Here is a 57,671-nt window from a genome sequence, read left to right on the forward strand (position 1 = left end):
GACAACCACGACAACGGCCAAGATGATTAACGGTTTTTTGCCGGGGCGTTTGCGCGGCTTTTCGTCGTCATGATCCTGATTGTCATGTGGCTGGCTGTTTTTATCTGGCGCGTTTTCTGCGTCTTCCTGATGTGAATCGCGGTTGTTGTTCTCGCTCATAGTGTCCGTCGCTGGCTAAGGCCCTCTGTCCTGGGCGTAGAAAGTCCACTAAACATTAGATCGAAAACTGACAAAATCCAGTACAACTTTACGTAACTTGAGAAAGGCAGCACATCCTGCACCGCGGCAGGATGTGTCTGAGTCAGGCGACCAGTTTCAGCAACAGCCAACCCGTGAGCATTGACCAGGCGAGTAAGGGCACGGAGAAGAGATGAAAACGCCACCAGATGGCGCGATCTTTGGCCATTCGCAGCGCAATAAGGTTAGCGAGCGAACCGGGAAGCAAACCAAAGCCACCAATATTGACCGCCCAGGCAAGCACTTCTGTCGGCTGCACTTTTTGCAGTAGCAGGATGGTGGCCGGCACATTACTGATGACCTGGGACAGACCGATGGCCAGCAGATAAAGCTCGCCTTTGCCCAGATGCGTAATGGCATCGAAATGCGCCTGAACGACCGGTAAACGCGTCAGCAAGAAGACATCCAGGAACATCACGATGAAGACCACCAGCAGGCTCCAGTCGATATTGAGCAAGACCTGACGCGCCATAATCAGGAAACACACCATAATCAGCAACAGGGCCCAACCGGTCACATGCCATTCCAGCGCGGCAATAAAAAGCAGATACAGCACGACACTGACGGCAAAAAGGGGTTTCTGCCAGCTGTGCTCTTCGCTGGTCTCGTGCTTGTCAATCGTGCGTTTGGCAAAGCTGAACCAGGTCACCACCATCAGGCTCAGCAGCAGCCAGGCGGCCAGCGGCGTCATTTGCAAGATAAAACCGCCCACGCTCAAAGAGCCGTGGCTCCACAGCAAAATATTTTGTGGATTGCCCACCGGGGTGAGTAGCGAACCGGCATTGACCGCCAGCGCTTCAAAGATAATCAGGCGCGAGATAGGTAAATGCGAAAATTTGCGTAACGTCAGCGTCAGCGGCACCAAAATAAACAGCGCCACATCGTTGGTTAAGAAGGTCGACAGCAGCGCCGCCGCCAGCACCATAAAGAGTGCCAGCGTGCGTTCGTGTTTGAAGCGCGCAATTAACCTGGCCCCGAGAACATCAAAATACCCGCTGGTTTCTAACCCTTTTGTGAGGATAAGTAATCCACTCAGGGTAATGATGGTATGCCAGTCCACCGCGGCGGGAAGATCCGGCCAGCGATAGTCAGCAAGAAACAGCAGAACAACCCCAACAACGACTAACAAGTGCAATATATGGTCATGCAAAAATGAGCGAAGCACGATGGGCATGATGTCCGGCGCCTTACCTGAGGGTTAATTGTTTTCGTAAAATTTCTGGAATACAGCCAGGGTTTCATCACTCACGTGATGTTCAATGCCTTCTGAATCGCGCCGTGCCGTCTCCGGACTGATGCCAAGCGCTAACAGAAAGGTTTCAACAATATGATGGCGGGCGCGGCTCTCTTCAGCCAGCTTTTCGCCTTCACGTGTCAAAAAGACACCACGATAAGGGACCTGCTCTACCAGCCCGGCGGTACCTAATCGCTTTAACATTTTTGCGACGGTGGGTTGCGAAACCCCCAGGCGCGCCGCCATATCGACCTGACGTGCTTCACCAAATTCACCAATTAAATCAGAGATTAGCTCAACATAATCATCAATCAGCTCACGGCGATGCGCCTCGCGCACCTGCCGAAACCCTTCGACATGCTCTTCAATATCTTTTAGTGGTCCTTGCGGGGCAGAAACCACGCTTTTGGCACGACGACTCATTCAGCTTCCTCTTTATTTTTTTCCACACCAGCCCTGCCGTATGGATTTAGCTGCGCTCATTGTAAACCAGGCGCAAATAAGCTCAAATTTTTCGTCGTTAGCCTTGGCTAAACGATATAGCCAATGCTATATTTGTTGATAATGTAAACAGAGTGGTGCATTAAAGCACGATTAGGCCAGTCTGCTTACCGTTGCGTTAAATTAATTGGGAGGTGATGTTATGAGCACCCTGAAAAGCTGCATCGACTGCGGCAAATGCTTTCAGGCAGAAAAATCTACATCAGGTATGAAATCCTGGTGGTGCCTGCTGACGCGTTCCCCTTTTACGCTGCGCCTGATGTTGATCAACAAACTCCTGGGTCACGAACCTGAAGAACGCCACTGCCAGAAACTGATCTGGCGCGGCTAATCGTTGATAACGCCTTCTGGCTGCGAGCCTGAAGGTGCCATCTTCCGGCTGCTCGCCCTTTTTTTTCGCTGTCTGGCTGTGCCATTCGCGCACGATTTGCCTTTTGCTGTCGCCCGTTTGCACACCTCCAGCGCTTCTCACTTTTGCATCACCCTGTCTGTGGCAATCCCACGTTTATTTTGCAACCCACGACCACGTGGCTGTCTCCGGCATCGCCTGGTGGATCGCTTTTTTCATTGTGCAGCCGTCGTTTTCAGCACGAGCAAGCCGGTAAGCTCAGAGGGAGACAGGCTGCGGCGCCGCATCCGGCAGGGAGTCAGGGTAATGGACGATATTGGGAAGGCGTGAAGGCCAGGCTGACGCTCTCTGGCGGGCTGTTTTTTTGTCACCAATAAAAACGGCCCTTAACAGGGCCGTTTTTTTAAACTCGACTAAGATCACTTAGAAGCTGTAACCTACGCCAGCAATCCAGGTGCCAACGTCAACGCTACGGATGCGGCTCTGCTCATAGCCCACGTCCAGTGCAACGTTTTCCATTGGGTTGAACTGCATACCTGCGCCGTAAGAGAAACCGTAATCGCTGGTATCAGTTTTGCCGCGTGAAACAGTGTCGTTCTGCTGGTATTTACCGTAGCCAACACCGACTACACCATAGATGCTTGCCCAGTCATTCAGACGGAATGCTGGACCACCGGTGATGCCGTAGTACTGGCCTTTATTGTAAATGCCATCTTCGGTACGATCTTTCTCGGTGTAGGTGAATGAGCCGATCCAACCCAGTGGGTTAGAACCGTCTTCATAACGATATTTCAGGTTGAAGCCGTTTGCTTTGTTAGCAACGCCCTGGTAGTCGCTCTGTGCGTAGCCACCGGTTACAGTGCTTTGTGCCATGGCGGAACCTGTCGCTACTGCTAACACACAGGCTAATGCTGAAAGACATGCAATTTTTTTCATAACCACCTCAAATGTGAAAGTACTTCTCTCCTGACAACGCTAAAAATATAACAAAAATTAGCGAGAAACTCTGCCCGCATTTTGTTGTCTAACACATAGTTTGGTGTAACAGGAAGTTAATGAAGTTTCGTATGTCATTCTTTTTTCTTATAAAATACGTCATATGATTGCAACAAACCTGCTTAATAAATTTTCATGCTTTAAGTTAATTCCTAAAAAATCCTGACATTAATTTACTTTTGCAGCCGCAAATGTGCCTAAAATCCAGGCAAACAGACAAAATTAAAATCGGTTTACGTCCTCTTTTTGACCGCCACTTCCATTACACTGGTCATCTTTAGCTCATGTTTGGGAAGTGCCTACAGGATGTCAGCCACCTCATTAAAGTCCATTACACCCGTTTTTATTCCCGTTATTGTTCTGCTTGTCTCAATGTTGTCACTTCAGGGCGGTGCCTCGCTGGCGAAAACCCTGTTTCCCACCGTGGGCGCAACCGGCATTACTGCGCTGCGTCTGGGATTTGGCACCCTGATCCTGTGCATTATTTTCAAACCCTGGCGACTGCGTTTTAGCCGGGAACAACGTACTCCACTGCTGATTTATGGTTTGTCACTGGGCGCGATGAACTTCTTGTTCTACCTCTCCATCCGTACCGTGCCCTTAGGCATTGCGGTGGGCCTGGAGTTTGTCGGTCCACTGACGCTGGCGCTGCTCGGTTCGCGCCGCGCGCTGGACTTTGTCTGGGTCCTGCTTGCCGTGGCAGGGCTGTGGTTCCTGCTACCGTTTAGCACCGGCATTGCCTCGGTGGATCCGGTCGGCGCGCTGTTCGCGCTGGGTGCCGGCGCATGTTGGGCGATATATATCTTATCGGGCCAGCGCGCAGGGGCAGAACATGGTGCTGCGACCGTGGCCATCGGATCGCTTATTGCCTCGCTGGTTTTTGTTCCCGTGGGTCTGACGTTTGCCGCCAGTGGCATCTGGCAGTGGAGCGTGGTTCCCGTCGCGATTCTGGTGGCGTTTCTTTCTACAGCACTGCCCTACTCGCTGGAAATGGTGGCGTTAACGCGCTTGCCGGCGCGCATCTTTGGCACATTGATGAGCCTTGAGCCTGCAGTGGCAGCTCTGTCGGGGATGATGTATCTGCATGAAAGCCTTTCGGGTAAGCAATGTCTGGCGTTGCTGGCCATCATTCTGGCTTCCGCAGGCGCCACCCTGACGATGCGTCCAAGAAAGAGTCAGTTAAATGAAGTTGAATTGACCGACAACGCAAAAAAATAATCCGCTTTAGCCTGTTGAAAAACAGGCTAAATAACAATAAAAATCATCTTGATAATTATTTCATTAGAAATGTCATTGAAAATTAATATTTTGAAACACACAAAACCTCTTTCCAGAACTCCCACCTAACCAACTGATTTTTATTACCTTTAAAGCGCTGTTAAATTTAACATATTATTAACTCTTTCGGTGTTTACGTCGTTAGAGCTAAGGCAGATGCTATTTCAGCCATTGATAAGGCCAATCCTGCAAACCCCGGAATCGCTGCTATACTTAGTTTCGTACTTGATTAGGACAACCATTGAATGAGAGGACTGAAACAATGAGTACCGCTAAACTGGTTAAAACAAAATCTTCTGATCTACTTTACACCCGTAATGATGTGGCAGATGACGAAAAGAGAGCCACCATTGAGGTGCTCAACCGCCTGGTAGTGGAGTTCATTGATCTGTCGTTGATCACCAAGCAAGCCCACTGGAACATGCGTGGTGCAAACTTCATCGGCGTGCATGAGATGCTGGATGGCTTCCGCACCGCGATTACCGATCACCAGGATACTATCGCAGAACGTGTTGTGCAGTTGGGCGGTGTGGCACTGGGTACTACCCAAGTTGTGAACGACAAAACGCCGCTGAAAAGCTATCCGTTAAATATTCACAGCGTACAAGATCATCTGAAAGCGCTTGCCGATCGTTACGGCATTGTCGCTAACGATACACGCAAAGCGATTTCGGAAGTTAAAGACGAAGATACTGCAGATATTTTCACTGCCGCCTCGCGTGACCTTGATAAATTCCTGTGGTTTATCGAATCCAACATCGAATAATGTCAGACACTGAGGTGTCAACAGGCGGGGAAACCCGCCTTTTTTACGTCTGTGTAATTATAATTTTATGACTTTGTTAACAGTTCTTACTTCCTGCCCTTCCTGTTTTTCCCGTCTGATGCACACTACCTCTGCACCACCGCAGCACACCGCACCAACACAGAGCACCAAAACAGTGCACACCGTTTGACCTGTGCAGAATCGTGTCAGCGATTGTGTCTCAGGCGGTGAATTCTGCGGTTTTTGCAAAGTTGGCATAATTTTTTCATATGATAGCCCGCAAACGATAGCTCGCAAACCTGGCTTTGAGCCCGGTCGTAAAAAGGAAAAATAATGAAATCGCTGTTTAACGTCTCTGTGGCCGCCCTGGCGCTGGCCTTCTCTCTCTCCGCTACCGCAGCCGAAAAGAAACTGATTGTCGCCACTGATACCGCCTTTGTCCCGTTTGAATTTAAACAGGGTGATAAGTACGTTGGGTTTGATGTGGATTTGTGGGACGCCATCGCCAAAGAATTAAAACTGGATTACACCCTGAAGCCAATGGATTTCAGTGGCATCATCCCTGCACTGCAAACGCGCAACGTTGACCTGGCCTTAGCCGGTATCACCATTACGGATGAACGTAAAAAAGCGATCGAATTTTCTGATGGCTATTACAAAAGTGGTCTGCTGGTGATGGTGCGTAATAACGAAAACGACATCAAAAGCATCAATGACCTGAACGGCAAAGTGGTCGCGGTGAAGAGCGGAACCGGCTCGGTGGATTACGCCAAGAGCCACATTAAAACCAAAGATCTGCGTCAGTTCCCTAACATCGACAACGCCTATATGGAACTGGGCACCAACCGTGCTGACGCCGTGCTGCACGATACGCCAAACATCCTCTACTTTATTAATACTGCGGGCAAAGGCCGCTTTAAGGCAGTAGGTGATTCCATTGAAGCACAACAGTACGGTATTGCCTTCCCGAAAGGCAGTGACGACCTGCGTGAAAAAGTGAATGGCGCCCTGAAAACGCTTAAAGAGAACGGTACGTATAACCAGCTCTACAAAAAATGGTTCGGCACCGATCCTAAATAATAACTGAAACGGTTTTACTTTTTTCAGCAGGGAAGATTTCCCTGCTTTTTTCCATCGCAACAACTGGAGTTTCACCATGGAGTTTGACTGGAGCGTCATTTGGCCAGCCATGCCCGCGCTGCTCGAAGGCGCAAAAATGACCTTAATTATTTCCATTATCGGCCTGGTGGGCGGTTTGATCATCGGGCTGGTCGCGGGTTTTGCGCGCGCTTACGGCGGCTGGATAAGCAATCATATTGCCCTGGTTTTTATTGAAATCATTCGTGGCACGCCTATCGTTGTGCAGGTCATGTTTATCTATTTCGCCCTGCCAATGGCTTTCCCGGATTTACGTATCGATCCTTTCACCGCTGCCGTGGTGACCATCATGATCAACTCGGGCGCTTATATTGCGGAAATCACGCGCGGCGCCGTGCTGTCAATTAATAAAGGTTTTCGCGAAGCCGGCCTGGCGCTGGGCCTGTCGAGCCGTGAAACCCTGCGCTATGTGATTATGCCGTTAGCGCTGCGCCGTATGCTCCCTCCGCTTGGTAACCAGTGGATCGTCAGTATCAAAGATACCTCTCTGTTTATCGTGATTGGCGTGGCCGAACTGACGCGTCAGGGCCAGGAAATTATTGCCGGTAACTTTCGCGCGCTGGAAATCTGGAGTGCGGTAGCGATTATCTATCTTGTGATTACGTTGGTGTTGAGCTTTGTGCTGCGCCGCATTGAGAAAAGGGTGAAAATCCTGTGATTGAATTTAAAGACGTCTCAAAGCATTTTGGCAAAACCCAGGTGCTACACAATATCGACCTGAAAATTAAGCAGGGAGAAGTGGTGGTAATTATTGGCCCATCCGGCTCCGGTAAATCCACACTGCTGCGCTGTATTAACAAGCTGGAAGAGATCACCAGCGGTGAGCTGATTGTCGATGGATTGAAAGTTAACGATCCGAAAGTAGACGATCGCCTGATTCGTCAGGAAGCGGGCATGGTGTTCCAGCAGTTTCACCTTTTCCCGCAGATGAGCGCCCTGGATAACGTGGCTTTTGGTCCGATTCGGGTGCGGGGTGCCAGCAAAGAAGAGGCTCGTCAACTGGCGCAAAGCCTGCTGGCTAAAGTGGGCCTGGCCGAACGCGCCGGTCACTTTCCCTCTGAGCTGTCCGGCGGCCAGCAGCAGCGCGTCGCAATTGCCCGCGCGCTGGCGGTTAAGCCCAAGATGATGCTTTTCGATGAGCCGACCTCTGCGCTGGACCCGGAACTCCGTCATGAAGTCTTGAAGGTGATGCAGGATCTGGCTGAAGAAGGCATGACGATGGTCATCGTCACCCATGAAGTCGGCTTTGCACAGAAAGTGGCATCGAGGCTGATCTTTATTGATAAAGGTCGCATTGCCGAAGACGGCGATCCTGACACGCTGATCAGCCATCCGCCAAGTGAACGTCTGCGCGAATTTTTACAGCACGTCTCCTGAGTGATTAACACAGCAGCCCATAACGGGCTGCTGTCTCATCGTGACAGACGCTGTGCGCGTTGGGCGGCGGACATAAAGCTCCACGCCAGAAAACGGCTCTGCTTCTGCCCCTGCGCCATATTGACGACCCGGACCACCGCGGTATCCAGTGCCTGTAACTGTTTTTCCAGCGCAGGCAAATGCTCTTTTCGCGATACCAGTGAGGTAAACCACACCACCTGACTTGCCAGGCCAGCGCTTTCCGCAATCATTTTCCCCACAAACGCTTTTTCACCGCCTTCGCACCAGAGCTCATTATGTTGACCGCCAAAGTTGAGCGGCGCCGACTGCTGTAAGCCCAGATTCCGTGATTTACGCTGTGAACCCGCCGCCGCCTCTGCAGCCGACGCATGAAATGGCGGATTGCAGATGACCGCATGGAAAAACGCACCTTTATTCACAACGCCGTTCAGCACCGCCTGAGGATTTTTTTGCCGACGTAAGCGGATCAGACGCGCCATACCGGCGTTGGCGGCGACAATTTTACCTGCGGCTTTCAGGGCAGCATCGTCGATTTCGGTTCCGGTGAAACGCCAGCCGTATTCTGCGGCCCCAATCAGGGGGTAGATGCAGTTTGCCCCGCAGCCAATATCCAGCACGTCGGCCGAGGGAACCCTGCCCTGATTATCCAGCGCCAGGAGATCCGCCAGATAATGCAGGTAGTCGGCGCGCCCCGGCACGGGCGGACACAGCGATCCCGGCGCCAGCTGCCAGTCGAGTCCGTAGAAGAGTTTAAGCAGCGCCTGGTTAAGCAGCATCACGGCCTCGGGATCGGCAAAATCAACCGACATGACGCCATAACCATTGGGCCGGACCTTTGCTGCCAGCGGTGGATGCGCCGCCGTGAGGGCAGCAAAATCATATTCACCCTGATGGCGGTTTCGGGCGTGGAAAAGCGACGGGCTGGCAGACTTTTTCATACTTTCTCTCATGTTTTCAGGCGCGCGTACAATACGCTGTGACTGGCAGAAAATAAACAGCATTCTCGGCTGAAAGCAGACTTTATGGCGGGCAGGCCAGGTGACGTTATGCAGGCGAACCGCAGTTTAGGGTGTTTTGCAAAGCGAATAAAAGGCAGACGAAGGGAAAAGCATGAGCAGAGAGCAAAATGCGCGCCGCCAGTCATCATGCTGGCGGCGCGACGCACGAATGCGGGATTATTTAAAATCGACGCGCATTAAATCCTGGATGGGCATCCCTTTCGTCGTTTCTACACAACGATCGATATAGCTGGTAAAGCCCGGGGGCGAACTCATTCCCAGACGCAGCAACTTATCATTAGAGAACACGACATTCAGACGGGCAAACTCGCCGTACAGACGCATCGCGCGCAGCATCAGGCGTTCGTTGCAAGGCCCGTAAATCTTTTTAAAGTTCTTACGCTCTTTAACGATTTCGCTGAAATCAACTTGCAGATAGTTAGGTGCCAGCGGTGCACTTTTTTCTGCGGTGGCAAAGGCCGAATCGATCTCAGAGAAGGTGTTGCTGCTGCGCTCACCGGCAGAAATATGGTAGACCATCTCTTTGGTGCAGCCGTGATCCATCAGAAATACCAGGGATTTTGCACAGTAGTCCACCGGGATAACATCGACACGGTCATCAAGCGAGCAGAGGAATTTCTCCAGCTTCATCACCATTTTAAATACCCAGAAAATACTGCCTGACGGCGTACAACCTTCCTGAGAATGGCCAACAACGATGGACGGACGGGCAATGACCAGCGGCAGGTGCGGTAACTCCTGCTTGATCTTGTTTTCGATATAAGATTTTGAATAGGTGTAATCGACAATGTGATCTTCACGTGACGACAGCACCAGGTCCTCTTTGACGACTTCACCCTGATCCGGCGCGGAAGACATTGCCGTGCCCACGTGAACAAATTTTACGAATTCAGGCAGCCCAGCCATTCTGGCAGCCAGCTTAAAGGTGCCTTCGACGTTGACGCGCCAGATATCGTTATTTTCACCAAATGACGCAATCGCTGCGCAGTTGATAACGTGGCTGACCTGATCGATACGCGCATCACCCAGAAAAAGTTCGGGTGCAAGGAGATCGCCGACCAGAATATGATCTGCGGTCAGGCGTTGAATCGCCTGTGCCGAACATGAAAACTTGGTTAAATTTTCTTTAACCCTCTCCAGTCCCTGGTTAGCATCGCTGGCTCTGACAAGCAGCAGCAACTCAACATCCTGGCGCATCAGCAATTCTGCCACAACTGCACCACCAACGAATCCAGAAGATCCTGTAACAAGAATTTTTTTCATATCGACCACGAGAACAATTGATGAGGTTGTATAGTGCACCTAATTCGTTAAACAAATACGAAACTTTGTTAGCACAAAATGTATAAAATGCAATCGTTTACTTTTCGTTTACTTTTGCACCATCTGTTTTCAGCAGTAAAATCGGAAAATAACACTTAACTAACTGATATAAATAAAAATTCATCCGTTAGCACAGAAAGTAACGGCTGTTATTATTCAGGAATAATCCGGTACCTGATCGAGACCTTTTTTACAGATTTGCCCCGCCAACAGCCATTTACCCACTACGCTTGAATCAGCTTTTACAGGGAGACAACCATGAACAAACGTTATTCATACCAGCCACGCGCCGGACACGGTCTGCCGCACGATCCACTCAATGCGATTATCGGCCCGCGCCCCATCGGCTGGATAAGCTCCACCAGCGCCAAAGGCATACGTAATCTTGCCCCTTACAGCTTTTTCAACTGTTTCAATTACCTGCCGCCGATCATTGGTTTTGCCAGTAGCGGCTGGAAAGACAGTGTGCAGAATATTGCTGAAACCAAAGAATTTGTCTGGAATCTGGCGACCCGTCCGCTGGCTGAGGCCATGAATGAAAGTTCGATTTCTGCGCCCGCCGATCAGGACGAGTTTGCCCTTGCCGGTTTAACGCCCCTGGCCGCCTCTCAGGTTAACGCCAGTCTGGTGCAGGAAAGCCCGGTGAATTTTGAATGTAAACTCACGCAGCTGATTCAGTTGCAGGATGCGCAGGGAAAAGCCATCGACAGCTGGCTGGTGTTAGGCGAAGCCGTCGCTATCCACATTGACGAAAGGCTACTGGAAAACGGGATTTATCAGACGGCAAAAGCCGAACCGATTCTGCGCGCGGGCGGCCCCAGTGCCTATTACGGGATCACTGAGGCGCAGCGGTTTGACCTGGTGCGTCCGGATGCGCGGCGGGGATAAATCTCAGAGCACCTCCGGCATCTGGGTTCGAAGGACCTGCACCGCGCGGGCAATCTCCGGTGCCAGCCAGCGATCCTCTTGCCAGCAGGGTACAATCTGACGCAGACGTCGCCAGGCGCGAAGGGTTCCACTTGCCAGTTGCGCCTCACCGTGGAACTCCAGCGCCTGGGCCGCCAGCAGGTATTCAATGGCGAGAATGTGATAGACGTTACTCACGGTTTTCAGCAATTTTAATGCCGCACCGGTTCCCAGGCTGAGGTGGTCTTCCTGTAGCCCGGAGGTGATGTAGTTATCCAGCACCGCCGGCTGAGCCAACTGGCGATTCTCAGCACAGAGCGAAGCCGCCACGTATTGCGCAATCATCATGCCGGAGTTGACGCCGGGCTGGCCGACCAGGAAAGGCGGTAAGCCGCTGACCAACGGGTTGACCAGACGATCCAGGCGCCGTTCGGCAATGCTCCCCAGTTCCGCCAGGGCGATGGCCAGCAGGTCGCAGGCCATCGCGACCGATTCACCGTGTGGATGCGCTTGTGAGACCACGCGCCAGGCCTGCGGTGTGCCCATTACCAGTGGATTATCGGTACAGGCGTTGAGTTCGGTTTCAATCTGACGCTCGGCATGTGCAAACTGATCGCGGCAGGCACCGTGCACCTGCGGCATGGATCGCAGGCTCAATGCATCCTGGGTCCGGATGCCGCTGCTTATCTTCAATAGCGGGCTGTCGCCCAGTAAACGCCGTAACCGCTCGCCGCTGCGCTGGATACCCGGGCTGGCTTTAAGGGACAACACCTCTTCGTCAAAGGCAACCAACTGCCCACGCAAGGCTTCAAAACTCATGGCTCCGGTAACGTCCGCCCAGTCCAGCAAACGGCGGGCATCATCCAGCGCCAGGCAGGCCAGTCCGGTCATGCACGGCGTACCGTTTACCAGGCTAAGCCCCTCTTTTGCACCGGGTCGATAGGGCGTGAGTCCGGTACGCGCCAGCGCCTCACTGGCAGGCACAATCTGCCCATCAAGTTCCGCCTCGCCCACGCCAATCAGCGTCAGGCTGATATGCGCCATGTGCGTCAAATACCCTACCGATCCCTGCGAAGGCACCTGAGGCGTAATGTGCTGGTTAAGCAGCACCAACAGGCGCCGAACCAGTTCGACCGACACGCCGGATTTCCCGTGACTGTAGTTCGCTATCGCGGCGCATAAGATAGCGCGCACCTCATGTTTTGCCAGTAGCGGCCCCACGCCACAGGCATGACTTAACAAGGTGTTACGCGACAGCTGACTCAGCTCTTCTTCCGCCAGCATAATATTGCACAGCGCCCCCAGCCCCGTGTTGATGCCATAGGCGATCTGACCACTCGCAACGATATTCGTTACGATTTCTCGCCCCCGGGCAATGCGCTGCCAGGCACTCTCGCTCAGCACCAGCTCGGCATCGTGGCGGGCGACCTCAACCACCTCCTGCCAGGCTACCGGCGCGTCTCCCCAGACAACAACGCGACTCATTACACAGACTCCGCTGCATGGTGGCTGGAGATAAACTGCCTGAAGCGCGCCGAGCCGCCCTCACCGAACATGTCATCCGGCGTTCCCTGACAGTCAATGGTGCCTTGATGCATAAATATCACCCGGTTTGATACGTGGCGGGCAAACCCCATTTCATGCGTCACCACTAACATGGTGCGCCCCTCTTCTGCCAGACTGCGCATGACCTTCAGCACTTCGCCGACCAGTTCAGGATCAAGTGCCGAGGTGGGCTCATCAAATAACATCACCTCCGGGTCCATGGCTAGCGCACGGGCAATGGCGACGCGCTGCTGTTGACCACCCGACAACTGGGCCGGATAAAAACCTTTGCGATTCAAAAGTCCGACCCGGTCCAGCAGCTGTTCTGCCTGCGCAATACAGGTTTTCTTATCGCGTTTCAGAACATAGTGCGGCCCTTCAATGACGTTTTGCAGCACGGTCATATGGGACCAGAGATTGAAGCTCTGAAAAACCATCCCCAGGCGTGAGCGCAAACGTTCCACCTGTTTGGGATTCGCGGCCAGTTGATGCCCGCGGGCATGGCGTTTCATCTCAATGGTTTCCCCGCCGACGCTTACCACGCCGGAATCGGGTGTTTCCAGCAGGTTAATACAGCGCAGCAAGGTACTTTTGCCCGAGCCGCTGGCACCGAGGATCGAAATGACGTCACCTTTGTGGGCCTGTAATGAAATGCCTTTCAGCACTTCCATGGCACCAAATGATTTATGGATATCGCTGGCGGACAGCGTTACGGCGGATGAATCCTGCATCTTAATCTCCCCCAGGGACGGGTTTAATGGCCGCTAGCGGCTTCTTTGCGGGCTGATGAACCGGCGTCAGTCGACGCTCAAGCAGGGCATACAGCTGCACGATGATGAAATTGAGGATCAGGTAAATGGCGGCGGCACACAGAAACACTTCCATCGTGCGGTAGGTACGCTGGATAATCTGCTGCGCCACGCCCGTGACATCCCACACGGTAACCAGGCTGGCAAGTGCGGTGGACTTCACCAGCAAAATGGCTTCGGTTGAATAGGCCGGCAAGGCATAGCGCAACATCACGGGCGCAATAATGCGCCGCAGCAGCAGCCAGCGCGACATACCGCACGCCATACCGGCTTCCACCTGCCCGGCGGGCACCGCCAGCAACGCACCACGCAGGATTTCTGCCGTATAGGCAGCGGTGCACAGGGACAGCGCCAGCACGGCACAGCTGAATGGCTCACGTAAAAACGGCCAGACAAAACTGTGGCGAATCACGCCAAACTGGCCCAGGCCGTAATAGATTAAAAACAGCTGGATCATCAGGGGAGAACCGCGAAACACCAGAATATAGCCACGGGCAAAACTGCTCAGTATGCGCCAGCGGCTCATGCGCAGCGCCAGAATGCCCACCGCCAGCACGCCGCCGCACAGGAATGAACTGATAAACAGGCCGAGCGTAACCGGCAGGGCGGCGCTTAACTTCAGGAAAGTATCAGCAAGAAAGGCAAAATCGATCATGGTGCGGTTCCTTAATGCTGTGCCGCCGTTCGGCTCTGCCAGGCGCGGCCCAGACGAGCTTCCACGCGCAGAAAAGCCCGATTCGACAGCACAGTTAACAACAGATAGCATCCGCCGCCGATCAGATAAAAGGTGAAGTAGTCCCGCGTAGAACCCGCCGCGACCTGACTGGCGCGCATCAGCTCCACGATGCCGGTGACCGAAACCAACGCAGAGTCTTTCAGGCTCATCTGCCAGACATTGGACAGGCCAGGCAGCGCGTAGCGCGCCACCTGAGGCAGCAGGATGCGCTGACGAATTCGCCAACGCGACATGCCTGTTGCCACCGCCGCTTCCACTTCGCCCCGGGACAGCGCCAGCCGGGCAGCACGATAAACTTCAGCCTGATAGGAGCCCGAAATCAGCCCGATCGCCAGTGCGCCGATCAGAAAAGGCGGCGCCTCGATAAATCCCTGCGCACCAAATATTTGACCGATCTGGGTGATCAGGCCTGAACCACCAAAGTAAAACAGGTAGATCACCAGTAGCTCCGGGATGCCGCGAAAAATCACCGAATAGCCCTCACCCAACCAGCGTAAGGGACGGTGAGAAGACAATTTCGCCGCGGCGATGCCTGAGCCTACGACGGCTCCTACCATCAGCGCGACCAGCGACAACAGCAATGTAGTGAGCGTTGCGCTCACTATCAGCCGCCCCCAGCCATCTGCGCCAAAACCCAGCAGGCTTATCATGCTCGACCTCACTTATGGCGTAACGTCAGTTTTAAACCATTTCTCGCTGAGCTCTTTTACGGTGCCGTCAGCCAGCGCGGCTTTGATGGCATCGTCCAGTTTTCCTTTCAGATCGCCGTCTGCCATCCGCACGCCCATGGCTTCACCTTCGCCCCAGATCGGGCCGCCCAGTTGCGGACCGCTGAAGGTCAGGTTGCTGTTGTCTTTGCGCGTCAGCATTGATTTGGCAAAGGTCACATCGTCAAACACCGCATCAATACGTCCAGCCTGTAAATCCAGAATGGCATCGGCAGAGGTGGTGTATTCGCGTATGTCGGCCACGCCCTTGAAATATTTATCGATAAAAGGCGTGTATACCGTGCCGGAGGCAATACCGATGGTTTTTCCTTTCAGGGCCGCCTTTATCGGTGCCAGCGCGGCTTCAATCTCTTTTTCATCATCATGCAACTTCGTCACGCCCTTGCCCGGGGGGAGCAGCGTCCCTTTTACGGCAATAAAGGTGGCTGGCGTAGAGGCATAGGGAAGCGTAAAACTGACCACTTTTTTTCGCTCTGGCGTGATCACAATGGCGTCCATGATCACGTCGTATTTACCCGCATTCAGCCCGGCAATCATGCCATCCCAGTTCTGGACAACCAGTTTGCATTCCATGCCCATGCGCTTGCACAGGTTGGCCATGAGTTCCGGCTCAAATCCCCCGAGTTTGCCGCCGGGTAGCGTCAGGTTCCAGGGTTCATAGCTGCCTTCCGTCGCTATCGTGATCGATTTCCACTCTTTCGCCTGCACCGCAACGGTGCTGAGCAGCAGGCTGGAAAACAGGGTCGTAAGGCAAAAACGGCGAAACGCTTCGGGGTGCTTCATACGGCTTCTCCTGGATGAAAATGCGTTTTAAGAGTGTCAGTGTTGTTTTAACAAAAAACTTACAAGATGATGAATCATGTATATACAAGCTAACATTGTCGAATTCATTGTCGGCTTGATCGTTTTGTGAGCCAGACACGATAAATAGCAACGGGATATCGAACAGAGCTAACTTGTACATACAACCTAGCAAAGGTCGTGCCAGTTCAGGACGCTCGGCAACCGCCGCCCCATTGCCCGGTGAAAGTGCTCTTACCAGGCCAATGCCCGTTTCAGGTGCAGCACTGCACACATTCAGCGCAAACTTGCGCGCAGTGCTGCGGCGGACAGAAACAGATCGGCAACCGATTATGTTATCGCCTGGCGGGGATCACGGATAAGCGCCCTGCATTTAGCCCCTCTCACTGGTCTGGCGAACATCATCGCTCAGCCTCTTCATGCCTGGCGCGCACCTGTAAATGCCTTGCCTGAACAGGCGAAAAGATGCTGAGAGTCGTGGGAGAAAGTCGTGCGGTATGCGGTAAAAGGAGGCAGCCGGGACCCAGCGTGGCGCCCGGCTGTGTGCTATTGTGCCAACGGGCGCTAAGTGGCCGAAGCCCATCAGGTCCGTTATTCTGCGCCGGCCAAAACCGCCAGCCGGGCCGCGGTGATTGGGTTACGCCTCAGCCCGTTTTTCCCTGTTCGAGAAAGCTATGCAGCAGCGGCTTTAACACCTTCTTCAACTGCGCAGCCCGCGCTTCATGCCAGGTAAACGGCGGCGTTTCATCCATATAGTTAATTTGCGACAGCTCCAGCTGCACAGCCTGAATCTGCTGCTGCGGCTGCCCGTAAGCACGAGTGATATAACCGCCTTTGAAACGGCCGTTCACCACCCAGCTGTAGCGATCCTGCGCGCGGCACACCGAGGTGAGTCCGTTAATCACGGCACTGCTGCAGCTCGCCCCATCGTTGGTACCAATGTTGAGATCCGGCAACCGCCCCTCAAACAGACGGGGAATTTCACTGGCAATAGAGTGCGCATCAAACAGTAAGGCGTAACCAAACTCCGCTTTCATTTGCGCCAGCGTCTGCTGAATCTGCTGATGGTAAGGTTGCCAGATAGCGTTAATGTAGCCCTGGCGCTGCGCATCCGTGGGCGTTTTGCCCTTGATAAAAGTCGGCGTGCCGTCAAACAGGGTTTCGGGGAACAGGCCGGTCGTGGCCGTGGTATAGAGCGGTTGATTATCCGACGGGCGATTCAGATCGATAACAAATCGTGAGTAGCGACCGATGATAATGCTCGCTCCCATATCACGCAGAAAATCATAAAGTTGTGGCAGGTGCCAGTCGGTGTCAGGTAAGTTGCGGGCGGCCTCGCTGAGTCCCTCCTCCACTTCCGGTGTCAACAGCGTACCGGCATGAGGGATACTGACCAGTAGGGGAATATCGCCCTGGGTGAAATGAAAAGGTGTCATTGTGCTTCTCCGCGATAGATGACCGTACAGGGCAGTTGACCGCCCAGCCAGTAAACCAGTTCCGCCGGGCGAGCCAGCGGCCAGTGGACAAAACTGGCAACTTTGCCAGCCTCAAGCGAGCCGTGGCTGGCTTCCAGCCCTAGCGCCTTCGCGCCCCACAGGGTGACGCCGGCCAGCGCCTCTTCCGGCGTCATGCCAAATAACGTGCAGCCCATATTGAGCATTAACCGCAGTGACAGGGCCGGAGAGGTACCAGGGTTGGCATCACTCGCCAGCGCCATGGGCACGCCATAGCGGCGAAACAGCGCCACAGGTGGGCGCTGCGTTTCCCGTAACAGGTAAAATGCGCCAGGCAGCAGTACCGCGACCGTGCCGTGCCCGGCCATCGCCTGGACATCCTGCTCGGTAGCATATTCCAGGTGATCGGCTGAGAGCGCGTCATGGCGTGCTGCCAGCGCCGCACCACCCAGCGCAGACAACTGCTCTGCATGAAGTTTTACCGGCAGCCCCAGCGCCTTTGCCCGCTCAAACACCCGGGCTACCTGCTGAGGAGAAAAGGCCAGATGTTCACAGAAAGCATCAACCGCGTCAGCCAGACCTTCGGCTTTGACCTGAGGCAGCAGGCGTTCGCAGATAATCGCTATCCAGCCCTCGGGATCCTGTTTAAATTCCGGCGGAAAAGCGTGCGCAGCAAGGCAGGTTGCCTGCACATCCGCAGCCACCTCTTTACCCAGTTGGCGGATGGCGCGCAGCATACGTAATTCGCTCTCTTCGTCCAGCCCGTAACCGGATTTGATCTCGACAGTCGTCACGCCTTCAGCCAGTAAACGATTCAGTCGCCAGCGGGCCGATGAAACCAGTGCCTGCTCGCTGGCCGCGCGCGTAGCCCGAACGGTAGAGAGGATCCCCCCGCCCTGTGCCGCTATGTCGGCATAACTGACCCCGTTGAGACGCTGTTCAAATTCCTGACTGCGATCCCCACCAAAAACCAGATGCGTATGACAATCGACCAGCCCTGGCGTGATAATCCCGCCCGGTAACTGATGATGTTTTTGTGCGCTAAAGGCAGGCATATCCGCGGCGGCGCCTACCCACACCAGCTTGTCTGCCTTCACCGCCAGCGCCCCCTGCTCAATCATCGCGTAGCGGCCACCGCGCATGGTCACCACATCAGCACCGGTCCACACACTGTCTACCTGGAGTTCTTCTGCCATTCCTGCCTCTCGTTACTCTCGCCGTTTACAGCCCACTTTAAAGTATGTATATGTATATACAACCACATCCCTTGAGGATCAACTATGGCAACTTTTTTTGCGCCCCGCGCACTGCTGGCTGACGGCTGGTACAAACAGGTACGCATCCACGTCAGTCCGGCCGGAATCATTGAGGCCATCACGCCCAACAGTGATGACCGTCAGGCATGTCGTTTACCCGGCGAGGTCATTCCCGCTATCGCAAATCTGCACTCTCATGCTTTTCAGCGCGCCATGGCCGGTCTGGCCGAAGTGGCGGGCGATCCGCAAGACAGCTTCTGGACCTGGCGCGACTTAATGTATCGCATGGTTCAGCGCCTGACGCCCCAGCAGGTGGGCGATATTGCCGCGTTGCTGTACATCGATATGTTAAAAGGTGGCTACTGCCAGGTTGCAGAATTCCATTATCTGCATCATGACGTTAACGGCGCGCCCTATGCCGATGATGCCATGCTGCAGCAGCTGATTGCCGCTGCTGATATCGCGGGCATTGGCCAAACGTTGCTCCCGGTGCTTTACAGCTACAGCGGGTTTGGCGCGCAGCCGCCTGTGGCCGGGCAGAAACGCTTTATTCAGCAGACCGACAACTACCTGCAACAGCAGGCTCGACTACAGGCGTGGGTGAAAGACAAGCCATTGCACAACGTGGGCCTGTGCTTTCACTCACTGCGTGCGGTGAGCGAAGTGCAAATGCACGAAGTGTTAGCCGCCAGCGATCGGTCGTTACCGGTGCACATCCACGTTGCCGAGCAGGAAAAAGAGGTGAACGACAGCCTGGCCTGGAGCGGCGAGCGCCCGGTGAGCTGGCTGATGAACCGCTTTGACGTTGACGCGCGCTGGTGCCTGATCCATGCCACACATCTTGATGACAGCGAGGTGACGCGCCTTGCCACCAGCGGCGCGGTCGCCGGGTTGTGTCCGACTACCGAAGCCAATCTTGGCGACGGCATTTTCCCGGCGGTGGACTATATCGCTCAGGGCGGTCGCTGGGGCATCGGCTCTGACAGCCATGTATCATTGAGCGTTCAGGAAGAGCTGCGCTGGCTGGAATATGCTCAGCGTCTGCGCGACCGCCGTCGTAACCGTATCGCCCTGGCTCACCAGCCTTCCGTCGGCGACCTGCTGTGGCAGCAGGCAGCTGCAGGCGGCGCTCAGGCCTGTGGGATCAGGAGTGGTTCACTGGCCGTGGGGCAGCGCGCCGACTGGCTGGTACTGCGCGATCAGGCCTGGCTGGGCAGCGTGAATGAACACGCCCTGCTTAACCGATGGCTGTTTGCGGGCCAGCGCGATCAGATTCGCGACGTGTATGTGGCGGGCAATCGGGTCATTAACGACGGGCATCATGCCGAAGAACACGCCTGCGCGGCGCGCTTCGCCCAGGCAATGGCGGCGCTGCAATGAGAACATTATTTTCTCTGGAAAACTTACCCGCTAGCCGCTGGCGCAACGGCGGAGGCGAAACACGCGAGATTATCAGCTTTCCGCCTGATGCCGACGATTTCGCCTGGCGAGCCAGTATTGCGACCATTGCTCAGGACGGCCCGTTTTCGACGTTCAACGGCATAGATCGCACCATTACTCTGCTGAACGGCAGCCCGGTGCTGCTGCGCGGTCCGGCAGGCGAACACCGCTTACTGCCTGAATTCCCCTGGGCTTTCGCGGGTGAATGGGCGCTTGAAGCCAGTCTGGAAGGCAAAGAGGCCAGTCAGGATTTTAACGTCATGACGCGGCGTGACGCATGGCGGGCGCAGGCCGACGTCGTTACGCAAGCCGTCTGCAGCGAGCACGGCGTAGCGTGGGTGTTGGCCGGAGAATGGCGCATCGCGGATGACGCGCGGTTAGAGGCGCAGCAGGGGACATGGTGGGTAGATCACTCAACCCTGCTCTCGCCAGCCAGTCCGGAGGCAAGACTGCTGTTCGTGCGCCTTACCCGTGTCCTTTGAAGCGGCCCAGCAGCTTATAGCGCGAGCCCGGATAGAGTAATCGCGCATAGGTCACGATTTTATTGTCGCTCCAGGTCTGGCGGCGGATAAGCAGACAGGGCTCATGCTCATCGATCGCCAGATGTTTACGCTGACGCGCATCGGGCATCACCGCTTCAACGATGTGCTCGCCTGCCGTTAACGGCGCCGCCCGCATCAGATAGGTATAAGGCGTGAGCGTATGGTAATCCTGAGTCAGATAGTCCGGAGCCAGCTGCGGATTCACCAGTCGGTCTTCAAGCTGCACCGGCAACTCGTTTTCATAATGCACAATCAGCGAATGAAACAGCGTTTGCCCGGTGGTCAGCCCCAGAACCGAAGCCTGCTCGGGATCGGCTTTGTTCTGACCCATCATCAGAATTTTGCAGCTGTGCTGGTGACCGCGCTGGGCAATTTCATCGGCGATGTTATGCACTTCGAGCATGGCCGTATAGCCTTTCATTTCGGCAACGAATGTTCCCACGCCCTGCATACGCACCAGAAACCCTTCGCTGGTCAGCTCGCGTAATGCACGATTGATGGTCATCCGGCTCACGCCTAGTTCATTGACCAGCTCGCTTTCGGAGGGCACGCGCTGATTTGCTTTCCAGTGTCCTTCACGAATCTGGCTGATGATAGCCTGCTTGACCCGTTGATAAATAGGCGCAGGTTCATCGCTCATGGCCGCCGCCAGTTGTGCAATTGCCGTATGCTCGGCCATAACGTTTTCCTTTCGCAGATAATGCGCAGAGTTTACTGCCTGCAGGGTTGGATGTATATACATTCAGACGCGGTTTCAGCACTTTAACCGTGCACCTGCTGCCTGATAAAGGTGCAGCAATACCGGTCGTTGCTCGCTCCCCCCTGTCCTGACGCCCGATCAATTTTGTGATCGGTTTGGCACGCTGATTGCAACTTGTATAGACAAGAATAGACACTTATGGTTCACTCGCGTTATTCAGTTGATCAGGGTCAATAAAGATGCCCTGCGGCAACCCAACCCTTGTATAGACAGGAGCAGGTTATGTCAGGTTCGACTCAGGTATTACACCTGGTGCCAGGTAATGTTGATCTCGCGACGTTACGCGCAATTTATCAGGGCAACGTTACCCTCAGCCTCGACGATGGCGCCCGCCAGGCCGTCGCCGAGGCACAACGCACCGTTGACGCGATCGTCGCCTCCGGCAGCGTGGTTTACGGCATTAACACCGGTTTTGGCAAACTGGCCCAAACCCAGATCCCCGCCAGCCGTCTGGCGGATCTGCAACGTAATCTGGTGCTGTCCCACAGCGTCGGGTTAGGGAATTTACTGCCTGATAACGTCACGCGGCTGGTCGTCGCCAGCAAAGTGATCAGCCTTTCGCGGGGCCATTCGGGTGTACGCATCGAACTGATCGATGCCCTGCTGGCCCTGTTTAATGCCGGCATCATGCCGTGCATTCCGGAAAAAGGATCGGTGGGTGCCTCGGGCGATCTGGCGCCGCTGGCGCATATGTCGCTGATGCTGCTTGGTGAAGGTCAGGTCAGGTTCAAAGGGGAACTTATTGCGGCGACAGAAGGCCTGGCTAAAGTCGGGTTGACGCCCTTTGTTCTGGGCCCGAAAGAAGGTCTGGCATTGCTTAACGGCACCCAGGTTTCCACGGCGCTGGCGCTGCGTGGCCTGTTTGAAGCCGAAAACCTGTTTGCCGCAGGTTTACTGGCGGGCGCCCTGTCGTTAGAAGCGATCAAAGGTTCGTTAAAACCCTTCGATGCCCGTATCCATCAGGCGCGCGGTCAGCACGGGCAGATTGCCGTGGCCGCCGCGATTACCAGCCTGATTGAAGGAAGCGAAATCCTCGGTTCACATACCCACTGTGGCCGGGTACAGGATCCCTATTCTATCCGCTGCGTACCCCAGGTGATGGGCGCCTGCCTGGATAACCTCTCTCATGCCGCGCGCGTCCTGCAAATTGAAGCCAACGCCGCCTCTGATAATCCGCTGGTTTTCAGCGAAACCGGCGATGTGATCTCCGGCGGCAACTTCCATGCTGAACCGGTCGCCTTTGCAGCCGACATTATTGCGCTGGCCGTGGCTGAAGTGGGCGCTATCTCGGAACGTCGACTGGCCCTGCTACTGGATACCGGCCTGTCCGGACTGCCACCTTTCCTGGTTCGCGACGGCGGCGTGAACTCCGGCTTTATGATTGCCCAGGTCACTGCGGCGGCGCTGGCATCAGAAAATAAATCGCTGGCCCATCCCGGCAGCGTAGACAGCTTACCGACCTCGGCTAACCAGGAAGATCACGTTTCCATGGCCACCTATGCCGCCCGCCGCCTGGGGGATATGTGCTTTAACAGCGCCGCCGTGGTGGGCATTGAAGCGATGGCCGCCGCCCAGGGCATTGAGTTTCATCGTCCCTTGCAAAGTTCTGCACCGATAGAGCAGGCCATTGGCCGCATCCGCGAACGCGTTGCCTTCCTGGAAGAAGACCGCCTGCTGGCACCCGACATTGAGGCGATGCGTCAGTGGGCAAGCCGCTGCGACTGGCCAGAGGCACTCACCGCATTACTACCCAGCATGGGCACCTATTCAGTTAAATAAGGAATCCGTCATGAGCGAAACCCTGTCTAAAGCGGTAGCACGCGAGATCCGTGCGCCGCGTGGAAATGAACTGCACTGCGCTAACTGGTTAATTGAAGCAGCTTACCGCATGATTCAGAACAACCTGGATCCCGACGTGGCAGAACGTCCGGAAGATCTGGTGGTGTACGGCGGTATTGGTAAAGCCGCGCGCAACTGGGAATGTTTTGAGCAAATTTTACGATCGCTGCAGCTCCTGCAGCCGGACGAAACCCTGCTGATCCAGTCGGGCAAACCCGTCGGCGTGTTTCGTACCCATGCGGATGCCCCCCGCGTCCTGCTGGCCAACTCCAATCTGGTTCCTCACTGGGCTAACTGGGATCACTTCCACGAACTGGATAAAGCCGGGCTGATGATGTATGGCCAGATGACGGCCGGCTCATGGATTTACATTGGCGCCCAGGGAATCGTTCAGGGCACCTACGAGACGTTTGTCGAGGCCGGACGCCAGCACTATAACAATGATCTAAGCGGACGCTGGATCCTGACCGCCGGTTTAGGTGGCATGGGTGGTGCGCAACCCTTGGCAGGCGTGCTGGCGGGCGCCTGCGTACTGGCGATTGAGTGTCAGGAATCCCGTATCGATTTTCGTTTACGCACGCGTTATGTCGATTACAAAGCCACCTCGCTGGATGAAGCACTGGCCTTGATTGATGAGGCGACCAAAGCGAAGAAAGCCATTTCTGTCGGCCTGCTGGGCAACGCGGCGGAAATCCTGCCCGAGCTGGTTAAGCGCGCCAAAGCGGGTGGACCTAAGCCGGACATCGTCACCGACCAGACTTCGGCGCACGATCCCCTTAACGGCTATCTGCCCATTGACTGGGACGTCTCACGCTGGGAGCAGGAACGCAAGACACATCCTAAAGCCGTGGAGAAAGCTGCCCGTGCCTCTATGGCCGTCCACGTTCAGGCGATGCTCGACTTCTGTCATATGGGCATTCCTACCGTCGATTATGGCAACAACATTCGCCAGGTCGCACTGGATGAAGGCGTCAGCAATGCCTTTGATTTTCCCGGTTTTGTGCCAGCCTATATCCGTCCCCTGTTTTGCGAAGGTAAAGGTCCGTTCCGCTGGGTTGCCCTGTCTGGCGACCCCGAAGATATCTATAAAACGGATGCCAAACTCAAAGAACTTTTCCCGCAACATAAAACGCTGCATCGCTGGCTGGATATGGCGCAGGAACGCATCGCCTTCCAGGGCTTACCGGCGCGTATCTGCTGGCTGGGATTGGGTGAGCGCCATCTCGCGGCACTCGCGTTCAATGAAATGGTACGCAACGGCGAGCTAAAAGCACCGATTGTGATCGGTCGCGATCACCTCGACTGCGGCTCTGTTGCCTCGCCAAACCGTGAAACCGAAGCGATGAAAGATGGGTCGGATGCGGTATCCGACTGGCCGCTGCTCAACGCCCTGCTGAATACTGCGGGCGGCGCGACCTGGGTGAGCCTGCATCATGGTGGTGGCGTGGGCATGGGCTTCTCCCAGCATTCTGGCGTGGTGATTGTGTGCGACGGCACGGAAGCGGCTGATGCCCGCTTGGGCCGCGTGCTATGGAACGATCCTGCTACCGGCGTGATGCGTCATGCCGATGCGGGATACGAACAGGCACAGCAGTGTGCGACAAAACACGGTCTGAACTTACCGATGCAATAACCCGCAACGCCGATTTTATTGAGTCGCGTCATGCGGTAAAAAACGCTGTTCCGGGGAGTGCGGTTCCGGAACAGCGGCGCGAAATGCTCGCAACAGGCTTACTCAGGCTTCGTGGACGTCAGCTTAATCCGTTCCAAAGGCCCGACAATAAAGAGATAGGAAATCAGGCCGAGCAGCCCCATCGATCCCACATATAAAATCGCATAATCAAATGATTGCGTATTCGCCAGAATGATCCCGATCACCAGCGGGGTAACGATACTGGCCATATTGCCGCACATGTTGAAAACGCCACCGGCAATGCCCAACACCTCTTTCGGCGATGTATCGCTCAGCACGCACCAGCCCAGGTTGCCAAAACCTTTGGCGAAAAAGGCAACGCTCATGGCCGCAACCACCACAATTTCCGAGGACGTGTAATTGGCGATGACAATGACACAGGAGAGCAGCATCCCACAGATGACGGGCAGTTTACGCGCAACCGTCAGGCTGTAACCGCGTTTGAGTAACGCATCAGAAAACACGCCGCCCAACAGGCCGCCCACAAAACCCGCGATGGCCGGTATACTGGCAATAAATCCCACTTTCAGAATCGACATGCCCTTGGCCTGATAGAGATAGGTAGGGAACCAGGTCAGGAAGAACCAGGTAATTGAGGTGACACAAAACTGGCCAATGTAGACACCAATCATCATGCGGTTAATACACACGCTTTTAAACTGCGCCAGTGTAATTTTCTCTTGCGCCTTTTTACTGCCTAATGCGGGTTCTCCACCGCCGTCACGAATATACTCGATTTCCTCCTGATTTACTTTGGGATGCTGTAAGGGATCTCTGACTTTAAACAGCCAGACGATCCCTAAAATAACGCCAATCGCGCCGATATAATAAAAAACATAGTGCCAACTTAAATTATGAAGAATAATTGTCATCAAAGGCGTAATAATTCCGAGCGAGATATATTGTGCTGACTGATAAATCGACGTCACAAATCCCCGCTCTTTGTTTGGAAACCACTGCACACTTAACCGACTGTTTGCCGGAAACGCTGGCGCTTCAATGGCCCCCATCAATAAACGCAAAATCACCAGAACGATAAGCGGACTGGCGTAGAGATAAATCGTGCCCTGCAGCATGGTCACCAGCGACCAGCCAATCAGCGCACAGCCGTATACCATGCGGGCACCGTAGCGGTCCAGTAACCAGCCGCCGGGTAATTGCATAATGACATAGGCGATACCAAAGGCCGAAAAGGCCAGCCCCATCGCTTCAGGATCAAAGCCCAACTCCTGACTCATAAAAGGCGCGACGACAGATAACGTCGCACGATCGGCATAATTAAATACGGTGGCAAGAAACAGAAATAGCAAAATAGAATAACGTACCTTGGTACGTTTTATTATTGTATTCATCACCCACTCCTGGATATCGGGTTGAGAGAGATTTAAAAGGAGAGGTGGCGGGAGAGATTCCCGCCAAAAAGATTAGGGACGTTTGCCGAACTCACAGGTTAATTGAGTCCAGCTTCGTGCCTGTTCGCTGAGCGTAAAACCAAGTCCGTGGCGATCTGAAACAAACATCCGTCCGTCACGTAATTCCAGTTGCTCATTAAATAACGGGTTCAGCCATTCGAAATGCTCCAGCCAGGGCTCAAGCGGATAAGCCGCCGCCAGATGCAGGTGAACCTCCATGGCGAAATGTGGCGCAAGTTTACGACCGTGCTTCGCCGCCAGATCCATGATTTTCAGGAAAGGGGAAATGCCACCCACGCGCGGCGCGTCCGGCTGAACGAAATCACTGGCGTTGCCCAAAATCAGTTGCTCATGCTCACGGAAGCTGGTGAGCATCTCACCGGTCGCAATGGGCGTGTCCAGCGCGGCGGCCAGTTGTGCATGGCCTTCCACATCGTAAGCATCCAGCGGTTCTTCAATCCAGATCAGATTGAACGGCTCCATTTTGCGGCCCATACGGATAGCGGTCTCACGATCCCACTGTTGGTTGGCATCAACCATCAACGGAAAATCGTCGCCCAGCGCTTCACGCACTGCCGTTAAGCGACGAATGTCTTCGGCACAGTTTGGCTGCCCCACTTTCAACTTGATCCCGCCGATGCCGTTTTCACGTGAAATCACCACGTTCTTTAATACCTGCTCCAGCGGTGTATGCAGGAAGCCGCCCGAGGTGTTGTAGCACTGTACGGAATCACGATGGGAACCTAACAGTTTTGCCAACGGCAGCCCGGCGCGTTTCGCTTTCATATCCCACAGCGCAATATCAATGGGAGAGATAGCCTGCACCGCCATGCCGCTTCGTCCTACCGATGCGCCCGCCCACAGCAGTTTGGTGTAGATTTTATCAATATCGTTTGGATCTTCCCCCAGCAGATTATCGGCAATCTCCTTAGCATGCGCGTAAATGCCCTGCCCGCCAGCGCGTTTGGAATAGCTGAATCCCACCCCTTCAAAACCCTCACGGCTACGAATTTCAGCAATGATAATGGCCACTTCGGTTAACGGCTTTTGGCGCCCTGTCAGCACCTTGGCATCGCTGACGGGCGTGGCCAGGGGTAAAATCGACAGGGAGAGTTTGACCCATTCAATACGATCACCGACGTCAGCCGCCGTTTTTGCGTTTACCGTTTTGGCATAGCTCACGGCATTAGAATTTGCGCTTACAGACATAGTTATCTCCTGTGGTCTAAAAATGATTGCGCTAACATTTTTATCTTTACATCCCGGCCTGCGGCAGAAAACCGCGTTGTGTTTATTTTGAACAACAGATCACATTTACCTTGCATAAAGGGAGCCATGCTGCCAGCGAGATCGCATTTATGACTTTTTCTTCGTGTTAAACAACATAATGATTGCGTTAACATCTATCGCGAATTTTTTTAGTCATGTCAGCGCATACTGCTTAATGCGTAACGCACCGGCTGGAAATGCTCAGGAACATGAAGAATAATGCCAGTGCGAATACCGCCGTCACCGTGAAATGGATTGCCGTGAAAAGTTCGAAACCGACCCATGCGCCCACGCTTGAAGATGTCGCCCGCCATGCCGGACTGTCACCGATGACCGTCAGCCGCGTGCTGAATGCCCCGCAGTTAGTGCGGCCTAAAACGGCAGAAAGAGTCATGGAGGCGGTGCGGGTGACGGGATACATTCCTAATGCGCTGGCGGGAAGCCTGGCTTCAAGGCGCAGTAAGCTCATCGCTGTCGTGGTGCCGCAAATCAACAACAACATGTTCGTGGATACCATTCAGTCGTTGAGTGATGAGCTGGGCTTGCGGGGTTATCATATCCTGCTGAGCGTGGCGGGCTATCGCACTGATACTGAAGCCGAACTGGTGGCAACACTGCTGTCACGACGTCCGGACGGGATTGTTCTGACCGGGATCCATCATTCGGCCGCCCTTAAAAAGGTGATCCTGAATGCCGCGATACCGGTCGTTGAAATCTGGGATCTGACGCCAACGCCGCTCGATATGCTGGTGGGATTCTCGCATCAACGCGTCGGTCAGGCCACGGCAGAATACCTGCTTGAACAAGGCTTCCGTCGGCCCGGCCTGGTGTGGACGTCAGACAAACGTGCCGGACAGCGTAAACAGGGATTATGTGACGTCTTCAGCCAGCAAGGAATTGACGCAATCCCACAGGCAGACGCGGCGCTCCCCGCCTCTCTGGCATCCGGACGCGCCGGTTTAACGCAGCTCTTCGATCAGGGTGAGTATGACGTCATCGTCTGCAGTTCAGACACGCTGGCACAGGGTGCGATTATGGAGGCAGAAAGCCGTGGCCTGCGCGTGCCTGAAGATATTGCGGTGATGGGCTTTGGCGATCTGGATTTTGCTGCCAGCAATCGCCCTGCCCTCACCACGGTCAGCGTCGATCGGGTCGCTATAGGTCAACGTGCCGCTACGCTGCTGGCCGATCGGATTGAACAGCGTCCCTGCGCAGAAAGCATTATTGATATCGGCTTCCATTTAATTAAGCGTGAGTCGGCATAACAGGCGATACGGTTGCACGCTTGTTTATTACTTATTCCATTTTGATTTAGCCCATTCGCTATTTTATCGCGCCTGGCGATAGACGCGCTCTCGCCCGGCCTCTAAAGTGAATCTTCCTGAATGATATGGAGCGCGACATTGCATGACTCTTTCCTCTGACCTGCTTGATGATGCGCTGCGCTGGCGCCACCAGTTTCATCGCGAACCCGAACTCGGCTATGAGGAACATCGGACCAGCGATAAGGTTGCGCATGAACTTGAGCAGGCGGGCCTGCAGGTATTTCGTGGTCTTGCCGGGACGGGCGTGGTTGGCACCCTGAAAAATGGAAGCGGACCGGTCATCGGCCTGCGTGCCGATATGGACGCGCTGCCCATCAATGAAAAAGGCGAAACCGCCTGGCGCTCCAGTAAACCTGGTGTGATGCACGCCTGCGGCCATGATGGCCACACGGCGATTTTACTGGCGGCCGCCAGACAGCTTGCCGCCACGCGTCAGTTCAGCGGCACGGTGCATTTTATTTTTCAGCCTGCGGAAGAAAACCTCGGCGGCGCCCGGAAAATGGTGGAAGAGGGATTATTTACCCGTTTCCCCATGGATGCTGTCTATGCGATGCACAACTGGCCCGGCCTGCCGCTGGGATCGCTGGCGGTTAACGCCGGTGCGATGATGGCCTCACTGGATGCGTTTGAAATTACGCTGAGCGGTAAAAGCTGCCACGCGGCCATGCCGGAAAGCGGTGCCGACCCGATGGTGGTGGCAGCTGAACTGATTCTGGCCCTGCAAACGATCCCCTCACGTCGCCTTTCTCCCCTTTCCTCAGCCGTGGTGAGCGTCACGCAGATTCAGGGTGGTGAGGCAATTAACGTGATTCCCGAACAGATCGTTCTGCGCGGCACCGTGCGCTGCCTGCAAGACGATGTGCGCAAACGGGTTCATGCGCTTATTGATGATTTTGTCACTACGCTGCCGAAACCCTTTGGCGTCTGCGGCGCGATTCGCTGGCTACCTGGCTACCCGGTGACAACCAACCATACAGGCCCGGCCCGGCAGGTTCACGACGTTGCCGTCAGTACGCTGGGGGAAGAGCAGGTGCGGTGGCAGGTGAATCCCTCTATGGCCTCTGAAGATTTCGCCTGCATGCTGGAAGCCTGCCCGGGCGCCTATTTCTGGCTCGGTGCAGATGGCGCAACCCCATCCGCCCCCTTACATAATGCTCACTACGATTTCAACGATGCGCTCATCCCCACCGGTATCCGCTTCTGGCAAAACCTGGTTGAGCACGCCCTGCCACAGGCTCACCGTTAAAAACCGGCCGCCGCCAGTTTCTCAAGGCCGGCTTCCCGCGAGGCGCACTGACCGCTTGCGCGCAGGCAGCAGGCAATTTGCAGTCGCAGCGCCTCTGGCAGAGGGCGCTGGTGATTCAGCACCTCTTCCGTCCACCGCGCCGTCTCGGCGGCCGACTTGTCGGCGGGCAGCGGCACCGCAACCTCCGGCTGTCTCTCTACCCAGACCTCCGCCTGCTGTGCTGCACCGCCCACATAGCTGATGGCCGGGCAGCGCTGCGGATTGGCATAAACCTCACCTTCGGTCCCGTTCAGCAGAATCGCGGGGGCATCGATAGCGCTAAAAAAGGTCGCCACCCGTGGAACATACTCCGGATGGGATACGCTTGACAGGCGCAGGGCCTCGCGCTCACCAAACGGCGTGGCCAGCTTCGCCAGCGTGTGGGCGCTGTTACGCACGCCCATGCGCCAGCGTAACGACAGCTGTTTTGCCATGGGTGGGCAGAGGTGATCGATGGTAATAAAGGCCAGCTCACCCCTGTCGAGCTTTGCCTGTGCCTGTTCGGCCGTAGTGACCGGCACGATCCCCAGCGCGGCAAAGACCGCTTCGCTGGTCACGCGCGTGGCATCGTCACTGACGCCGTGAACCAGCACGGGCAGACCGAGCCTGTTAAGCACCTGCGCCAGTAATGGGGTTAAATTTCCCTGACGGCGCGCACCGTTATAGCTGGGAATGACCACAGGCATTGGACGACCGCTCGGCGCCTGCAGGCGCATCACACGCGACTGCATCGCCTGATAGAAGCCGCGCATTTCTGCTTCGCCTTCACCTTTGATTCGCAGGGCGATTAAAATACTGCCCATTTCAAGATCCGGCACCTCGCCGTCCAGCATTGCGCCGTAGAGTGCCAGGGCACTGTCGAAATCGATATCGCGAGCATGGTTCTTACCGCGCCCGACTTCTTTGATAATTTTATTCAGTTCCATCACGCATTTCCGCTCAGTGGCAACGACTTAACGCCGCTTCGCACGCGGTTTGCGCGTGCCGGGATTGGGTTTGGTGTTTCTGGCCTCGGGTTCAGGCGTGACCGGCTGCTCAATTGAAAACACCGGCAGCGCCGCCAGCAGCCGACTGCCGTAAGCTTTACTCAACAGGCGGCGATCGTAAATAACAATCTCGCCAAAACACTGATGGCTGCGGATCAAACGCCCGACCTGCTGAATCAGCGTAAAAGAGGCGCTGGGTAAGCTCTGTACCTCAAACGGATAACGCCTGAGGCTCTTCAGCCATTCGCCCTCGGTTAAAATTACCGGACTGTCTATGGGCGGAAAAGCAATTTTATGGATATGTACCTGACTGAGCAGCTCACCTTTTAAATCCAGCCCTTCCGCAAACGACTGCAGGCCGATGAGAATACTGGTATCGCCCTGCTCTACCCGTTTGCGGTGCAGGGCGATCAGGCGACTGCGGGGCTGATCGCCCTGCACCAGCATCATCAGTCGTAATTCCGGCAGCGCCTCGACAAACTGTTGCATGGCGCGCCCGCTGGCAAACAACACCAGCACGCCTTTATGCTTTTCTGTCTGCATTTGCTGGCGGAAAAAGGCCGCCATCTCCGCGATATGCTCAGCCTCATTCGCCATCAACGGTTCGTAGCGCATCTGCGGGATCACCAGCTTGCCCTGATCGACGTGGCTGAACGGCGACGCCAGTGCCACAAAACGGTCGCCCGCCTTTTCATTCAACCCCGACATTTCCTGCAGGCGGCTAAAGCTGTTCAATGAGCGCAAGGTCGCGGAGGTCACGACAACGTGAGGAATCTTGCGCCACAGCATTTTTTCCAGCTGATCGCAGACGCGAATTCCCGCGCAGTGGAAGAACAGGTGTGCCTGACCGTCGCGCAGTTCACGGGTTATCCATTTTGAAACGGGCGCACCAGAGGCTTTTTCCATCGCAGCCAGTCGCCACAGCTTGCTGACTGATTCAAACCAGCCAAAGTGGCGGTTGAGCTGCAATAAATTGCGGTGCAGACGCACGAGATCGACGCTTCCGGTTTGTTCACTCAAGGCGTTAATCAACCCTTCGCTGAGTCCACGTAGCCCGTCGCTCAGCTTGAACAGCCGGGCGCACAGCGCCAGCAGCTCGTCGGGTAAGGTGCCCAACACGAAACGAAACTCGCCGGGTTGATTGTGCGGCGGAAGCAATGGGCTTAATGCCTCACTTATGGTGGCAAGGCGTTCTCGCAGTTCATCGCAGTGGGCTTTAAGACGTTCAGGATTGGCCAGCGGCGGGGGGGATTTGGGCCGCATCTGGCTCATAATCGCCTCCACCAGCTTCACAAACAGATCGAGCTGCAGGCTGGTCCAGCCGGGCGTGATATCGGCGCTCATCTCCAGTGCATCACGCGCCACTTCAGGCAGGTGATGCCCTTCATCCAGCACCAGCATCAGATTTTTGGCCGGGGGCAGCACCGATTCGTTTTCCATGGCCGCCATCACCAGCGCGTGGTTGGCTACCACCACATCGACCTGCTCGATTTCCCGCCGGGCAACGAAAAACGGACATTCGCGGTACCAGCGGCAATGCACGCCAAGGCAACTGGCTTTGTCAGTAGACAGACGCTGCCACAGGCTGTCGCTGACGTTCTCCTCGCTGTGATCGCGCAGGCCGTCCCACTGGTAGCGATCCAGTGACTTTTGCAGCCGTCCGCACTGGATCTGCTCTTCTTTGGTGCTGCTGACCGCTTCGTCATCCAGGTAGAACAGCAAATCGGCCTGCTGATTATCGTCTGCGACCAGCGCGGCCAGATTGCGCGGACACACATAGCGCCCGCGTCCAAAGGCCGCAGTAAAGGTGAGATCCGGAATGATTTTTTTAAGCAACGGCAAATCTTTGCTGAAGATCTGATCCTGCAAGGCGACGTTGGCCGTGCTGATCACCAGCCGCTTCTCTTCCGCGCGGCTGACGGCGATGCCAGGAATAAGATACGAAAGGGTTTTGCCCACGCCAGTCGGCGCTTCTACAGCCAGGTGGCGCCCGTCATCACCCGACAGACATTTCGCGACCTCCGCGATCATCTGCCGCTGAGCAGGACGGGGAATAAAGTCTGGCACCTGTTGCTGCAGCGCTTTATACCACTGTGCGATCTGGCTTTTTAATGCTGCTGTCAGGGCCATGTTAAGATTACCACTTTACTCGATGGCCTGTATTTTTACACAGTATCGCAGTGACGTCAGCTTTCGGGTCTTTTTTTTCGTGCTGGCTTCAGAAAAGGCCTGCTCGTGCTGTCGGGTCAACAGCAGGCCACAGCCGTCGTATCGTGTTGTCGCGTGTTGCGCAGGGATAAGGCGGCGGCCCGAAGGCCTGTACTTCAGCCGCCGTGCGAATCCAGCACCTTAAACATCACCGTGGTCGCGTCCAGTTTTCCCTCAATAGACTGCGCATAGGCAGGAATCTCACCCGCAACCTGCCAGTGCAGCGCGCGATAAAGATCGCTGGCCACGTCCCCGGATCGGGTGTCCAGCACCAGCAGGCGCTTTCCCTTCTGATACGCCCGCTGTTCTGCCTGCTGCATTAACCTGCGCGCTATCCCCTGCCGCCGCGCCTGCGGATGCACGAGCAGCTTACTGACTTCGGCCCGATGGCTTCCATTGGGCATGGCGCTGTCATTGAGCATCACGGTGCCCACCACCCGGCCATGCTGGCGGGCAACCAGCAGTTCACTCTGGCCTTTTTCCAGCGCGGCAAGCTGATTTTGCCAAAAAAGGGTCATCACGCTGATGTTTTCAGGATCGATAAAACCGATGCTGGCACCCTCGGCCACACAGGCCTGTAAGACCTGGGCCAGTTCGGGTAAAACCTGTTGTGCCTCAGCGGCGCTGAATTGTTGATACGTCATCATGATTTGCAGACCACCAGTAAGTAGCGGGCACCTTCAGTAAGATGTGCCTGAAAAGCGGACGCGCCGCTAAGATGAAAACGCAGGCTGTCGCCGGGTGCTAAGGTCCAGCTCTGCGCGCCCATGGTTATCGTCAGCTGTCCCTGTTGCATCCAGATATGTTGCTCCATGCCCTGTAGCGGTGGCGCGTCGTATTCGACGCGCGCGCCGGGCCGCAGTGTGCCTTCTATCAGCTCACAGCGGAAATTATGGGCTGGCGGTGAGACATTGCGGCGACTAAATCCACTGGCTTCGTCGTTCCAGATCGGCTGGCGTTCGCGAGGGATCAGGAGATCGCTTTCCGCTTCCACTTCGCTCAGCAGGCGCGACATGGTCAGACTGTAAGCCACACACAAACGATTAAGCAGGGCAGCCGTTGGGCTGGTTTCAGCACGCTCAATACGCGATAATGTGGGCCGGCTAATGCCGGTGGCGGTTGAGAGTTCATCAAGTGACCAACCCTGCTTCATCCGTAATTCTGCAAGGCGGGCTGCTAAGCGTTGCTCCGTATTATCAAAAGACATGTTTCATCTCACTTATGAAAAATAAATCTCATAATTGAGATAGAACAACAATTAAGCGCAGCCGTCAAGTTGTACATCTAAAAATTGGTTGTACAACTTAACAGGCTTCGTTATGGTGTTTTAACTCAGGTCAGTTTAAAGAGGTAAATATGACCTTATACAGTATCGGCGATGTCGCCGAACGCTGTGGCATAAATCCGGTTACCTTACGCGCCTGGCAACGACGTTATGGATTATTGAAACCACAACGTACCGAAGGCGGTCATCGACAGTTCGATGAAGAAGATGTTCAGCGTATTCAGGAAATCATGCGCTGGATTGAAAGTGGAGTACCAGTAGGCAAGGTCAAAGCACTACTGGAAGGTGGAGATGTTGATTCCAACGATGGCTGGACCGCCATGCAGGACGAACTCATCAGCATACTGCGCCATGTAAGACCGGCTAAGCTACGCAACAAGATCGCTTTAATTGGTCGCGAACATGCGGTTGATGCCTTGATCGATCACGTTTTTATGCCCATAAGGCAGAAACTCAGCCTGGATCAGAATACAGCACGGACAATGTGCAGCCTGCTGGATGGCATCCTGATCGACTACGTGGCTTTTTGTCTGGCAAGCAGTCGCAAAAAAGCCGGTAAAGAAGCGCTGATTATTGGCTGGGGCATTGAAGATCGCACGCGCATCTGGCTGGAAGGATGGCGACTGTCGCAGCACGGCTGGCGCATCGACGTGCTTGCCGAACCGCTTGATGTTCCCCGGCCCGAGTTATTTCCGGGGCTGAATATGTTTGTTTTTACCGGTAAAAGACTGACGCGCCGTCAGCAGGAACAGCTGGCACACTGGCAGGAACAGGGATTCTCTGTACGTTTGCACGACGCACACTGAAATAAAAACGCACGCTCGGCACTATGACGGCTGCCTTGCGCGCGCTATTATCCCCGCCTTGACGTAAACACCCTCAGGTTAGTTATGAACTGGAAAAAAACATTTTTTGCCACGCTGTTTGCCATTATGGCTATCGGCGGCACCAGTGGACTTATGCTGGTCGGCTATTCACTTATCGTTCATTCACGCTAAGACGGCGCTGCAGCCGTTCAAACAGGCGATCGCTGACGATCGCTAACAGCCCGACCAGCAACGCGCCTTGTATGACATAGGCGGTATTAAAGCCGCTCAGGCCGATGATGATGGGCGAGCCCAGGCTCTTTGCCCCGACGGTAGAGGCGATGGCCGCCGTGCCGATATTGATGATGACGGAGTTACGTATGCCGGCAATGATCACCGGTGCCGCCAGCGCAAGCTCAACCTGCCACAAACGCTGCCAGCCACTCATGCCGACACCCACGGCGATCTCACGACTGCTGGCCGGGACACTGCCCAGCCCCGCCAGTGTGCCCTGTAAAATTGGCAGCAGCCCATAAAGCAGCAATGCCACCACGGCAGGCCACGCGCCAAATCCCATGACAGGCACGGCTATCGCCAGCACCGCCACCGGCGGGATCGTCTGACCGGCGGCGGCGATGGTTTCCAACAACGGGCGAAAAGCCCGTCCCGCAGGGCGAGTGACCAGCACGCCGCTGCCGACGCCGATAACAACCGCCATCAGGCTGGCGGTTACCACCAGAAAAAGATGTGCCAGGGTGAGCTGCCAGAAACTGTCCTGCTGATAAAGCGGGCGGGCCAGATCGGGAAACCAGGCGGCAAACACGGGGCCGCTGTAGGGCATGGCCGCCAGCAGGCTGAGATAAAACAGGACCAGCCACAGCAGAGGATCGGCTAACCGTCGCATTGTTGAGCCTCGGTGTGATGAAGAAGATCGCTGAAGTAGAGCACGCCCAGCGGTTGCTGATGCGCATCTACGACGGGCAGTTTATCCGTGCCGCGGCTGATAAACTGTGACAACGCTTCGCGCAGGCTCAGCGTCGCCGCCAGCGGCTCGGCATCCAGCCATTCCCCACGACGTACTGCGCGTCCCACCTGGCCAAGCGCCAGCAGACGCAGCCCTATCTCGCTGCGCCCCAGAAAATCACGCACAAAGTCGTTGCCTGGTCGGGTCAGCAATTCAAGCGGTTTACCCTGCTGAACGATCTCACCGTCGTCCATAAGTACAATATTGTCGGCCAGCGTCAGGGCTTCATCAATATCGTGCGTGACCAGCACGATGGTGCACCCTGAGGCACGGTGAATGCGTAACATCTCCTGCTGAAGCGCAGTGCGCGTGACCGGGTCCAGTGCGCCAAAGGGTTCATCCATCAGCAGTACGTCAGGATCCGCCGCCAGCGCCCGCGCAACACCAACGCGCTGCTGTTGTCCCCCGGAGAGCTGATGCGGATAGCGGCGAAGTAATGCCGGATCCAAATTCAGCAGTGCGATCAACTCGTCAATACGTTCGCGCCTGCGCGCTTTTGACCAGCCCAGCAAAGCAGGGACGGTTGCCATGTTCTTTTCAATCGTCCAGTGCGGAAACAGACCAATCGACTGAATGGCATAGCCGGTACGGCGGCGCAGCGCCTGGGCATCCATCTGACGAATAGATTCGCCTGCAAAGCGGATTTCCCCTTCATCGTACTCCACCAGACGATTAATCATTTTAAGCGTGGTCGATTTACCTGAGCCCGAGGTGCCCAGCAGCACGGTAAAGGTTCCTTTTGCGATGGTCAGCGACAGGTTTTTAACCGCGGCTTTACCCGCAAAGAACCGGGTGACGCCATCAAACTGAATCATCTTTTCTCTCCAGCAGGGAAATCAACAAGCGGAATAACGCATCCAAAGTCACCGCCATCGCAATCACCGGGATCACGCCTAACAGCACTAAGTCCAGCGCGTTGCTCAGCAGCCCCTGGAAAATAATCGCGCCGAATCCGCCTGCGCCGATCAGCGCCGCCACCACGGCCATGCCCAGTGTCTGCACCACCACAACCCGTATGCCCGACAACCACACCGGCAAGGCCAGCGGCACCTCCACGGCGAAAAACTGCTGCCTGCCGCTCAGCCCCATGCCGCGCGCACTTTCGCGCACGTCTGGCGGCACCTGCTGCAGTCCGGTTACCACGCTGCGCACCAGCGGCAACAGGGCATACAACACCAGCGCGATCAGCGCGGGCGCCATGCCAATGCCGCTGATGCCCCATGCACCTGCCCAGGGAAAGCGTTTTGCCAGCCCCGCCAGTGGGGCAATGAGTAAGCCAAACAGCGCCACGGAGGGCACCGTCTGAACCACATTCAGCACGCCGAAGACGCTGCTTTGCCAGCCGGATCGCCGGTAAAGCACGATGCCCAGCGGGAAAGCAATCAGTAAAGCAGGCAGGACGGTGGCGGCCAGTAGCGTCAGATGACGCAATAAGGCCGCATCAAAGACCGACTGGCGGTTGGCATATTCTTTCAGTAACGACAGGTCGTCCAGCTGGCCGCTGAACAGCAGCCAGAGGGGAAGGATCCATACCAGCAGATTCAGCACCAGTTGCCACAGCCTGCGGCGGGTGAGCGCACGCGCGGTATCGGTGATCAACAGTAGCGTCAGCGCGCTGCCGCACCACATGCCGCTCGCAAAGCTGGTTCGCGCCAGTCGGCTGCCCTGCCCGGCCAGCACCCTGGCCTGGTCGCCGCTGAGCCAGATCATGACCGCCAGCACCAGCCCGGCGCTCATTAACTGCAACGCGCAGCGAAACCCCGTCTGTCTGGCCCACAGCAGTAACCACAGCAACGCCAGCGGGGGCAGAAGCGCCATGCCGTGCGACATTTGCCAAAGCATCACCGGCTGGCCGGCAACCAGACGATTAGCCGCAAAGCTCACAAACGGCAGGCAGCCTGACGTCAGGCTCAGTAACATAATCAGTACCAGCGCCACCGGCTGCTGTCGAGGCCGGGATATCGCCTCCCGCGATAGCCACATCGGTTACAGCAGCTTTTTCTGTTCTAACCACGCTTTCGCCACGCTGCTGGCGTCCTGCCCTTCAACGGCAATTTTGGCGTTGAGCTGCTGCAATGTCTTTTCATCCAGCGCACTGAAAACGGGTTTAAGCCATGCAGCCATTTGCGGGTAAGCCTGGAGAACCGCTTCACGCACTACTGGCGCAGGCGCATAAATGGGCTGAACGCCTTTTGGGTCACTGAGCGTTTTCAGGCCCAACGCGGCAACCGGGCCATCCGTGCCGTAAGCCATGGCGGCATTGACGCCTGACGTTTGCTGCGCGGCTGCGCCGATAGTCACGGCGGTATCGCCCCCGGCCAACGATAACAGCTGATCCTGTTTTAACGTAAAGCCATAGGCTTTTTCGAATGCGGGAAGCGCATCACTGCGTTCGATAAATTCCGCAGAGGCAGCCAGCTTGAACGTGCCCCCTTTTTTCAGATAGGCGCTGAGATCGTCAAGGGAGTTAAGGTGATTTTTCTCCGCGACGTCGTTACGGACCGCGATGGTCCAGGTGTTGTTCGCCGGCGCGGGCGTCAGCCACACGAGGTGATTTTTTTCGGCATCAAGTTTTTTCACTTTTTCATAGCCTTCGCGGGCATGCTTCCAGGCACTGTCTTTTTCGTCATTAAAAAAGAAGGCTCCGTTGCCGGTGTATTCCGGGTAGATATCCAGTTCGCCCGCGGTGATGGCGCCCCGCACCACCTGGGTTGCCCCCAGCTGGATTTTGTTAACGGTCTTGACGCCGTGCTTTTCCAGCACCAGCAGGATGACATTGCCCAGCAGTGAGCCTTCAGTATCTATCTTGGAACCCACACGTACCGGGTCGGCCGCGTGCGCCATTCCCAGACTCAGCAGTAAAAGGCTGATGCCGGCCAAACCGCGAATGTTTGCCATGATGCTTTCCTTATTGATGTATTTATCTGGAAGTACGGTTGGCCGTAGGGATAACCTGACAGGCACGCCCACCGTTTTAGAGGTTGCAATAAAAGCGTAGCCTGGCAATCGCATTCCGCGATCTGTTTTGTCCTGAAATCAGATGCGGCTAACCCTGACCACATCGGCCAGGGCTCGGTGATTAAGCCGGGAAAGTGAAACTGTCGAGACAGGCAGGAATACGGGGAAAGGTATGAAGGAACCAGGGCGTAAACTGCTGGGGCTGCTGCTGCATTTGCTGGGCAATATCCTGCATTGAGCGGTAGTCAAATGCATCCGCCTCCTGCGGGTTAAGCACGGGAAGCGCGTCGCTCACGGCAAAAAAGACATGGCCGTACTCGTGCTCTGTCAGGCCATTACTGAGCGGCAGGTTATAGCTCAGTTCGAAGACAGGCGTCAGCGACAGGATCATGCCCATTTCTTCGCGCAGACGGCGTTCGGCCGCCTCTTTAGTCGATTCATGAGGATAAGGATGACCGCAGCAGGTATTGCTCCATAATCCGCCGCAGTGATATTTGTCACTGGCGCGACGCTGGAGCAGCAGCTCCTGCCGGGTGTTAAAAACGTACACCGTGACAGCGCGGTGCAGTAATCCTTTTTCATGCACTTCCAACTTTTCCATTTTGCCGGTGGGACGATCAAGATGGTCGACGAGGATAACTTCAATAGCAGACATGAGGATTCCTTGAGTGTATTCCTCATTATTCTGGCACAAGATTGGGGAGGTTGAGGGGATAAAATTGTGCTGTTTATGCACAAATCTGTCAGACGGCAATGGCGATCGTCGAAAACGTCAGGCCAGCGGGCGCTGGCCTGACTGTGAATTACAGTTTGAAGCTTTGTACAACCTGTTCCAGTTGCAGACTCTGGGCTTCCATCGCCTGCGCGGCAGAGGAGACCTCTTCAACTAAGACGGCGTTCTGCTGCGTGGTGCCGTCAAGCTGAGTAATGGCAACGTTAACCTGTTCGATGCCCATGCTTTGCTCACGACTGGCGGCCATGATCTCGCTCATTAGCGTAGTGACGCTGCTCACGCCCTGCACCAGCTCGTCCATGGTTTGTCCAGCCTGTTCGACCAGCTGACTGCCTGCATCGATATTCGCGACCGACTCTTCAATCAGTTTTTTGATTTCACGTGCGGAGTTGGCCGAACGCTGCGCCAGATTACGCACCTCCGAGGCGACCACGGCAAAACCACGGCCCTGCTCGCCAGCACGCGCGGCTTCAACGGCGGCGTTGAGTGCCAGGATATTGGTCTGGAAGGCAATGCTGTCGATCACGCTGATGATATCGACGACTTTACGCGAAGAGTGGTGAATTTCGCCCATCGTGCTCACCACCTGACGAACCACTTCCGTTCCGCGCGACGCCACTTTAGAAGCCTCACCCGCCAGCTGGTTCGCATGCGTTGCGTTGTCGGCGTTCTGGCGTACGGTGCCGGTCAGTTGCTCCATAGAAGCCGCCGTTTCAACAATCGAGCTGGCCTGCTCTTCCGTGCGCGAGGAGAGGTTGGTGTTGCCGCTGGCAATTTCACGCGACGCCGCAGAGATGGCCAGGGCGCTGCTGCCGACCTGCTGCATTAACCCCTGCAGATAGCTGATAAAGTGGTTAAAGCTCTGCGCAACGGCGTTAAATTCCGGGCTGTTACTGGCTGGCAGACGCTGCGTGAGATCCGCGCCCCCTGTCGACAGCGCTTCGATATTTTGGTTGAGCATGCTCAAACGCTTCATCATGGCGCGCATGAAACCCAGCATGACCAGCAACAGAATAATGGCCAGAGGGATCTGCACCAAACCCAGGCGCATCAGCATATTGTGGGACTGGGCTTTCAGCAGGCTGGACGGTACGCTACTGGCCAGATACCACGGGCTGCCCGGAATAGCCTGCAGAAACAGCGTTTGCTCGCCATCGTTGCTGCTATAGGTTGACTCTGCGGACTTTGTCCCCGCACTGGCAAGCATCGCTTTCAGCGGCGCAGCCATAGGATTTTGCAGATCGCTCAGGTTTTCGAGTTTCGGCGTGCCGTTAACCAGCGCCGCGTTACCCACGACTTTGCCGTCGGACTCAACGATCAGGACGTCTCCATGAATCGCCTCGCCCATCTTTTTAGCCAGTTGGTTGAAGAAACCCAGCGTAACGTCGATGGTGGAAACGCCCCAGACTGTCCCATCGCGGTAGATTGCCATGGCACAGTTGGTACGCGGCTGTGGGCTGGCGGCATCCTGATAAGCTTTAGCCCAGGCGCACTGCCCTTTCGGCGCGGCCATGCCGTCTTTATACCAGGGCTGCTCCCAGTATTTGTCCGCGGCTTCAGTGTTCCAGTAGGTGTTAACCTGGAGCTTGTTGCTGGCGTCACGTGCAAAAAAGCTGCTGTCTTTCTCTTTACCCGCCTCGCGACGATGGGGTAAAGGCCAGATACCGCCACCGAAAACGTTACTGTCCTGATACTGGTTGACCAGTGCAGGTAATAAGGTGTCGATGGCGGCGCTGTCGATGACCGAGGCGGCCTCGGTAATGGCACGTTGCTGTGCCTGAACACGGTTCATTTGCTCAACGATGCCGGTTGCCAGCGAATCCACCTGATAGCGAATCAGGCGGCTTTCATTGTCCACCAACTGAGGCGCGACAAACTGGTTGATCACCCAAATAGTGACCAACACTAGCGCAACAAAAAAACCGATAAGCGTTGCTGTGAAGCGGGATTGCGTGGTCTTTAACATCATTGTTCCCCTGGACCTTTTGTGGCGCTATTGCCTGATCGGGGTTAACGGCACGGCAAGGGGGAACTTGAGTAGACCAGATCACAAATTTAACAAGTCTTTTAACAATAAAGATATTTAGTTACGCCAGGTCAGTAACTTTTTCCACCAAGAGGAAAAATCGCCCTGTCTCCGGCGTTTATTCTGTGTTCACGACCTGTTCACGCGGTCGAAATATGTGCGTATTTCCCCCGGCGGTGAGCCGTTCACGCAGATGCTGCCCGCCCTGGGCTTCGCTCTGGGCAAATTGCCGTTCCGCTTCGGTTACCGGCGTGGCCCACAGCAGCGTGGGTCTGTCGCCATCCTGTCTCGGCAGCGGGAACTGGGCCTGTTCCGGGGCCAGCTCGTTGGCTAACAGGTAGCTTTCGAATCCCACCGGTGCCACCTCTGAGGCCAGCGTATGGCCTTCGCCCAGCCAGGTCAGCCGCGCCCACGGCAAATGGACAAATTCAGCCAGCGCGCTAGCCATCTGGACCGCATTGCTTTCAGTCATGACTTCGCCATCGACCGCCATCGCCAGCTCTGCCCGGCGGTACTGTGGAGCCAGCTCATCGAACAGAAAATCAACCTGCGGCATGGGGCGAATGCTCATGCCCAGGGTCAGAAAGTACCAGATGCCGTTATGGTAGTGCTGAGAGAGCGCCATGGGCGGCCAGTTGCCCTGATCGATCGCGTAGTATTTGACCGACTCGCCAAACTGCGCCTGATAACAGGCCAGCAAGTCCTGTTGCACCTTGTCCCATTGGCTGCCGTCATGCCATTCACGCCAGAACTGGCGCTGCTGTTCGGCAAGGGCATAGTAATGATTGGTCGAGGCTGAACCGAGCGGCGCGGTCAGGCGGTTTTTTTTGATACAACCGGCGGAGAAACTGACCTGTTTATCCTGGTAAAGGCTCCAGCCAGGAATTACGGCAAGAAGTTGCCCGTAGTACCACAGTGCCGCTCCCGCATCTCCGGGTTCCCAGAGAATTTGCAGACCTGCGGGATCCAGCGGCGGTTCAGCTTCCAGATTACGGCAGTATTCTGCACTCAGCAGGGGGGCAATGCCCTGTTCCATCGCCTGGTGATCTTCCTGAACCGGCGCAGGGAGCAGGTTTCGTAACCAGCAGCCACGCACCGCAAACTGGCTACGAAACAGATCGGTTGGCCAGATATAGAAATAAGCAGTCCGCGCATCCTGTTCGACAATTGCCGTCAGGGTGCGCTGCTGATTGTGGACTTCAGCAATCAGTGATTGATACGTCATAGCGCCTCGACAGTACTTGAGGAATCCATTTTCCCCGAGGATAGAGCAGGATCACGTCTGCTGCCACGACAGGCAAGGGTAAAACTCTCAAAGTGAATCGATGAAGGCAGAAGGCAGGAACGGAGGATAAACCCGCCTCCCCGAACGGGGAAGCGGTGACATCAGCAGGAACCTGGAACCAGGTCCGTCTGAGGTTTACTGATAGGTGAACTGGGTGTTTTGCGTGCGGACTGAGTCCAGACCAATCATGACGTTAAATTTACCCGGTTCGGCAACGTGCTTCATCTGCTGGTTCCAGAACTTCAGCGCATCCACATCAATCTTAAAGGTCACCTGCTGAGATTCACCGGCTTTGAGCATAATGCGCTTGAAGCCATGCAACTCTTTTACCGGACGGCTGATGCTGGCAACGGGATCGTTAAGATAGAGCTGTACCACCGTGGCACCGTCCACTTTGCCGCTGTTCGTTACGGTTACGCTGGCTTCGATACTGCCGTTGTGCGCCATCGTTTCTGATGAAAGCGTGACTGGCGACACGGTGAACGTGGTGTAGCTCAGGCCATAACCAAACGGGTAAAGCGGGCCGTTTTCCGCATCGTAGTAGTGCGATGTGTACTTGTTGGGCTTGGCAAAATTGTACGGGCGGCCGGTCGGTAAATGGTTGTAATAGATGGGGATCTGACCCACGGAGCGGGGGAAAGACATCGGCAGTTTACCCGATGGGTTGTAATCGCCAAACAGCACATCCGCGATAGCATTGCCCCCTTCTGTTCCGCTGAACCAGGTTTCCAGCATGGCATCGGCCATTCTGTCTTCATCAACCAGCGTCAATGGGCGACCATTCATCAGCACAATCACCAGCGGCTTGCCTGTCGCTTTCAGCGCGGCTAACAGCTTCTGTTGCGAAGGCGGGATCATCAGATTACTGCGGCTGGACGCCTCGTGCGCCATGCCCTGCGCTTCCCCTACCGCCGCCACGATGACATCGGCCTGCTTCGCTTTCTCGACCGCCTCATCAATCATTGCCTGCGGCGAACGCGGATCGACCGCCACGGCCGGTTCATACATGTTGAGGAAGTCCTGAATGCCTTTGTTATCTGACACGTTCGCGCCTTTGGCGTACAGCAGCGTGGCTTTGCCTTCGGTGGCGTTTTTCATGCCCTGCAGCAGGGAAACCGACTGTTTGGCGACGCCCGCCGCCGACCAGCTGCCCATGACGTCACGCTGGCTGTCGGCAAGCGGTCCAATCAAGGCAATGGTGCCAGATTTCTTCAGCGGTAAGGTATCAAGTCGGTTTTTCAGCAGCACCATACTCTTGCGGGCCACATCGCGGGCTTCCGGGCGGTGTAAGCGGCTTTCTGCGTTAGTATCCTGCGGATCGCTCTCTTTCGGGCCAAGATGACTGTAGGGATCGTTAAACAGCCCCATATCGTATTTCACATTGAGCACGTGCCGGGCCGCATCATCGATTTCGGCTTTGCTGACGATGCCGCGCTTCACCAGGTCGGGTAAATACTGGCTGTAGTATTCATCGCTCATACTCATATCTACGCCAGACTTAATGGCAATACGCACGGCATCCTGGGGATCGCTCGCCACACCGTGCTTGATCAGCTCTTTAATCGCCCCGTGATCGCTGATGGTTATTCCTTTGAATTTCCATTCATGACGCAGCAGATCTTTCAGCAGCCAGCTGTCGGCCGTCGCGGGCACGCCATTAATGGAATTCAGCGCGACCATTACGCCGCCGCTGCCGGCATCCAGCGAGGCTTTATACGGCGGCAGGTAGTCCTGGAACATGCGCTGTGGGCTCATATCCACGGTGTTGTAATCGCGTCCGCCTTCCACCGCGCCATAGAGCGCAAAGTGTTTCACGCTGGTCATAATGTTGTAGCGGTCTGCGGGGCTTTTGCCCTGCATCGCCTGCACCATGGTGCGTCCCATGGCAGAGGTTAAATAGGTGTCCTCGCCGAACCCTTCAGACACGCGGCCCCAGCGCGGTTCACGGCTGACGTCGACCATCGGTGCCCAGGTCATATTTAACCCATCGTCCGCCGCTTCATAGGCAGAAATGCGCCCCACTTCATTGACGGCGTCGAGATCCCAGCTGGATGCCAGCGCTAAGGGAATCGGGAAAATCGTTCGCTGCCCGTGTACCACGTCATAGGCAAAAAACAGCGGAATTTTCAGGCGGCTTAGCTGCATCACCTGGTCCTGCATCGCGCGAATATCCTGACGCGTCACGGTATTAAAAATGGCGCCAACCTGACCTTTGTGGATCATCTCACGTACGGCTTCTTTTGGCGTATCCGGGCCCACGCTGATTAAACGTAACTGGCCGATTTTCTCGTCCAGCGTCATTTTTTTCAGCAGGTTGTTCACGTAGGCATCACGCGCCTGTTCGGTCATGGGATGGTGAACGGTGGGCTCCCCGGCAAATGCAGGTTGCAGAGCAAGGGAAACAGCGAGGCTAACAGAGCAAATCCATTTCATCAGGTTGGGTTCTCTTAAGTAACTGCGCAATATCGACTAAATGCAGAATGCCATCTTCAGAGCATAGCATGTCACCTGCGGCTATCACACTGCGCCCGACGCAACTCACGTGCTACAGTAATGACGCATGCATAAGACAAGGGAATTGCCCATGATGACACCTTCTGCCCTGATCGCCGATCTCCGCCGCCAGGTCGGCTCTGGTAACGTACTGACCGAGGCCGCCCATACCGCCCGCTATCGTAAAGGCTTCCGTTCCGGTGAGGGAGACGCGCTGGCGGTCGTCTTTCCTGCGACGCTGCTGGAACTGTGGCGCGTCCTGCAAACGCTGGTGACTGCCGATGCCATTATTCTGATGCAGGCGGCGAACACCGGCCTCACCGAAGGCTCAACGCCGCAGGGTAACGACTACGATCGCCCGCTGGTCATTGTCAGTACCCTGAGGCTGGATAAGCTACAGCTGATCGACAACGGCAAACAGGTGCTGGCCTTTCCGGGGAGTACGCTGTATCAGCTGGAAAAAATCCTCGCGCCGCTGGGCCGCGAGCCGCATTCCGTTATTGGATCATCCTGCATTGGCGCGTCGGTGCTGGGTGGCATCTGCAACAACTCCGGCGGTTCACTGATTAAACGTGGCCCGGCCTACAGTGAGATGGCGTTGTTTGCCCAGATTGATGCCCAGGGACGGCTGAAGTTGGTTAACCACCTTGGTATTGAGCTTGGCACCACGCCGGAAGAGATTCTGGGACGGCTGGATGATGATCGCTGGCAGCCCGGGGATGTGCTGCATGACGGCCGTCATGCCTCCGATCACGACTACGCCGAACGGGTGCGTGATGTTGATGCGGATACGCCCGCCCGTTTTAACGCCGATGCCCGCCGCCTGTTTGAAGCGTCGGGCTGCGCAGGCAAGCTGGCGGTATTTGCGGTGCGCCTGGATACGTTTGCGCGCGAACCGCAACAGCAGGTGTTTTATATCGGCACCAATGATGCCTCGGTACTGGGTGACCTGCGCTGCCATATGCTGGCGAATTTCAACAATCTGCCCGTGGCCGCGGAATATATGCATCGGGATATCTACGACATCGCCGAAGTCTATGGCAAAGACACCTTCCTGATGATCGACAAGCTTGGCACCGATAAGATGCCGCTGTTTTTCAGTCTCAAGGGCCGGGTCGATGGCTGGTTGAACAAACTGTCGTTTATCAAACCGCATCTGAGCGACCGACTGCTGCAGCGCGTCAGCCGCCTCTTCCCCGCCCATCTTCCCAAACGCATGAAACAGTATCGTGATAAATACCAACACCATTTAATGCTGAAAATGTCGGGTGATGGCATTGCGGAGGCGCGTGACTATCTGCGTGAGTTTTTTCGTGAGGGCGGCGGCGAGTTTTTTGAATGCGAAGGTAAAGAAGGTGCGCATGCCTTTCTGCATCGCTTTGCGGCCGCGGGCGCGGCGGTGCGCTATCACGCCGTTCATGCGGATGAGGTAGAAGATATTCTGGCGCTGGATATTGCGTTGCGTCGCAATGATAAAGCGTGGTTTGAGAGCCTGCCTGATGAGATTACCCAGTCGATAAGCCATCGCCTTTATTACGGGCACTTCTTCTGCCATGTCTTCCATCAGGATTACATTGTGAAAAAAGGCGTGGATGTTCATGCGCTGAAAGAAAAGATGCTGGCGATTTTGCACAGCCGCGGGGCGGAATATCCGGCAGAGCATAATGTCGGGCATCTGTATCAGGCCCAGCCACAGCTCACCGCATTTTACCGCAAGCTCGATCCCACCAACAGCTTTAATCCGGGCATCGGTAAAACCAGCAAGCTAAAAGGCTGGGCGGTAAAACAGCCCTGACTGGGCACGTCGCACCTGAACAGAGTAAAACGGGCGGCCAGCGAAAATGACCGCCCGTTTATTTAGCGAGGAGGTTCTTCGGTTACCGCATCAGAAGAAACCAGCTGACGGCGCTCAATAATCATAGTCTGAGGGGTGGACAGCACAATGCCCTCTTTACGCAAGCGGGTCAGAATATCGAACAGTAGATCGCTCTTCGCGCCCGCGATCTGGCGCTGACTGGCAACGTTGCCGGTGACGCTCAGTACGATGCCCTGGGCGGTAAGATCTTTAAAGGATACCGAGGGTTCCGGGTTCTCCAGAATACGCTCGTTTTCCTCATAGACCTTCAGCAAAATCTCCCGCACCTGTACCGGGTCGATATCCAGCGGAAACGTCAGGCTAATGGTCACCACGCCCTGCGCATTGCCCATTGTCGCATTACGTACGTTCTGAGAGATGAACTGAGAGTTAGGCACGATCACGGTGGATTTATCACCCAGCTGGATTTCCGTTGCGCGCACGTTGATGCGGCGAATATCCCCTTCAACGCCACTGATCGTCACCAAATCCCCGACTTTGACCGGACGTTCAGTCAGCAAAATCAGACCGGAAATAAAGTTTTTAACGATTTCCTGCAGGCCGAAACCGATACCGACCGACAGGGCGCTGACGATCCAGGCCAGCTTGTTCCACTGCAGCCCCATAATCGACAGCGTCAGCAAAATAATCAGGACATAGCCGACGTTGCTGAACAGCGTCACCAATGACATGCGCATGCCACTGTCCATGGTGGTCTTTGGCAGGAAGTCGTTATCGAGCCAGCGACGTACCGAGCGCAGAATATAGATGCCCACAATCAGGCACAGCAGCGCGTTAACCAGGTGGGCAGGCACAATATTCAGGGATTCAAGGCCCTTACCGCCCCAGAACTCAATCGCCTTTTGCAGCAGCTCAATCGGTGTTGAAGAGGCAAAGGTGCCGTTAAGCAGTGCCAGCGCGACAAACATGATCAGCAAGGTTTTACCGATCGCCGCAAGAATGGTGGCGACCTGCTGCAGATGTCGCTCATCAATGTTTAGCGAGCCCTGAATACGCTTGCCCGTCGTATTATTGACAGAGAAAAGGCTTTCACAGCCGTCGTTAATCAAATGACTGAGTATGTAAAACGAACCAAACAAAATGCCACACCACACCAGCTCGTAGCTTAAAAAACGCGCCAGGGTGACGTAACCAATCACCAGCGAAGCCAGAATCGTCAGCGACGTCAGCGTCAGGGCCATCTGAATCAGCCCGACCAGCGTTGAGCGCGCTTCCGGCGGCGTGCCTTCCTGCGCCAGACGCCGACGAACGCGCTTGGTGCGCATGCTGATTGCCAGCGCCGTGCTGCCGATCAGCAATGCCGTCAGGCCGTTAGCAAAGATACTGGTATTCAGGCTGGTCCCGGCGGTGTAGTTAAAGGACTCTACCGTCTGGAAAATAAACACCAGCAAGGCGGTAATAGGTGGGAAAGGTTTCAGGGCCAGCGCCACCTCGTTCGAGATGGTGGGTAAACGCCAGCTTGGCCGACGCGTGGACAAAAATGCCCGCCCGAGCCCGGCAATCAAACCACAATAAACGCTTAATTCGACCAGACGATAAATAAAGTCCTGCACGTCGCTGGAAACTTCATCGCGGCGGGTAAAGGCCTGGGAAATAAAGGCAAAGGTCAACACCACCGCCACCAGGCTGGTCAGGGCCACGGCCGTCGCCAGAAAGCTGCGGCGCAGGCGTCCTTCCGGCAGTTTATTAATGCTGACCCAGGCTAAAAATTCTTCGCCATAGCGGCGTCCCAACGTCATCACCAGCACGGCGGCCAGCAACCAGCCTAGCGTACCCAGACGCCAGCCTGACTCCCAGGATAGCGCAGCGGTATCTTTCAGCTCATTTAAGAAATCGCCAATCTTCTCATCATCAAGATCCTGACTGCTGAATACCGGCGACCAGAAACGTGGCCCTAAAATGCTGCCAGAGTTAAGCGCCAGTTTGTTTTTCAACTGATCGCGGCGCAGATTGACGATTTGCGATGACAGCATCAGGGCGCTGTTTTTAATGCCCTCCGCCTGCTTAATCTGATCGTCGAGCTTACTTTTCTGACTTTCCAGCGCGCTACGTTTGCGCGTGACGTCTGCCGTCTCTTTGACGCCGCTTTCCGGTTTGGGGGCTGGGCCAAGCACGGCCAGCTGGGCCTCAAGCTGCTGACGGTCAGGCTGCAACGCCTGGGCCAGCGTATCCGTATTGCCTGACAGCTCCAACGCCATTTCATTCAGCCGACTCAGCTTATTTTCATCGCTTTCAACGGAAACCTGACTTTTAATTTTGTCGAGGATTTTCTGCATCTTGGGCAGCTCGACCGAGGCGTTCACTTTCGGCTTGTCGTCAGGCTGCTGGGTAGTGGTGGCCTGAGCCGGATCGTCTGCGGCGACGCTCAGGGTGGGAACGGCGGTGAACAATGCTAAAAAAATCAGAACAATAAAGGATCGTAACGTGAGCATATGAATGAGATTCCGGCACAGTAATCAGGCGAATCACCCTCGCCATTTGCGGGTAGTTTAGGTTTTCGTCTGGCGTGAAACTATAGGAATACCGATCAATATTGGTCGGGCCGCCCGCGGCAGCCCGACGGGATATTACTCTACTTCAGAACCGCTGGCAGCGTTGCTGGCAACCTGACCTGCTTTCTGTTTTTTATAGGCCAGCGCGGCCGCCGGAACCGGCGCCGCTTTGCCCGTTTCCAGCCAGTCGCGCAGACGGTTAGCATCGGCAAAATGGGTATATTTACCAAATGCATCCAGCACCACCAGTGCCACCGGGCGGTTTTTAATCATGGTGCGCATGACCAGGCAATGTCCCGCTTCATCGGTATAGCCCGTTTTGGTCAACTGAATGTGCCAGCCATTCTTATACACCAGATGATTGGTATTGCGGAACGGCAGCGCGTAGCTGGGATGGGTAAATACGGCGGTTTCTTCTTTGGTCGTGCTCAGCTCGCCCAACAGGGGATATTCGCGCGTGGCTTTTAACAGCTTCACCAAATCTTCTGCGCTGGAGACGTTCTGAATGGAGAGACCGGTAGGTTCAACGTAATGGGTATGGTTCATGCCCAGCGCACGCGCCTTAGCATTCATCGCCTTAATAAAGGCGTTATATCCACCGGGATACGCATGGGCCAGGCTGGCCGCCGCGCGGTTTTCAGATGACATCAGCGCCAGCATCAGCATGCTCCGACGGCTTATCTGGCTGTTAAGCTTCACGCGTGAAAACACGCCGCGCATCTCTGGCGTCTGACTGATATCAACCGTGACCATCTCGTTCATCGGCTGATGCGCATCCAGTACCACCATTGCCGTCATCAACTTGGTGATCGAGGCAATCGGCCGCACCCGGTCAGGGTGACTGGAAAATAACGTTTTCCCGCTCGTCAGATCGACGATCAGGGCGCTGCCTGAGGCAATTTGCGGCTGAGCAATGGGCGCCATTTGCGACAGCGTCGTGGTCGCCTGTGCTGGAAGGGAAACAACCTGCCCGGAAACGAGCAGCGCCAGCGTTAACAGTGAAAAGCGAATTTTTGCAGGCATCGTGAAAAAAAGACCCGGTTAAGATTGTGCGCTGTGTAAACACAGGCCGCCGACGACTGAGCAGGCAGAGCGCGGGCTGGCCGCAGCATCATACTCTGAAGCGGTGAAATTATCCTGGTGAGATTGTTTCTGAGCGTTAAAAAGATGTTGCCGCCCTGCAGGCGGCAACGGCACGTTAAAACAGGTGCGGGCCATAGCCCCACAGAATCACGGTTAAGGCCAGCAACACTTCAAATACCAGCACGCCGATGGCCAGAGTGGAACTGGAAAAACGCAGGCTTTCATCCCGGTCAATGTTCAGAAACAGCGGGATGCCCACGTACAGCAGATAGCCGGTATACAGCAGCGCCAGCGCACCCGCTAATACGCACAGCCATACCAGCGGATAAAGTGCCACGAGTCCGCTTAAAAACAGCGGCGTAGCCACATAGCCCGCAAACACCGTACAGCGTTCAACGCCAGGGCGCTGCGGGTAGTCACGCGCCATCCAGTGAATAACGCGTCCCATCACCGCCACGCCGCCCAGAATCAACAGATAAAACAGAATACCCAGGCCCAGTGCTGTCAGGAAATTCAATTGTACATACTGCCCTTCACCCAGATTCCAGCCTGAGTTCGTGGTGCCGATTATGGCGCAAATAACCGGAATGGCTGCCATCAGCAGAACGTGATGAGTGTAATGGTGCGAAACCGTTTCGTTCTCTTGCTTGATATTGCGCATTTCCTGATTAGGATGCGCTAACAAACCCCAGACATGGTTCATACGCTTACTCCTCTGATGCCGTTGGGCTACCCCGTTTTGATGCAGCATCCACGTAAGGGCAGCATTGCTTACAGTATAAACGGCAAGGCAACTTCTGTGGGGCCTGCGCAAAAAAACAGCGAAAAAGATCGCTGATTAACGCTTAAACGGATGGCTTAACGAATCAGGTATAAACTGAAAGAAATTTCTTCACACAGGAAGTGCACCTTGCATTTGGATATCAACGCATTAATTACGCAGTACGGCTATCTTGCACTGTTTATCGGCTGTATTGCCGAAGGGGAAACATTTCTGTTGCTGGGCGGCGTAGCCGCGCATGAAGGATTACTGCATTACGCGGGTGTGGTACTGGCGGCGATGGCAGGCGGCATTCTGGGCGACCAGCTGCTCTTCTGGATTGGCCGGCGCTTTGGTACAGGCATCCTGCGGCGGTTTAAAAAACATCAGGACAAAATTGTTAAAGCTAACCGCCTGATTAAGCGGCGTCCCAGCCTGTTCGTGATCGGCGCGCGCTTTATGTACGGCTTTCGCCTGATTGGTCCCATTATCATTGGGGCAAGCCGCCTCAATCCGCTGAAGTTTCTGGCGCTTAACATCATTGGGGCGGCATTATGGTCACTGCTGTTTGTGACACTCGGCTATTTTGCTGGCGGAATTATTGCCCCCTGGCTGCACAAGCTTGATCAGCACTTTAAACATCTGCTGTGGCTGGCTGCCGCCGTGCTCTTTGCCTTTGGGGTTCGCTGGGCCATTCGCCACTGGAATAACCGCCGGGCCGACGATCAGTAACCCTTGAACTGGGGATTTGCCAGCATAAAGCCGCCATCGATGATAAATGACTGGCCGGTGGTATAGGTGGCCCATTCAGAGCTCAGCCAGGCCACCATGCTGGCAATTTCGTGCGTATCTCCAGGACGACCCGCAGGGATCTCAGGCATTTTGACCTTGTGCGCATCGTCATCGGTCATTTTGTTCATCGGCGTGGCGATCGCGCCTGGCGCCACGGCGTTCACCAGAATATTGTGGGGCAGCAAACTCAAGGCCATCGATTTAGTCAGCCCGCCTGCCGCATGTTTAGCCGCGGTGTAGGCAACGGAACCCGGCAGCGGAGTATGTTCATGCACGGAGGTGATGTTGATGATACGTCCGCCCTGCCCCTGCTTGATCATGTTGCGTGCCGCAACCTGGCCGCAGATAAACACGCCATCCACATCTACGCTAAATGTCTTACGCCAGTCTTCCCAGGTCACGTCCATAAAGTCCGCTTTGAAATTCGCCCCGGCATTGTTGACCAGAACATCAATGCGGCCCAGCTTGTCTATAAGCTGCTGCAGCACCTTGCCCCCTGCGGGCGGATCGGCCAGGTCGAGCTGGATCGTCTCAGCTCGCTGCCCAATCTCCGCCACCCGTTTTGCCGTGCGCTGTGCGCCTTCCTCATCAGACCGCCAGGTGATGCCAATATCAAACCCCTGCTCTGCTAACATTTCAGCACAACGACTGCCAATGCCTGAATCCGACGCGGTAACGATTGCAACTTTTCGTTGTGGTGTAGTCATGACGGTCTCCTCTGGAAGTGTATGAAAAGTATATACCGCAATGAAAATTGTGCCGTTTGCGGACGGCCCGGCGCCCGGATTAACGATCTGTGTCAGAACACAGCGCGATGAAGGCACCTGGCTATAGTTAAGGCTGACACTGACAGGGAGAAACCGATGAGTAAGGTTAAACGTAAGATTGACGACCATGGCGTAATAGGCGATTTACGCACCTGCGCCCTGGTCGCAAACGATGGCACTATCGATTATCTCTGCTGGCCAGAACTGGACAGCCCATCGGTGTTTTCCGCCCTGCTGGACAGCGACGAGGCCGGCCTGTTTTCCCTGGCACCCGACTGGCAAAACGCCCGTCGCCAGCAAATCTATCTGCCTGATACCAACATCCTGCAGACCCGCTGGCTGGCCGAAGAAGGCGTCGCCGAGATCACCGACTACATGCCGATTTGCGACCGGCAGGATAAACTGCCGCGTATCATCCGTCGGGTAAAGATGGTTCGGGGCCGGGCACGCTTTAATATGGTGTGCTCCCCGCGCCATGATTACGCCCGGGCGGACACCCGCGCTGAGGTACAGCGGGGCTGTATCGATTTTCACGCCACCGATCAGCCCTCGCTGCGCCTGGCAGCAACGGTGGTGATGACGCTGGAAGGCAATCACGCCACCGCCAGTTTTGAGCTTAAAGCCGGTGAACATGCCGAATTCGAATTTGGCAGCGTACAGGATGCCCACATCGAAAAGCTGGCCACCGCCAACTGCTTTGAAGAAACGCTGAGCTACTGGCGGGAATGGAGCAGCCGCAGCACCTATCACGGTCGCTGGCAGGAGATGGTACAACGCTCTGCGCTGGTTCTTAAGCTGCTGACCTCCTGGCAACACGGCTCCATCGCCGCGGCTGCCACCTTTGGCCTGCCCGAGGAGCTGGGCGGCGAGCGCAACTGGGATTACCGCGCCTCCTGGATACGGGATGCCTCATTCAGCATGTACGCCCTGATGCGGCTGGGTTACGTGGACGAAGCCAAGCACTTTACGGAATGGGTCGGTCGCTGTGTAGAAAACAGCCACCACGATGAAATGCGGCTGCAGGTGATGTACCGCCTGGACAGCAGTACGGATCTTCAGGAGATGTCGCTGCTTAACCTGTCCGGCTATGCCAACTCCAGTCCGGTGCGCATTGGTAACGATGCCTGGCGGCAAAAACAGCTAGATATTTATGGCGAACTGATGGATGCCATCTACCTGTCCAACAAATACGGCGAGGCCATTTCTCAGCGGGGCTGGAATCATGTGTCAGAAATGCTGGACTGGCTGTGCGATAACTGGCATCAGCCCGATGCCGGCATCTGGGAAATGCGCGGCGAGCCGGAGCACTTCCTTCACTCACGTTTAATGTGTTGGGTCGCTCTGGATCGGGGCCTGCGGCTGGCAATGAAGCGTTCACTGCCGATGCCTTACGATCGCTGGGACAAAACCCGTCGCGAGATCCGCGATGATATCTGGAAGAATTTCTGGAACAGTGAACGCGGGCATTTTGTTTCGACCCGCCACGGTGAACACCTTGATGCCTCCATGCTGCTGATGCCGCTGGTGCGTTTTGTGGGCGCCACCGATCCGGACTGGATCGCCACGCTGGATGCCATCCAGGTGAACCTGGTAAGCGACGGCATGGTACGTCGTTATAACATTCACGAAACGCCAGCTGATGGGCTAACGGGCGCAGAGGGCTCTTTTGGTGCCTGCTCGTTCTGGTATGTGGAATGTCTGGCGCGTGCCGGACGCATTCGCGAGGCACATTTTGAGTTCGAGAAATTACTGAGCTACGCTAATCCGTTGGGTTTGTATGCGGAAGAGTTTGACAGTCATGGGCAGGCATTGGGAAATACGCCCCAGGCGTTGACGCATCTTGCGTTGATCAGCGCTGCGTTTTTCCTGAACCGTAAGCTAAACGGGGACGTCACGCTTTGGCAGCCATAATGGGCTGTTTTTCGCCCAAATTGGTAAAGAACAAAGGCAGATAACGCAGGCGAGTCAGGTAAAGTATTTTAAAGCGGTTAAAATCCTGATTCACAACATCAGTTTAATGAACATATAATGCGCAGCAGGTCATAGTGACCAGCATGGGTTCGATACATTGACAAGCCTGAAACATGGCGATAAAGACTTGTAAAATATGAAAAAAAGCATTCGCGCGTTCGCTTCACTTGCATTGGCTTTGGCGGCATTCAGTCAGTCAGCCCTTGCTGTTGTTTACCCGTTACCGCCGGCAAACAGCCGTCTGACCGGGCAAAATATTGAAATTACCATTCCCGAGGACAGCAAATTACCTCTGGAAGCTTTTGCAGCTCAGTTCCAAATGGGCCTCAGCAATATGCTGGAAGCCAACCCGGGCGTTGACGTTTATCTGCCAAAACCTGGCAGCAAACTGATTATCCCACAGCAGTTACTGTTACCTGACGCGCCGCGTGAAGGCATTGTGATCAACAGTGCTGAAATGCGTCTTTACTACTATCCGAAAGGCACCAAAACGGTGGTTGTACTGCCTATCGGTATCGGTGAACTGGGTAAAGACACGCCGCTGAACTGGACCACCACTGTTCAGCGTAAAAAAGATGGTCCGACGTGGACGCCAACGAAAGCGATGCACGCGGAGTACGCTTCACGTGGTGAAAACCTGCCTGCCGTCTTCCCGGCCGGTCCGGATAACCCGATGGGGCTGTATGCGCTCTATATCGGTCGTCTGTATGCCATTCACGGCACCAACGCTAACTTCGGTATTGGCCTGCGGGTCAGTCACGGTTGTGTGCGCTTACGTGCCGACGACATCAAATGGCTGTTCGATCATGTGCCGGTTGGCACGCGCGTGCAGTTTATCAACCAGCCGGTGAAAGCCTCGGTTGAGCCAGACGGTTCACGCTGGATGGAAGTGCACAATCCGCTCTCGACCACGGAAGAGCAGTTTAACTCTCGTGAGCTGGTGCCAATTACGCTGACCCAGGCCGTTGGCAAAGTTCTGGTAGACGGCAGCGTCAACCAGTCTCAGGTTGATAAAGCGATTCAGAACCGCTCCGGTATGCCCGTACAGGTTAACGCGCCAGAAAACAACGTGGTGCCCGCGCCTGTTCAGGTAACCGAAGGCGAAGACGCCGAGCCGAAGGAAGAGCCGATGACGCCGGTGATGTCACAGCCAACGAATCCGGTCGCTGTACAGCCTGAGCCTCAGCAGTCGCAACCGGCAGAACAGCAGCCGCAGGTTCAGCCTTCACAGCCTGTGCAGCCGTCACAGCCTGCGCCAGCAAGCAATGGTAATCTGTAAGGTCTGATCCTTAACAGGGTAAAAAGCCAGTACCGGTTAACCGGGCTGGCTTTTTTTTTGTGCCCTTTACAGGCTTTGTCACCGGGCGCAGCCTCTACACGCTGGGCCTTCGCAAGGCCAGCCAACCCGCCAGCAGGGTAAACGCGAGCACGATCAGCACCAGCAGTAAAAACCCGTGCGGATTCGCCGCCAGCGGAATACCGCCTACATTCATGCCAAAAAATCCCGCCACAATATTAATTGGCAGTGCCAGAACGGTTATCACGGTTAACAGGTAGAGCGTGCGGTTACTCTGTTCCATCAGACGCGCCGCAATCTCTTCCTGCAACAGCCGGATGCGCTCCATCAGGCTGGCGAGATCGTTGAGCACCACGCTGAACTCTTCGGTAAACGCCCGCAGCTCGCGGAGCGTGTCGTGGTTGAGCCAGGCCGGAGGTCGGTTGAGCAAGCGAAACAGCGCCGCCGGTTCAGGTGCCAGGAGGCGCTGAATCCGCAACAGCATGCGCCGGTAGTGCCCCAGCTCGCTGCGATTAGCTTTAATGGCGGGGCTTAAGAGGCGCTCTTCAATGTTATCGACCACCTGACTGATGCGCCGCACGACCTGTTCCAGTTGCGACTCCTGCTCACCAAGCAGATAAAGCAACAAAGCCTCTGCACTGGGAAAGCTATGCCGGGCTAACCTCTGCTGCATCTTTTCAATCATCACTGACGGGCGATAACGTGCGCTGACCACCAGGTTACGCCGGCACCATATCCACAGCGTCGCATTTTGCGTACTGCGGTTCTCC

Annotated in this window: 51 protein-coding genes (2 of these 51 cut by a window edge); 18 read left to right on the plus strand and 33 right to left on the minus strand. The window is 55.4% G+C overall.

What is annotated here, in order from left to right:
- From P9J57_RS13925 to mntR, 3 genes are all read right to left on the minus strand, one after another.
- Positions 1-159: the start of an HlyD family secretion protein gene (locus P9J57_RS13925; RefSeq protein ID WP_015700686.1), read on the minus strand. The gene continues 987 nt to the left of window position 1, outside the view; the window shows 159 of its 1,146 coding nt (coding positions 1-159); it begins with the start codon at positions 157-159; its stop codon lies off the left edge, out of view.
- 142 nt (positions 160-301) lie between these two features.
- Positions 302-1,411, minus strand: coding sequence for an SLC13 family permease (locus P9J57_RS13930; protein WP_014593277.1), 1,110 nt, complete (start codon positions 1,409-1,411; stop codon positions 302-304).
- A gap of 24 nt (positions 1,412-1,435) precedes the next feature.
- Positions 1,436-1,894, minus strand: a complete 459-nt coding sequence (gene mntR, locus P9J57_RS13935) for a manganese-binding transcriptional regulator MntR (protein WP_013025174.1) — start codon at positions 1,892-1,894, stop codon at positions 1,436-1,438.
- A gap of 220 nt (positions 1,895-2,114) precedes the next feature.
- On the opposite strand from mntR, the gene P9J57_RS13940 reads away from it, so the two are divergent.
- Positions 2,115-2,303, plus strand: coding sequence for a hypothetical protein (locus P9J57_RS13940; RefSeq protein WP_014606238.1), 189 nt, complete (start codon positions 2,115-2,117; stop codon positions 2,301-2,303).
- Between the two features lie 441 nt (positions 2,304-2,744).
- On the opposite strand, the gene ompX is transcribed toward P9J57_RS13940, so the two are convergent.
- Entirely contained in the window at positions 2,745-3,257 is a 513-nt protein-coding gene (ompX, locus tag P9J57_RS13945) for an outer membrane protein OmpX (RefSeq protein WP_028714971.1), read from the minus strand.
- A 366-nt stretch (positions 3,258-3,623) separates the two neighbouring features.
- Here ompX and rhtA point away from each other — a divergent pair, with 366 nt between their 5' ends.
- The 5 genes from rhtA to glnQ all read left to right on the plus strand — a co-directional run bounded on the left by rhtA (position 3,624) and on the right by glnQ (position 7,896).
- A complete protein-coding gene (gene rhtA / locus P9J57_RS13950) occupies positions 3,624-4,535 on the plus strand; it encodes a threonine/homoserine exporter RhtA (protein ID WP_014606240.1) in 912 nt (303 codons plus the stop codon).
- 322 nt (positions 4,536-4,857) lie between these two features.
- The gene (dps, locus tag P9J57_RS13955; RefSeq protein ID WP_014593274.1) at positions 4,858-5,361 is read left to right on the plus strand and encodes a DNA starvation/stationary phase protection protein Dps; all 504 of its coding nucleotides are present in this window, start codon (positions 4,858-4,860) and stop codon (positions 5,359-5,361) included.
- A gap of 333 nt (positions 5,362-5,694) precedes the next feature.
- Positions 5,695-6,441 (plus strand): glutamine ABC transporter substrate-binding protein GlnH, encoded by a 747-nt coding sequence (glnH, locus tag P9J57_RS13960; RefSeq protein ID WP_014593273.1) that lies wholly within the window; start codon positions 5,695-5,697, stop codon positions 6,439-6,441.
- A gap of 76 nt (positions 6,442-6,517) precedes the next feature.
- Complete coding sequence (glnP, locus tag P9J57_RS13965) at positions 6,518-7,177, plus strand: glutamine ABC transporter permease GlnP (RefSeq protein ID WP_014593272.1); 660 nt, start codon at positions 6,518-6,520, stop codon at positions 7,175-7,177.
- On the plus strand, positions 7,174-7,896 hold the full coding sequence (gene glnQ, locus P9J57_RS13970) for a glutamine ABC transporter ATP-binding protein GlnQ (RefSeq protein WP_014606242.1): 723 nt from the start codon (positions 7,174-7,176) through the stop codon (positions 7,894-7,896). The genes glnP and glnQ overlap by 4 nt, the downstream gene beginning before the upstream one ends.
- Positions 7,897-7,931: 35 nt before the next feature.
- On the opposite strand, the gene rlmF is transcribed toward glnQ, so the two are convergent.
- On the minus strand, positions 7,932-8,855 hold the full coding sequence (rlmF, locus tag P9J57_RS13975) for a 23S rRNA (adenine(1618)-N(6))-methyltransferase RlmF (protein ID WP_014606243.1): 924 nt from the start codon (positions 8,853-8,855) through the stop codon (positions 7,932-7,934).
- A gap of 237 nt (positions 8,856-9,092) precedes the next feature.
- Positions 9,093-10,199, minus strand: coding sequence for an SDR family oxidoreductase (locus P9J57_RS13980; RefSeq protein ID WP_014593269.1), 1,107 nt, complete (start codon positions 10,197-10,199; stop codon positions 9,093-9,095).
- 318 nt (positions 10,200-10,517) lie between these two features.
- On the opposite strand from P9J57_RS13980, the gene P9J57_RS13985 reads away from it, so the two are divergent.
- Positions 10,518-11,147 carry a flavin reductase family protein gene (locus P9J57_RS13985; RefSeq protein WP_014593268.1) on the plus strand — a complete coding sequence of 210 codons (630 nt, stop codon included), beginning with the start codon at positions 10,518-10,520 and terminating at the stop codon, positions 11,145-11,147.
- A gap of 3 nt (positions 11,148-11,150) precedes the next feature.
- On the opposite strand, the gene P9J57_RS13990 is transcribed toward P9J57_RS13985, so the two are convergent.
- From P9J57_RS13990 to hutI, 7 genes are all read right to left on the minus strand, one after another.
- On the minus strand, positions 11,151-12,650 hold the full coding sequence (locus P9J57_RS13990; protein ID WP_072137906.1) for an HAL/PAL/TAL family ammonia-lyase: 1,500 nt from the start codon (positions 12,648-12,650) through the stop codon (positions 11,151-11,153).
- On the minus strand, positions 12,650-13,441 hold the full coding sequence (locus P9J57_RS13995; protein ID WP_013025163.1) for an ABC transporter ATP-binding protein: 792 nt from the start codon (positions 13,439-13,441) through the stop codon (positions 12,650-12,652). Before P9J57_RS13995 ends, P9J57_RS13990 begins: the two co-directional genes overlap by 1 nt.
- A gap of 1 nt (position 13,442) precedes the next feature.
- Positions 13,443-14,174, minus strand: coding sequence for an ABC transporter permease (locus P9J57_RS14000; RefSeq protein WP_013025162.1), 732 nt, complete (start codon positions 14,172-14,174; stop codon positions 13,443-13,445).
- Between the two features lie 11 nt (positions 14,175-14,185).
- Positions 14,186-14,905, minus strand: coding sequence for an ABC transporter permease (locus tag P9J57_RS14005; RefSeq protein ID WP_014606245.1), 720 nt, complete (start codon positions 14,903-14,905; stop codon positions 14,186-14,188).
- Positions 14,906-14,917: 12 nt separating this feature from the next.
- On the minus strand, positions 14,918-15,766 hold the full coding sequence (locus P9J57_RS14010; protein WP_029569833.1) for a transporter substrate-binding domain-containing protein: 849 nt from the start codon (positions 15,764-15,766) through the stop codon (positions 14,918-14,920).
- A gap of 662 nt (positions 15,767-16,428) precedes the next feature.
- Positions 16,429-17,220: an N-formylglutamate deformylase gene (gene hutG / locus P9J57_RS14015; protein ID WP_200286595.1), complete on the minus strand. Its 792-nt coding sequence runs from the start codon at positions 17,218-17,220 to the stop codon at positions 16,429-16,431.
- Entirely contained in the window at positions 17,217-18,434 is a 1,218-nt protein-coding gene (gene hutI, locus P9J57_RS14020; RefSeq protein ID WP_282844079.1) for an imidazolonepropionase, read from the minus strand. Before hutI ends, hutG begins: the two co-directional genes overlap by 4 nt.
- Positions 18,435-18,518: 84 nt before the next feature.
- On the opposite strand from hutI, the gene P9J57_RS14025 reads away from it, so the two are divergent.
- A complete protein-coding gene (locus tag P9J57_RS14025; RefSeq protein WP_483279263.1) occupies positions 18,519-19,874 on the plus strand; it encodes a formimidoylglutamate deiminase in 1,356 nt (451 codons plus the stop codon).
- Entirely contained in the window at positions 19,871-20,416 is a 546-nt protein-coding gene (locus P9J57_RS14030; RefSeq protein WP_104933277.1) for a HutD/Ves family protein, read from the plus strand. The genes P9J57_RS14025 and P9J57_RS14030 overlap by 4 nt, the downstream gene beginning before the upstream one ends.
- On the opposite strand, the gene hutC is transcribed toward P9J57_RS14030, so the two are convergent.
- Complete coding sequence (gene hutC, locus P9J57_RS14035) at positions 20,400-21,155, minus strand: histidine utilization repressor (protein ID WP_014606249.1); 756 nt, start codon at positions 21,153-21,155, stop codon at positions 20,400-20,402. The two genes, P9J57_RS14030 and hutC, sit on opposite strands and share 17 nt — an antisense overlap.
- Positions 21,156-21,458: 303 nt before the next feature.
- Between hutC and hutH the strand changes: the two genes are divergently transcribed.
- Both hutH and hutU read left to right on the plus strand, forming a co-directional pair.
- Positions 21,459-23,015 carry a histidine ammonia-lyase gene (hutH, locus tag P9J57_RS14040; protein ID WP_014593259.1) on the plus strand — a complete coding sequence of 519 codons (1,557 nt, stop codon included), beginning with the start codon at positions 21,459-21,461 and terminating at the stop codon, positions 23,013-23,015.
- Between the two features lie 10 nt (positions 23,016-23,025).
- Positions 23,026-24,708 (plus strand): urocanate hydratase, encoded by a 1,683-nt coding sequence (gene hutU / locus P9J57_RS14045; RefSeq protein WP_014593258.1) that lies wholly within the window; start codon positions 23,026-23,028, stop codon positions 24,706-24,708.
- Positions 24,709-24,806: 98 nt separating this feature from the next.
- Here the strand turns inward: hutU and P9J57_RS14050 are convergent, their stop codons facing one another.
- Entirely contained in the window at positions 24,807-26,120 is a 1,314-nt protein-coding gene (locus P9J57_RS14050; protein WP_483279264.1) for an MFS transporter, read from the minus strand.
- 72 nt (positions 26,121-26,192) lie between these two features.
- Positions 26,193-27,389, minus strand: coding sequence for an L-talarate/galactarate dehydratase (locus P9J57_RS14055; protein ID WP_013025150.1), 1,197 nt, complete (start codon positions 27,387-27,389; stop codon positions 26,193-26,195).
- A gap of 269 nt (positions 27,390-27,658) precedes the next feature.
- Between P9J57_RS14055 and P9J57_RS14060 the strand changes: the two genes are divergently transcribed.
- On the plus strand, positions 27,659-28,714 hold the full coding sequence (locus P9J57_RS14060; protein WP_019106162.1) for a LacI family DNA-binding transcriptional regulator: 1,056 nt from the start codon (positions 27,659-27,661) through the stop codon (positions 28,712-28,714).
- 142 nt (positions 28,715-28,856) lie between these two features.
- Positions 28,857-30,020: a M20 aminoacylase family protein gene (locus tag P9J57_RS14065; RefSeq protein WP_024470907.1), complete on the plus strand. Its 1,164-nt coding sequence runs from the start codon at positions 28,857-28,859 to the stop codon at positions 30,018-30,020.
- Here P9J57_RS14065 and ybiB read toward each other — a convergent pair.
- From ybiB to P9J57_RS14085, 4 genes are all read right to left on the minus strand, one after another.
- Positions 30,017-30,985 (minus strand): DNA-binding protein YbiB, encoded by a 969-nt coding sequence (ybiB, locus tag P9J57_RS14070; protein ID WP_014593253.1) that lies wholly within the window; start codon positions 30,983-30,985, stop codon positions 30,017-30,019. The genes P9J57_RS14065 and ybiB overlap by 4 nt on opposite strands.
- Before the next feature lie 27 nt (positions 30,986-31,012).
- Complete coding sequence (dinG, locus tag P9J57_RS14075; RefSeq protein WP_014593252.1) at positions 31,013-33,175, minus strand: ATP-dependent DNA helicase DinG; 2,163 nt, start codon at positions 33,173-33,175, stop codon at positions 31,013-31,015.
- A 194-nt stretch (positions 33,176-33,369) separates the two neighbouring features.
- Complete coding sequence (locus P9J57_RS14080) at positions 33,370-33,900, minus strand: GNAT family N-acetyltransferase (RefSeq protein ID WP_105088509.1); 531 nt, start codon at positions 33,898-33,900, stop codon at positions 33,370-33,372.
- The gene (locus tag P9J57_RS14085) at positions 33,897-34,460 is read right to left on the minus strand and encodes a helix-turn-helix domain-containing protein (RefSeq protein WP_013025144.1); all 564 of its coding nucleotides are present in this window, start codon (positions 34,458-34,460) and stop codon (positions 33,897-33,899) included. Before P9J57_RS14085 ends, P9J57_RS14080 begins: the two co-directional genes overlap by 4 nt.
- A 149-nt stretch (positions 34,461-34,609) precedes the next feature.
- Here P9J57_RS14085 and P9J57_RS14090 point away from each other — a divergent pair, with 149 nt between their 5' ends.
- Positions 34,610-35,344 carry a MerR family transcriptional regulator gene (locus P9J57_RS14090; RefSeq protein WP_013025143.1) on the plus strand — a complete coding sequence of 245 codons (735 nt, stop codon included), beginning with the start codon at positions 34,610-34,612 and terminating at the stop codon, positions 35,342-35,344.
- Between the two features lie 172 nt (positions 35,345-35,516).
- Here P9J57_RS14090 and P9J57_RS14095 read toward each other — a convergent pair whose 3' ends face one another.
- The 8 genes from P9J57_RS14095 to bglX form a co-directional block, all read right to left on the minus strand.
- Positions 35,517-36,248 (minus strand): ABC transporter permease, encoded by a 732-nt coding sequence (locus tag P9J57_RS14095; protein ID WP_014593250.1) that lies wholly within the window; start codon positions 36,246-36,248, stop codon positions 35,517-35,519.
- Entirely contained in the window at positions 36,236-37,183 is a 948-nt protein-coding gene (locus P9J57_RS14100) for an ABC transporter ATP-binding protein (protein WP_014593249.1), read from the minus strand. Before P9J57_RS14100 ends, P9J57_RS14095 begins: the two co-directional genes overlap by 13 nt.
- Positions 37,170-38,351 carry an ABC transporter permease gene (locus P9J57_RS14105; protein ID WP_042677795.1) on the minus strand — a complete coding sequence of 394 codons (1,182 nt, stop codon included), beginning with the start codon at positions 38,349-38,351 and terminating at the stop codon, positions 37,170-37,172. Before P9J57_RS14105 ends, P9J57_RS14100 begins: the two co-directional genes overlap by 14 nt.
- A 3-nt stretch (positions 38,352-38,354) precedes the next feature.
- Positions 38,355-39,212 carry a glycine betaine ABC transporter substrate-binding protein OsmF gene (gene osmF / locus P9J57_RS14110; protein WP_085980253.1) on the minus strand — a complete coding sequence of 286 codons (858 nt, stop codon included), beginning with the start codon at positions 39,210-39,212 and terminating at the stop codon, positions 38,355-38,357.
- Positions 39,213-39,447: 235 nt separating this feature from the next.
- Positions 39,448-39,981: an isopentenyl-diphosphate Delta-isomerase gene (idi, locus tag P9J57_RS14115; protein WP_014593247.1), complete on the minus strand. Its 534-nt coding sequence runs from the start codon at positions 39,979-39,981 to the stop codon at positions 39,448-39,450.
- Positions 39,982-40,129: 148 nt separating this feature from the next.
- Positions 40,130-42,025, minus strand: coding sequence for a methyl-accepting chemotaxis protein (locus P9J57_RS14120; protein WP_110014987.1), 1,896 nt, complete (start codon positions 42,023-42,025; stop codon positions 40,130-40,132).
- A 178-nt stretch (positions 42,026-42,203) separates the two neighbouring features.
- Positions 42,204-43,310, minus strand: a complete 1,107-nt coding sequence (locus P9J57_RS14125; RefSeq protein WP_019106159.1) for a suppressor of fused domain protein — start codon at positions 43,308-43,310, stop codon at positions 42,204-42,206.
- A gap of 195 nt (positions 43,311-43,505) precedes the next feature.
- Positions 43,506-45,803 (minus strand): beta-glucosidase BglX, encoded by a 2,298-nt coding sequence (gene bglX / locus P9J57_RS14130; protein WP_013025134.1) that lies wholly within the window; start codon positions 45,801-45,803, stop codon positions 43,506-43,508.
- A gap of 151 nt (positions 45,804-45,954) precedes the next feature.
- Here bglX and dld point away from each other — a divergent pair, with 151 nt between their 5' ends.
- Complete coding sequence (dld, locus tag P9J57_RS14135) at positions 45,955-47,658, plus strand: D-lactate dehydrogenase (RefSeq protein ID WP_019106157.1); 1,704 nt, start codon at positions 45,955-45,957, stop codon at positions 47,656-47,658.
- Positions 47,659-47,720: 62 nt separating this feature from the next.
- On the opposite strand, the gene P9J57_RS14140 is transcribed toward dld, so the two are convergent.
- The 3 genes from P9J57_RS14140 to P9J57_RS14150 all read right to left on the minus strand — a co-directional run bounded on the left by P9J57_RS14140 (position 47,721) and on the right by P9J57_RS14150 (position 52,017).
- A complete protein-coding gene (locus tag P9J57_RS14140; RefSeq protein WP_014606259.1) occupies positions 47,721-50,171 on the minus strand; it encodes a DUF3772 domain-containing protein in 2,451 nt (816 codons plus the stop codon).
- 135 nt (positions 50,172-50,306) lie between these two features.
- The gene (gene pbpG, locus P9J57_RS14145; RefSeq protein ID WP_014593242.1) at positions 50,307-51,254 is read right to left on the minus strand and encodes a D-alanyl-D-alanine endopeptidase; all 948 of its coding nucleotides are present in this window, start codon (positions 51,252-51,254) and stop codon (positions 50,307-50,309) included.
- Positions 51,255-51,429: 175 nt separating this feature from the next.
- Positions 51,430-52,017: a Yip1 family protein gene (locus tag P9J57_RS14150; RefSeq protein WP_013025130.1), complete on the minus strand. Its 588-nt coding sequence runs from the start codon at positions 52,015-52,017 to the stop codon at positions 51,430-51,432.
- Between the two features lie 207 nt (positions 52,018-52,224).
- Between P9J57_RS14150 and P9J57_RS14155 the strand changes: the two genes are divergently transcribed.
- The gene (locus tag P9J57_RS14155) at positions 52,225-52,806 is read left to right on the plus strand and encodes a DedA family protein (protein ID WP_014593240.1); all 582 of its coding nucleotides are present in this window, start codon (positions 52,225-52,227) and stop codon (positions 52,804-52,806) included.
- Here the strand turns inward: P9J57_RS14155 and P9J57_RS14160 are convergent.
- Positions 52,800-53,573: an SDR family oxidoreductase gene (locus tag P9J57_RS14160; RefSeq protein WP_022623669.1), complete on the minus strand. Its 774-nt coding sequence runs from the start codon at positions 53,571-53,573 to the stop codon at positions 52,800-52,802. The genes P9J57_RS14155 and P9J57_RS14160 overlap by 7 nt on opposite strands.
- A gap of 156 nt (positions 53,574-53,729) precedes the next feature.
- Here P9J57_RS14160 and P9J57_RS14165 point away from each other — a divergent pair, with 156 nt between their 5' ends.
- Complete coding sequence (locus P9J57_RS14165; protein WP_014606262.1) at positions 53,730-55,544, plus strand: glycoside hydrolase family 15 protein; 1,815 nt, start codon at positions 53,730-53,732, stop codon at positions 55,542-55,544.
- 196 nt (positions 55,545-55,740) lie between these two features.
- Positions 55,741-56,883, plus strand: coding sequence for a L,D-transpeptidase family protein (locus P9J57_RS14170; RefSeq protein ID WP_013025126.1), 1,143 nt, complete (start codon positions 55,741-55,743; stop codon positions 56,881-56,883).
- A 94-nt stretch (positions 56,884-56,977) separates the two neighbouring features.
- On the opposite strand, the gene P9J57_RS14175 is transcribed toward P9J57_RS14170, so the two are convergent.
- A protein-coding gene (locus P9J57_RS14175) for a transporter (RefSeq protein WP_483279265.1) crosses the window boundary here: on the minus strand, positions 56,978-57,671 show its 3' portion. The gene runs 329 nt beyond the window's last position; 694 of the gene's 1,023 nt are visible here — the last part of the coding sequence; the start codon falls outside the window, past its right edge — the gene reads right to left on this strand; it ends in the stop codon at positions 56,978-56,980.

The sequence above is a fragment of the Pantoea sp. nfd-35 genome, assembly GCF_056892255.1.

Coding starts and splice junctions, on each gene's coding strand:
- P9J57_RS13930 (WP_014593277.1), bottom strand. CDS start 1,411: ATGCCCATCGTGCTTCGCTCATTTTTGCATGACCATATATTGCACTTG.
- mntR (WP_013025174.1), bottom strand. CDS start 1,894: ATGAGTCGTCGTGCCAAAAGCGTGGTTTCTGCCCCGCAAGGACCACTA.
- P9J57_RS13940 (WP_014606238.1), top strand. CDS start 2,115: ATGAGCACCCTGAAAAGCTGCATCGACTGCGGCAAATGCTTTCAGGCA.
- ompX (WP_028714971.1), bottom strand. CDS start 3,257: ATGAAAAAAATTGCATGTCTTTCAGCATTAGCCTGTGTGTTAGCAGTA.
- rhtA (WP_014606240.1), top strand. CDS start 3,624: ATGTCAGCCACCTCATTAAAGTCCATTACACCCGTTTTTATTCCCGTT.
- dps (WP_014593274.1), top strand. CDS start 4,858: ATGAGTACCGCTAAACTGGTTAAAACAAAATCTTCTGATCTACTTTAC.
- glnH (WP_014593273.1), top strand. CDS start 5,695: ATGAAATCGCTGTTTAACGTCTCTGTGGCCGCCCTGGCGCTGGCCTTC.
- glnP (WP_014593272.1), top strand. CDS start 6,518: ATGGAGTTTGACTGGAGCGTCATTTGGCCAGCCATGCCCGCGCTGCTC.
- rlmF (WP_014606243.1), bottom strand. CDS start 8,855: ATGAAAAAGTCTGCCAGCCCGTCGCTTTTCCACGCCCGAAACCGCCAT.
- P9J57_RS13980 (WP_014593269.1), bottom strand. CDS start 10,199: ATGAAAAAAATTCTTGTTACAGGATCTTCTGGATTCGTTGGTGGTGCA.
- P9J57_RS13985 (WP_014593268.1), top strand. CDS start 10,518: ATGAACAAACGTTATTCATACCAGCCACGCGCCGGACACGGTCTGCCG.
- P9J57_RS13990 (WP_072137906.1), bottom strand. CDS start 12,650: ATGAGTCGCGTTGTTGTCTGGGGAGACGCGCCGGTAGCCTGGCAGGAG.
- P9J57_RS13995 (WP_013025163.1), bottom strand. CDS start 13,441: ATGCAGGATTCATCCGCCGTAACGCTGTCCGCCAGCGATATCCATAAA.
- P9J57_RS14000 (WP_013025162.1), bottom strand. CDS start 14,174: ATGATCGATTTTGCCTTTCTTGCTGATACTTTCCTGAAGTTAAGCGCC.
- P9J57_RS14005 (WP_014606245.1), bottom strand. CDS start 14,905: ATGATAAGCCTGCTGGGTTTTGGCGCAGATGGCTGGGGGCGGCTGATA.
- P9J57_RS14010 (WP_029569833.1), bottom strand. CDS start 15,766: ATGAAGCACCCCGAAGCGTTTCGCCGTTTTTGCCTTACGACCCTGTTT.
- hutG (WP_200286595.1), bottom strand. CDS start 17,220: ATGACACCTTTTCATTTCACCCAGGGCGATATTCCCCTACTGGTCAGT.
- hutI (WP_282844079.1), bottom strand. CDS start 18,434: ATGGCAGAAGAACTCCAGGTAGACAGTGTGTGGACCGGTGCTGATGTG.
- P9J57_RS14025 (WP_483279263.1), top strand. CDS start 18,519: ATGGCAACTTTTTTTGCGCCCCGCGCACTGCTGGCTGACGGCTGGTAC.
- P9J57_RS14030 (WP_104933277.1), top strand. CDS start 19,871: ATGAGAACATTATTTTCTCTGGAAAACTTACCCGCTAGCCGCTGGCGC.
- hutC (WP_014606249.1), bottom strand. CDS start 21,155: ATGGCCGAGCATACGGCAATTGCACAACTGGCGGCGGCCATGAGCGAT.
- hutH (WP_014593259.1), top strand. CDS start 21,459: ATGTCAGGTTCGACTCAGGTATTACACCTGGTGCCAGGTAATGTTGAT.
- hutU (WP_014593258.1), top strand. CDS start 23,026: ATGAGCGAAACCCTGTCTAAAGCGGTAGCACGCGAGATCCGTGCGCCG.
- P9J57_RS14050 (WP_483279264.1), bottom strand. CDS start 26,120: ATGAATACAATAATAAAACGTACCAAGGTACGTTATTCTATTTTGCTA.
- P9J57_RS14055 (WP_013025150.1), bottom strand. CDS start 27,389: ATGTCTGTAAGCGCAAATTCTAATGCCGTGAGCTATGCCAAAACGGTA.
- P9J57_RS14060 (WP_019106162.1), top strand. CDS start 27,659: ATGAAGAATAATGCCAGTGCGAATACCGCCGTCACCGTGAAATGGATT.
- P9J57_RS14065 (WP_024470907.1), top strand. CDS start 28,857: ATGACTCTTTCCTCTGACCTGCTTGATGATGCGCTGCGCTGGCGCCAC.
- ybiB (WP_014593253.1), bottom strand. CDS start 30,985: ATGGAACTGAATAAAATTATCAAAGAAGTCGGGCGCGGTAAGAACCAT.
- dinG (WP_014593252.1), bottom strand. CDS start 33,175: ATGGCCCTGACAGCAGCATTAAAAAGCCAGATCGCACAGTGGTATAAA.
- P9J57_RS14080 (WP_105088509.1), bottom strand. CDS start 33,900: ATGATGACGTATCAACAATTCAGCGCCGCTGAGGCACAACAGGTTTTA.
- P9J57_RS14085 (WP_013025144.1), bottom strand. CDS start 34,460: ATGTCTTTTGATAATACGGAGCAACGCTTAGCAGCCCGCCTTGCAGAA.
- P9J57_RS14090 (WP_013025143.1), top strand. CDS start 34,610: ATGACCTTATACAGTATCGGCGATGTCGCCGAACGCTGTGGCATAAAT.
- P9J57_RS14095 (WP_014593250.1), bottom strand. CDS start 36,248: ATGCGACGGTTAGCCGATCCTCTGCTGTGGCTGGTCCTGTTTTATCTC.
- P9J57_RS14100 (WP_014593249.1), bottom strand. CDS start 37,183: ATGATTCAGTTTGATGGCGTCACCCGGTTCTTTGCGGGTAAAGCCGCG.
- P9J57_RS14105 (WP_042677795.1), bottom strand. CDS start 38,351: ATGTGGCTATCGCGGGAGGCGATATCCCGGCCTCGACAGCAGCCGGTG.
- osmF (WP_085980253.1), bottom strand. CDS start 39,212: ATGGCGCACGCGGCCGACCCGGTACGTGTGGGTTCCAAGATAGATACT.
- idi (WP_014593247.1), bottom strand. CDS start 39,981: ATGTCTGCTATTGAAGTTATCCTCGTCGACCATCTTGATCGTCCCACC.
- P9J57_RS14120 (WP_110014987.1), bottom strand. CDS start 42,025: ATGTTAAAGACCACGCAATCCCGCTTCACAGCAACGCTTATCGGTTTT.
- P9J57_RS14125 (WP_019106159.1), bottom strand. CDS start 43,310: ATGACGTATCAATCACTGATTGCTGAAGTCCACAATCAGCAGCGCACC.
- bglX (WP_013025134.1), bottom strand. CDS start 45,803: ATGAAATGGATTTGCTCTGTTAGCCTCGCTGTTTCCCTTGCTCTGCAA.
- dld (WP_019106157.1), top strand. CDS start 45,955: ATGATGACACCTTCTGCCCTGATCGCCGATCTCCGCCGCCAGGTCGGC.
- P9J57_RS14140 (WP_014606259.1), bottom strand. CDS start 50,171: ATGCTCACGTTACGATCCTTTATTGTTCTGATTTTTTTAGCATTGTTC.
- pbpG (WP_014593242.1), bottom strand. CDS start 51,254: ATGCCTGCAAAAATTCGCTTTTCACTGTTAACGCTGGCGCTGCTCGTT.
- P9J57_RS14150 (WP_013025130.1), bottom strand. CDS start 52,017: ATGAACCATGTCTGGGGTTTGTTAGCGCATCCTAATCAGGAAATGCGC.
- P9J57_RS14160 (WP_022623669.1), bottom strand. CDS start 53,573: ATGACTACACCACAACGAAAAGTTGCAATCGTTACCGCGTCGGATTCA.
- P9J57_RS14165 (WP_014606262.1), top strand. CDS start 53,730: ATGAGTAAGGTTAAACGTAAGATTGACGACCATGGCGTAATAGGCGAT.
- P9J57_RS14170 (WP_013025126.1), top strand. CDS start 55,741: ATGAAAAAAAGCATTCGCGCGTTCGCTTCACTTGCATTGGCTTTGGCG.